Source organism: Prevotella sp. ne3005 (genome assembly GCF_900110085.1).
Taxonomy (GTDB): Bacteria; Bacteroidota; Bacteroidia; order Bacteroidales; family Bacteroidaceae; genus Prevotella.
Genome location: NZ_FOCK01000004.1, coordinates 57,672 through 115,342 on the forward strand (window position 1 = coordinate 57,672; position 57,671 = coordinate 115,342).

At 48.3% G+C, this 57,671-nt stretch carries 42 protein-coding genes and 9 tRNA genes (1 of these 51 only partly in view); 31 read left to right on the top strand and 20 right to left on the bottom strand.

Annotation, left to right across the window (positions count from 1 at the left end):
* The 3 genes in view from BMY16_RS06730 to ftsZ are tightly spaced (at most 18 nt apart) and all read left to right on the top strand, a layout consistent with a single transcriptional unit that may run on beyond the window.
* Positions 1-744: the 3' portion of a cell division protein FtsQ/DivIB gene (locus BMY16_RS06730; protein ID WP_091841133.1), read on the top strand. Its footprint begins 12 nt before the window's first position; 744 of the gene's 756 nt are visible here — the last part of the coding sequence; its start codon lies off the left edge, out of view; its stop codon occupies positions 742-744.
* 18 nt (positions 745-762) lie between these two features.
* Entirely contained in the window at positions 763-2,211 is a 1,449-nt protein-coding gene (gene ftsA, locus BMY16_RS06735) for a cell division protein FtsA (protein ID WP_091841485.1), read from the top strand.
* A gap of 15 nt (positions 2,212-2,226) precedes the next feature.
* Complete coding sequence (gene ftsZ / locus BMY16_RS06740; protein ID WP_091841135.1) at positions 2,227-3,567, top strand: cell division protein FtsZ; 1,341 nt, start codon at positions 2,227-2,229, stop codon at positions 3,565-3,567.
* On the opposite strand, the gene recO is transcribed toward ftsZ, so the two are convergent.
* Positions 3,568-4,293, bottom strand: coding sequence for a DNA repair protein RecO (gene recO / locus BMY16_RS06745; protein WP_091841136.1), 726 nt, complete (start codon positions 4,291-4,293; stop codon positions 3,568-3,570).
* A gap of 160 nt (positions 4,294-4,453) precedes the next feature.
* Between recO and BMY16_RS06750 the strand changes: the two genes are divergently transcribed.
* The 5 genes from BMY16_RS06750 to buk all read left to right on the top strand — a co-directional run bounded on the left by BMY16_RS06750 (position 4,454) and on the right by buk (position 10,521).
* Positions 4,454-4,528, top strand: a tRNA-Glu gene (locus BMY16_RS06750).
* A gap of 145 nt (positions 4,529-4,673) precedes the next feature.
* Positions 4,674-4,925 (top strand): 30S ribosomal protein S20, encoded by a 252-nt coding sequence (gene rpsT, locus BMY16_RS06755; RefSeq protein WP_091841138.1) that lies wholly within the window; start codon positions 4,674-4,676, stop codon positions 4,923-4,925.
* 140 nt (positions 4,926-5,065) lie between these two features.
* On the top strand, positions 5,066-7,042 hold the full coding sequence (gene gyrB, locus BMY16_RS06760) for a DNA topoisomerase (ATP-hydrolyzing) subunit B (protein WP_091841140.1): 1,977 nt from the start codon (positions 5,066-5,068) through the stop codon (positions 7,040-7,042).
* A gap of 506 nt (positions 7,043-7,548) precedes the next feature.
* A complete protein-coding gene (locus BMY16_RS06765; protein WP_091841141.1) occupies positions 7,549-8,787 on the top strand; it encodes a VapE domain-containing protein in 1,239 nt (412 codons plus the stop codon).
* A 672-nt stretch (positions 8,788-9,459) separates the two neighbouring features.
* Complete coding sequence (gene buk / locus BMY16_RS06770) at positions 9,460-10,521, top strand: butyrate kinase (protein ID WP_091841143.1); 1,062 nt, start codon at positions 9,460-9,462, stop codon at positions 10,519-10,521.
* Between the two features lie 22 nt (positions 10,522-10,543).
* Here the strand turns inward: buk and BMY16_RS06775 are convergent, their stop codons facing one another.
* Positions 10,544-11,380: a phosphate acyltransferase gene (locus BMY16_RS06775; protein ID WP_091841144.1), complete on the bottom strand. Its 837-nt coding sequence runs from the start codon at positions 11,378-11,380 to the stop codon at positions 10,544-10,546.
* 84 nt (positions 11,381-11,464) lie between these two features.
* Between BMY16_RS06775 and BMY16_RS06780 the strand changes: the two genes are divergently transcribed.
* Positions 11,465-13,840 carry a glycoside hydrolase family 95 protein gene (locus tag BMY16_RS06780; protein WP_091841146.1) on the top strand — a complete coding sequence of 792 codons (2,376 nt, stop codon included), beginning with the start codon at positions 11,465-11,467 and terminating at the stop codon, positions 13,838-13,840.
* Entirely contained in the window at positions 13,834-14,709 is an 876-nt protein-coding gene (locus tag BMY16_RS06785; RefSeq protein ID WP_244512964.1) for an AraC family transcriptional regulator, read from the top strand. The genes BMY16_RS06780 and BMY16_RS06785 overlap by 7 nt, the downstream gene beginning before the upstream one ends.
* Here BMY16_RS06785 and BMY16_RS06790 read toward each other — a convergent pair.
* Positions 14,704-15,330 carry a DUF3109 family protein gene (locus BMY16_RS06790; protein ID WP_091841147.1) on the bottom strand — a complete coding sequence of 209 codons (627 nt, stop codon included), beginning with the start codon at positions 15,328-15,330 and terminating at the stop codon, positions 14,704-14,706. The two genes, BMY16_RS06785 and BMY16_RS06790, sit on opposite strands and share 6 nt — an antisense overlap.
* Before the next feature lie 45 nt (positions 15,331-15,375).
* A complete protein-coding gene (locus tag BMY16_RS06795; protein WP_091841149.1) occupies positions 15,376-16,041 on the bottom strand; it encodes a uracil-DNA glycosylase in 666 nt (221 codons plus the stop codon).
* A 71-nt stretch (positions 16,042-16,112) separates the two neighbouring features.
* On the opposite strand from BMY16_RS06795, the gene BMY16_RS06800 reads away from it, so the two are divergent.
* Entirely contained in the window at positions 16,113-18,068 is a 1,956-nt protein-coding gene (locus BMY16_RS06800; RefSeq protein ID WP_091841150.1) for a SpoIIE family protein phosphatase, read from the top strand.
* A 50-nt stretch (positions 18,069-18,118) separates the two neighbouring features.
* On the opposite strand, the gene gpmI is transcribed toward BMY16_RS06800, so the two are convergent.
* Positions 18,119-19,639, bottom strand: a complete 1,521-nt coding sequence (gpmI, locus tag BMY16_RS06805) for a 2,3-bisphosphoglycerate-independent phosphoglycerate mutase (protein WP_091841151.1) — start codon at positions 19,637-19,639, stop codon at positions 18,119-18,121.
* 349 nt (positions 19,640-19,988) lie between these two features.
* On the opposite strand from gpmI, the gene BMY16_RS06810 reads away from it, so the two are divergent.
* The 3 genes from BMY16_RS06810 to BMY16_RS06820 all read left to right on the top strand — a co-directional run bounded on the left by BMY16_RS06810 (position 19,989) and on the right by BMY16_RS06820 (position 23,394).
* On the top strand, positions 19,989-21,992 hold the full coding sequence (locus tag BMY16_RS06810; protein ID WP_091841152.1) for a clostripain-related cysteine peptidase: 2,004 nt from the start codon (positions 19,989-19,991) through the stop codon (positions 21,990-21,992).
* Positions 21,993-22,198: 206 nt separating this feature from the next.
* Positions 22,199-22,711: a hypothetical protein gene (locus BMY16_RS06815; protein WP_139207153.1), complete on the top strand. Its 513-nt coding sequence runs from the start codon at positions 22,199-22,201 to the stop codon at positions 22,709-22,711.
* 68 nt (positions 22,712-22,779) lie between these two features.
* Entirely contained in the window at positions 22,780-23,394 is a 615-nt protein-coding gene (locus BMY16_RS06820; RefSeq protein ID WP_139207154.1) for a hypothetical protein, read from the top strand.
* Positions 23,395-24,228: 834 nt separating this feature from the next.
* Here the strand turns inward: BMY16_RS06820 and BMY16_RS06830 are convergent.
* The gene (locus BMY16_RS06830; RefSeq protein WP_170836032.1) at positions 24,229-25,272 is read right to left on the bottom strand and encodes a helix-turn-helix domain-containing protein; all 1,044 of its coding nucleotides are present in this window, start codon (positions 25,270-25,272) and stop codon (positions 24,229-24,231) included.
* A gap of 363 nt (positions 25,273-25,635) precedes the next feature.
* On the opposite strand from BMY16_RS06830, the gene BMY16_RS06835 reads away from it, so the two are divergent.
* The 5 genes from BMY16_RS06835 (at position 25,636) to BMY16_RS06855 (ending at position 35,371) form a co-directional block, all read left to right on the top strand.
* Positions 25,636-28,032 carry a hypothetical protein gene (locus BMY16_RS06835; RefSeq protein WP_091841160.1) on the top strand — a complete coding sequence of 799 codons (2,397 nt, stop codon included), beginning with the start codon at positions 25,636-25,638 and terminating at the stop codon, positions 28,030-28,032.
* A gap of 8 nt (positions 28,033-28,040) precedes the next feature.
* A complete protein-coding gene (locus BMY16_RS06840) occupies positions 28,041-30,062 on the top strand; it encodes an esterase/lipase family protein (RefSeq protein ID WP_170836033.1) in 2,022 nt (673 codons plus the stop codon).
* 110 nt (positions 30,063-30,172) lie between these two features.
* Positions 30,173-31,291, top strand: a complete 1,119-nt coding sequence (locus BMY16_RS06845) for a BACON domain-containing protein (protein ID WP_139207155.1) — start codon at positions 30,173-30,175, stop codon at positions 31,289-31,291.
* Between the two features lie 13 nt (positions 31,292-31,304).
* Positions 31,305-31,799 (top strand): T9SS type A sorting domain-containing protein, encoded by a 495-nt coding sequence (locus tag BMY16_RS06850; RefSeq protein WP_091841165.1) that lies wholly within the window; start codon positions 31,305-31,307, stop codon positions 31,797-31,799.
* The gene (locus BMY16_RS06855; RefSeq protein ID WP_091841166.1) at positions 31,796-35,371 is read left to right on the top strand and encodes a BACON domain-containing protein; all 3,576 of its coding nucleotides are present in this window, start codon (positions 31,796-31,798) and stop codon (positions 35,369-35,371) included. Before BMY16_RS06850 ends, BMY16_RS06855 begins: the two co-directional genes overlap by 4 nt.
* Positions 35,372-35,412: 41 nt before the next feature.
* Here BMY16_RS06855 and BMY16_RS06860 read toward each other — a convergent pair whose 3' ends face one another.
* From BMY16_RS06860 to sufC, 4 genes are read right to left on the bottom strand one after another with little or no spacing between them, the layout of a single operon-like run.
* Positions 35,413-36,039, bottom strand: a complete 627-nt coding sequence (locus BMY16_RS06860; RefSeq protein ID WP_091841168.1) for a ribonuclease HII — start codon at positions 36,037-36,039, stop codon at positions 35,413-35,415.
* A gap of 31 nt (positions 36,040-36,070) precedes the next feature.
* A complete protein-coding gene (locus BMY16_RS06865) occupies positions 36,071-37,288 on the bottom strand; it encodes an aminotransferase class V-fold PLP-dependent enzyme (protein WP_091841169.1) in 1,218 nt (405 codons plus the stop codon).
* Between the two features lies 1 nt (position 37,289).
* The gene (sufD, locus tag BMY16_RS06870; protein ID WP_091841171.1) at positions 37,290-38,690 is read right to left on the bottom strand and encodes a Fe-S cluster assembly protein SufD; all 1,401 of its coding nucleotides are present in this window, start codon (positions 38,688-38,690) and stop codon (positions 37,290-37,292) included.
* A complete protein-coding gene (gene sufC, locus BMY16_RS06875; RefSeq protein WP_091841488.1) occupies positions 38,687-39,442 on the bottom strand; it encodes a Fe-S cluster assembly ATPase SufC in 756 nt (251 codons plus the stop codon). The genes sufD and sufC overlap by 4 nt, the downstream gene beginning before the upstream one ends.
* Positions 39,443-39,607: 165 nt before the next feature.
* Here sufC and BMY16_RS06880 point away from each other — a divergent pair, with 165 nt between their 5' ends.
* Genes BMY16_RS06880 through BMY16_RS06890 form a run of 3 tightly spaced genes read left to right on the top strand, consistent with a single transcriptional unit; the run spans position 39,608 to position 42,892 of the window.
* A complete protein-coding gene (locus BMY16_RS06880; protein WP_091841172.1) occupies positions 39,608-40,558 on the top strand; it encodes an ABC transporter substrate-binding protein in 951 nt (316 codons plus the stop codon).
* Positions 40,555-42,567 (top strand): SpoIIE family protein phosphatase, encoded by a 2,013-nt coding sequence (locus tag BMY16_RS06885; protein WP_091841174.1) that lies wholly within the window; start codon positions 40,555-40,557, stop codon positions 42,565-42,567. The genes BMY16_RS06880 and BMY16_RS06885 overlap by 4 nt, the downstream gene beginning before the upstream one ends.
* A gap of 22 nt (positions 42,568-42,589) precedes the next feature.
* Positions 42,590-42,892, top strand: coding sequence for an STAS domain-containing protein (locus tag BMY16_RS06890; RefSeq protein ID WP_091841175.1), 303 nt, complete (start codon positions 42,590-42,592; stop codon positions 42,890-42,892).
* A 6-nt stretch (positions 42,893-42,898) separates the two neighbouring features.
* On the opposite strand, the gene sufB is transcribed toward BMY16_RS06890, so the two are convergent.
* From sufB to BMY16_RS06920, 6 genes are all read right to left on the bottom strand, one after another.
* Positions 42,899-44,347, bottom strand: a complete 1,449-nt coding sequence (sufB, locus tag BMY16_RS06895) for a Fe-S cluster assembly protein SufB (RefSeq protein WP_091841177.1) — start codon at positions 44,345-44,347, stop codon at positions 42,899-42,901.
* Entirely contained in the window at positions 44,347-47,163 is a 2,817-nt protein-coding gene (gene infB, locus BMY16_RS06900) for a translation initiation factor IF-2 (RefSeq protein ID WP_091841178.1), read from the bottom strand. The genes sufB and infB overlap by 1 nt, the downstream gene beginning before the upstream one ends.
* A 35-nt stretch (positions 47,164-47,198) precedes the next feature.
* Positions 47,199-48,458 carry a transcription termination factor NusA gene (nusA, locus tag BMY16_RS06905; RefSeq protein ID WP_091841180.1) on the bottom strand — a complete coding sequence of 420 codons (1,260 nt, stop codon included), beginning with the start codon at positions 48,456-48,458 and terminating at the stop codon, positions 47,199-47,201.
* Between the two features lie 36 nt (positions 48,459-48,494).
* The gene (gene rimP, locus BMY16_RS06910) at positions 48,495-48,962 is read right to left on the bottom strand and encodes a ribosome assembly cofactor RimP (RefSeq protein WP_091841182.1); all 468 of its coding nucleotides are present in this window, start codon (positions 48,960-48,962) and stop codon (positions 48,495-48,497) included.
* 165 nt (positions 48,963-49,127) lie between these two features.
* Positions 49,128-49,871, bottom strand: coding sequence for a hypothetical protein (locus BMY16_RS06915; protein ID WP_091841184.1), 744 nt, complete (start codon positions 49,869-49,871; stop codon positions 49,128-49,130).
* A 142-nt stretch (positions 49,872-50,013) separates the two neighbouring features.
* Positions 50,014-51,822 carry a DUF4842 domain-containing protein gene (locus tag BMY16_RS06920; protein ID WP_170836034.1) on the bottom strand — a complete coding sequence of 603 codons (1,809 nt, stop codon included), beginning with the start codon at positions 51,820-51,822 and terminating at the stop codon, positions 50,014-50,016.
* Positions 51,823-51,948: 126 nt separating this feature from the next.
* Between BMY16_RS06920 and BMY16_RS06925 the strand changes: the two genes are divergently transcribed.
* Entirely contained in the window at positions 51,949-53,172 is a 1,224-nt protein-coding gene (locus BMY16_RS06925) for a helix-turn-helix domain-containing protein (RefSeq protein WP_091841187.1), read from the top strand.
* Between the two features lie 6 nt (positions 53,173-53,178).
* Here the strand turns inward: BMY16_RS06925 and BMY16_RS06930 are convergent, their stop codons facing one another.
* A complete protein-coding gene (locus BMY16_RS06930) occupies positions 53,179-54,942 on the bottom strand; it encodes a S41 family peptidase (RefSeq protein ID WP_091841489.1) in 1,764 nt (587 codons plus the stop codon).
* A 180-nt stretch (positions 54,943-55,122) separates the two neighbouring features.
* Here BMY16_RS06930 and BMY16_RS06935 point away from each other — a divergent pair.
* The 8 genes from BMY16_RS06935 (at position 55,123) to BMY16_RS06970 (ending at position 56,100) form a co-directional block, all read left to right on the top strand.
* A tRNA-Asn gene (locus tag BMY16_RS06935) sits at positions 55,123-55,196 on the top strand.
* A 310-nt stretch (positions 55,197-55,506) separates the two neighbouring features.
* Positions 55,507-55,591 (top strand) — tRNA-Ser (locus tag BMY16_RS06940).
* Between the two features lie 8 nt (positions 55,592-55,599).
* A tRNA-Ser gene (locus tag BMY16_RS06945) sits at positions 55,600-55,687 on the top strand.
* Between the two features lie 5 nt (positions 55,688-55,692).
* A tRNA-Phe gene (locus BMY16_RS06950) sits at positions 55,693-55,765 on the top strand.
* A gap of 11 nt (positions 55,766-55,776) precedes the next feature.
* Positions 55,777-55,858, top strand: a tRNA-Tyr gene (locus tag BMY16_RS06955).
* Positions 55,859-55,862: 4 nt separating this feature from the next.
* Positions 55,863-55,935 (top strand) — tRNA-Trp (locus tag BMY16_RS06960).
* 11 nt (positions 55,936-55,946) lie between these two features.
* Positions 55,947-56,019 (top strand) — tRNA-His (locus tag BMY16_RS06965).
* 7 nt (positions 56,020-56,026) lie between these two features.
* Positions 56,027-56,100, top strand: a tRNA-Cys gene (locus tag BMY16_RS06970).
* Between the two features lie 50 nt (positions 56,101-56,150).
* On the opposite strand, the gene BMY16_RS06975 is transcribed toward BMY16_RS06970, so the two are convergent.
* Genes BMY16_RS06975 through BMY16_RS06985 form a run of 3 tightly spaced genes read right to left on the bottom strand, consistent with a single transcriptional unit; the run spans position 56,151 to position 57,655 of the window.
* Positions 56,151-56,567, bottom strand: coding sequence for a hypothetical protein (locus tag BMY16_RS06975; protein ID WP_028902991.1), 417 nt, complete (start codon positions 56,565-56,567; stop codon positions 56,151-56,153).
* Positions 56,568-56,597: 30 nt separating this feature from the next.
* Entirely contained in the window at positions 56,598-56,888 is a 291-nt protein-coding gene (locus BMY16_RS06980) for a MerR family transcriptional regulator (RefSeq protein WP_028912141.1), read from the bottom strand.
* Positions 56,885-57,655, bottom strand: coding sequence for a metallophosphoesterase (locus BMY16_RS06985; protein WP_028902989.1), 771 nt, complete (start codon positions 57,653-57,655; stop codon positions 56,885-56,887). The genes BMY16_RS06980 and BMY16_RS06985 overlap by 4 nt, the downstream gene beginning before the upstream one ends.
* Positions 57,656-57,671 lie beyond the last annotated feature (16 nt).

The following is a 57,671-nucleotide window of genomic DNA, read 5'->3' on the forward strand; positions in this document are numbered from 1 at the left end:
AACTGGAAGAAAACCGCCATCGTTGTCTGCGACATACTTGTCGCCGCCTACCTGTTGCTCGCCATCACCGCGTTTAACAAACCCGGTGCAAAGGAGACGCATTGCACAGAGGTGAAGATCAATATCGAGAAAAGCGAGGTGGAAGGCTTCCTGAATGTCGGCGAAATCAAGCGCATCCTGTCGCAAGAGCATGCCTACCCGCTTTCTCAGCCTATGGAGGCCATCAGTTCCAGAAAGATCGAGGAGTGCTTACAGAAAAGCCCCTTCGTGGAAAAGGCGGAATGCCATAAGACCCAGAGCGGACATGTCTGCATCAGCATCAAACAGCGCACACCTGTCGTACGGGTTATGCCCGACAATGGTGAGAGCTATTACATCGACTCACAGGGTAACTTCATGCCGGAGAACCGTTATGTGACAGATCTTCTCATCGCCACAGGAACCATCTCCCGCAAGTATGCCCAGAGCAGACTGACGACGGTTGCAAAGACCATCATGCAGGACGACTTCTGGAAGAACCAGATTGTTCAGATTAACGTCCTCTCCAACGGCACCATAGAACTGGTACCACGGGTTGGCGACCATATCATCTATCTGGGAAGTCCCACCATGATTGAACAGAAGCTGGAGCGCACACGTAAGTTCTACCTCTATGGTCTCAACAAGGCGGGATGGAACAAATACTCATATATCAACGTAGAATTCAGTAATCAGATTATCTGCAAAAAAAGGAAGAATCATTAATAATAAATATATCAGATGATGGCAGCAAAGGAATTTATCGTAGCAATCGAACTCGGCTCATCCAAAATGACCGGTATCGCGGGACAGAAGAACCTCGACGGGAGTATCAATGTACTCGCCGTCGTCAAGGAGCCCTCTTCCTCGTTCATCCGCAAGGGAGTGGTCTACAACATTGACAAGACCGCTCAATGCCTTACCAGTATTGTCAGGAAACTGGAAAATCAACTCAAGACAGGGATTACTCAGGTGTATGTGGGTGTTGGCGGACAGTCTATCCGCGGTGTGAAGAATGTCGTCTCCAAAGACCTTCCCACAGAGACCATCATCTCCCAGGATATGGTCATTGAACTGATGGATGCCAACCGTAACATGACCTATCAGGATCAGGAAATCCTCGATGCTGCCGTTCAAGAATACAAAGTAGGCTCACAGTTCCAGCTCGACCCTGTCGGCATTCAGGCCAACCGTCTGGAGGGACACTTCCTGAATATCCTGGAGCGTAAGTCCTTCTATCGCAACCTCAACAAATGCTTTGAGACGGCAAACATCAATGTGGCAGAGATGTATCTCGCTCCTCTGGCCCTCGCCGACAGTGTACTGACAGAAACGGAGAAGCGCTCAGGCTGTGCCCTCGTCGACATCGGTGCCGATACAACCACCGTATCCGTCTATAGCAAGAATATCCTGCGCCATCTGGCCGTCATCCCCTTAGGCAGCAACAATATCACAAAGGATATTGCCACCCTGCAGATGGAAGACAGTGATGCAGAGCGTATGAAACTCAAATACGGCTCTGCCTACACCGACAACAACGATATCGACAACGACCTGAAATACTCCATCGACTCGGAGCGTCAGATAGAGAGTCGCAAATTCATTGAGATCGTTGAAGGTCGCATGGAGGAGATTATCGAAAACGTCTGGTATCAGATTCCTTCAGAATACTACGATAAGCTGCTGGGCGGTATCATCCTCACTGGCGGTGGTTCAAACATGAAGAATATCGAGAAAGCGTTCATCAACCACACCCATGTGGATAAGATACGCATCGCCAAGTCCATTACCCACACCATCAATACTACCAATGAAGAGATTAAGGCTAAGAATGGTATGTTGAATACGGTACTCGGACTGCTGGTAAAGGGCGACATCAACTGTGCCGGTAGCGCCATCAATCCCAACGGCGACCTGTTCAGCAGCCAGAAGCAGCCTGTCCATCCCACAGCCGACCAGCGCCCAGCCCGTCAGGCTACCGATACCCCAGCAGGCGTTATCCGCACAGAGGCCGAGAAGCAGAAAGCTGAGGAGGAGAAGCGTCGCCAGCAGGAGGAAGAGGAGCGCATCAAGCGTGAGGAGGAACTCAAGAAGAAAGAGGAAGAAGAGCGCATCCGTAAGGAGAATAGCACTTGGAATAAACTGAAGAAAGGCATTCTCAAATTTGGCAAGTCGATAGTAGAAGAAGAATAAAAAAGGAAGAAGATTATGGAGAACAATATGAATATGGATATCCTGGACTTCGGAGCACCGGAGAAGGAGCACAGCATCATCAAGGTGATTGGTGTTGGCGGCGGTGGCGGTAATGCCGTTAACCACATGTACCGTGAGGGCATTCACGATGTCACATTCGTACTATGCAACACGGATAACCAGGCACTCAACGACTCACCTGTACCCGTTCACCTCCAGCTTGGCAAGGAGGGTCTTGGTGCAGGCAACAAACCCGAGAAGGCCCGTGCGGCAGCCGAAGAAAGCATTGAGGACATCCGTGAGATGCTCAACGACGGCACGCGCATGGCTTTCATCACTGCCGGTATGGGCGGCGGTACTGGTACTGGTGCAGCACCAGTCATTGCCCGCGTATCAAAGGAGCTGGGTATTCTGACCGTTGGTATCGTCACCATCCCCTTCCGTTTCGAAGGCGACCGTAAGATAGACCAGGCCCTCGACGGCGTAGAGGAGATGCAGAAGCATGTCGATGCCCTGTTGGTCATCAACAATGAGCGTCTGCGCGAGATTTATCCAGAGCTCTCCGTGCTCGATGCCTTCGGCAAGGCCGATGACACCCTGAGCGTTGCCGCCAAGTCGATTGCAGAGATTATCACCGTACACGGACTAATCAACCTCGACTTCAACGATGTGAAGACCGTACTGAAAGATGGTGGCGTTGCCATCATGTCGACAGGCTATGGCGAGGGCGAAGGCCGTGTGAAGAAAGCCATCGAGGATGCCCTGAACTCACCGTTGCTCAACGACAACGATATCTTCAACTCGAAGAAGATCCTGCTCTCCATCTCGTTTGCTGGTTCGAAGGACGGACAGCAGTCACTGATGATGGAGGAGATGAACGACGTGAACGACTTCATGGCAAAGTTCGGCAACGACTTCGAAATCAAGTGGGGTCTGGCCACCGACATCGAACTGGGCAAGAAGGTGAAGGTCACCATCCTCGCCACCGGTTTTGGTATCGAGAGTATCGACGGCATGGGCAACCACCTGAAGAAGCAGAGCCAGGAAGAACTGAACCGTATCGCTGCAGAACAGGAAAAGGCCGCTGAGCGTCAGGACCGTCGCAACCGCTACTATGGCAACGAAGGTACCACCAAGCGCTACAAGCGTCGTCCGAATATCTACCTCTTCCGTCCGGAAGACCTCGACAATGACGATGTTATCTCTGCCGTTGAGCAGACGCCCACCTACAAGCGTACCCGTGAGATTCTCGACAGCATCAACAGCCAGGCTTGTGGCGAAACGACGACAGACGATCCTGAAGAGAATTATTCCGCTCCGGAAAATGCCATCCAGGGAACGATCAAGTTTGAGTAATCACTGATATAATTCCTGAAGCACGCCAACCGACTTCATCTCCGGGAAATCCGGCAGGTGAAGTCGGTAATATGTTAACGACACCTCTAAGAGCCTGTTGCGCTCCTCATGCGACATCTTGAAAAGATGCATCGTCGAATAGTCCATACGCATCATCAGCTGCACCTTCTGTGCCTCCTCTGGATGCAGGAAGTCACGATGGACAGGCGGTGACGGGAGAAACACGCTCTCCCGCAGGTCGAAATAGTCGCCGGCCTCGTAATCATCCAGATTCGGATAGAAACCCAGAAAACGTGAAAGCCTCATCAGAAACACCAGATGAAAATTGGCATAATGCCCGTCCTGTCCGTCAAGCCAGAGGATACTGCTCTCCATATAGTCATACAGCAGCTCGTTTCGCTGTTCGGAACGGAGCGCATAATACAGGAACTCAGCCACAAACAGCGAGATAGACAACTTATGCGGATTGAAGGGGATGGAGAGAAAGGGGGCTGCCAGACGGACGTCCGACAACTTCTGCAACTGCACCTTCTGACGCACGTCGACCTCAATCTCCAAGAGCGTCAACGGCTGAAACAGCTGTTTCTTTACCTTGGCCTTCGACGACTTCGGTATATTAACGATAAACGACAGTCTACCGTAGCTTCTGGTGAACATATCCACAATGAGACGTGTCTCACCATACTTAAGTGAATGGAGCACAATGGCCTGGGTTTTCGTCAACATACGGATGCAAAGATACGATAAACATTGAACATTGAACATTGAATATTGAACTTTTTTAGTGCACGAAAGTTAATAATCCTTAAATGTGACCATATTATTCATTCTTCAATGTTCAATGTTCAATAAAATTTGTACCTTTGCACCCGCTTAAAAAGGCAATGGTCCGTTCGTCTATCGGTTAGGACGAGAGATTTTCATTCTCTAAAGAGGAGTTCGACTCTCCTACGGACTACCAAATTAAATCTGTCATCTGCACAGCCAGGTGCTACTGAAGATCTTCAGGAACGGTGACAGAGGCTCCTCCGGGAGCTGCCCAGGGCAGTCATAGCGGCGTAAGACCCATAAGCTTTAAATTAACAATTAAAAAATTAAAATTAAAAATGGCAAATCACAAATCATCAGTGAAGAGAATCCGCCAGGACAAGAAAAAGGCGCTTCACAATCACTACTACGCAAAAACCATGCGTAACGCTGTGCGCAAGCTGCGCGCTATGACCAACAAGGACGAGGCTGTTGCTCTCTACCCGAAAGTTCAGAAGATGCTTGACAAGCTCGCTAAGACTAACATCATCCACAAGAACAAGGCAGCCAACCTGAAGTCAAGCCTGGCACAGCACATCAATAAGCTTTAAGAATAAAGTTTAGGGAAATAAACAAAGAAACCGCAACCCTTAGGGGCTGCGGTTATTTTTTGTAGTTTTTTAGCAGATAAACTATGTTTATCTGAGTTTTTTTTCGTACCTTTGCACACAAAATGAGCAAATAGAAGAAAATGACAGAAGAACAACTGATTCAAGAACAGAATTATTCCGCGAGTAACATTCAGGTACTCGAGGGTTTGGAAGCCGTACGTAAGCGCCCCGCCATGTATATTGGCGACATCAGCGAGAAGGGTCTTCACCATCTGGTCAACGAGACCGTCGACAACTCTATCGACGAGGCGATGGCTGGCTTTTGTACGCATATCGAAGTAACCATTAATGAAGATAACTCCATCACCGTACAGGATAACGGACGTGGTATCCCTGTCGATGAGCACGAGAAGATGCACAAGAGCGCCCTTGAGGTGGTTATGACTGTACTCCATGCCGGTGGTAAGTTCGACAAGGGCTCCTACAAGGTGTCTGGTGGTCTCCATGGCGTGGGTGTCAGCTGTGTAAACGCGCTCTCCACCCACATGATGTCACAGGTATTCCGCAATGGCCATATCTACCAGCAGGAATACGAGAAGGGTAAGCCCCTCTACGACGTGAAGATTGTGGGCGACACCGACAAGACCGGTACCCGCCAGCAGTTCTGGCCCGATGGCTCCATCTTCACCACGACAGAATACAAATACGATATCATCGCCAAGCGTATGCGTGAGCTGGCCTATCTGAATGCAGGCATCACCATCACGCTGACCGACCTGCGTCCTGACGAGGAAGGAAATCTCCGTCAGCCCGAGGTGTTCCACGCCAAGGAAGGTCTGAAGGAGTTCGTGCGCTACGTCGACCGTCACCGCACCTCTATCATTGGCGAGCCCATCTGTCTGAAGACGGAGAAGGACGGTGTGCCCATCGAGATTGCCCTGCTCTACAACAGCGACTATTCTGAAAACATCCACTCCTACGTCAACAATATCAACACCATCGAGGGTGGTACCCACCTGACTGGTTTCCGTATCGCCCTGGCACGTTCTCTGAAGAAATATTCTGATGAAGACGACCAGCTGCGCAAGCAGATTGAGAAAGCCAAGATCGAGGTGGCTCAGGACGACTTCCGCGAAGGCCTGACGGCCATCATCTCCGTCAAGGTGGCCGAGCCCCAGTTCGAGGGTCAGACCAAGACCAAGCTGGGTAACAGCGAGGTGAACGGTGCCGTACAGAAGGCCGTTGGTGAGGCGATGACCAACTATCTGGAGGAACACCCGAAAGAGGCTCACACCATCTGTGAGAAAGTGATTCTGGCCGCTACGGCCCGTATTGCAGCCCGCAAGGCCCGTGAGAGCGTACAGCGTAAGAACCCGATGACGGGTGGTGGTCTGCCTGGTAAGCTGGCCGACTGCTCCAACAAGGATCCCAAGGAGTGTGAGATCTTCCTCGTCGAGGGTGACTCCGCAGGTGGTTCTGCCAAGCAGGGCCGCGACCGCCACTTCCAGGCCATCCTGCCTTTGCGTGGTAAGATCCTGAACGTGGAAAAGGTTCAGTGGCACCGTGTGTTCGAGGCAGAGTCTGTGATGAACATCATCCAGAGTATCGGCGTACGCTTCGGCGTTGACGGTGAAGACTCTAAGGATGCCAACATCGACAAGCTGCGCTACGATAAGATCATCATCATGACCGATGCCGACGTCGATGGTTCTCACATCGACACGCTGATCATGACACTCTTCTATCGCTTCATGCCTCAGGTGATCCAGGGTGGCCACCTCTATATCGCTACCCCACCGCTCTATAAGTGTACCTACAAGAAGACCTCCGAATACTGCTACACCGAGCAGCAGCGTCAGGCCTTTATCGATAAGTACGTAGCTGGTAATGGCGATGACAAGGCCCTGCACACACAGCGCTACAAAGGTCTTGGTGAGATGAACCCCGAGCAGCTCTGGGAGACCACCATGAATCCCGAGAACCGCTTGCTCAAGCAGGTGACCATCGAGAACGCCGCCGAGGCCGACGAGATCTTCTCCATGCTGATGGGCGACGACGTAGAGCCACGCCGTGAGTTCATCGAGAAGAACGCCACCTACGCCAACATCGACGCGTAAGATACCATTAATTATTTCTCATACGCCCCATCCGTATAGGCTAATGCCTCCACGGGTGGGGTTTTTCATGAATTAGCTGCTCTACCTCCTGTTAAAGGAGATGGGCAAGACCGACAAGGAAGTCTGCGACATCATGGGCCTCTCCGATGCCGGCCTCAGGAGCATCCGCAACCGCACAAAACCGCTGAAAGACTCTGCGGGTTAAACAAACACCCCACACCCCACCAAAATCTCTCGGAAGCCCTTTGTTTACTAGGGGTTGAGCATGGTGGGGTGTTCGCAAACACCCCACCAACACTACACCAACACCCCACCCTATCACCTCTGACATTGAAAATGTCGTTGAAGTACGATTCGCAAAGTTTTGTTAATTTTGGAATGTTTTGCCCAGATTTATTAGGAAATATTTGCAAATCGCGAAAAAATGTTGTATCTTTGCACATTGAAAAACAGAGCTATGAGAAGCATGGCCTGAAACAGTAACCAATTTAAAAATCTTTTAGTTAATGAGTCAGGATTTGACAATCAATGGCGTAGCTGTATCAGCTTCGCAGCAGGGACCTCTCGCAGTTGAGGAGTTCCTTCAGGAGAACTACCTTTTTCGTAACAATGTGCTGAGCGGAAAGGTGGAATTCTTGGCTAAGCCAAGCGGCGAAGCCGAGCGTGCAATCGTGCCCTCTGAGGACGAGCCCCACTATCGTGTGCTCACTCAGGAGGCACTGAACAGTATCATTATCCGTGCCCGCAAGGAGCCGGCCTTCGAGAAGGTCAACCCCAAGCCGCTGATCATGGAGTTGGTACATTCTGAAGAGGTACGCGCGTATGACCCCATACGCGACTATCTCGAGAAACTACCCAAGTGGGACGGCGAGAACCGCATTGCAAAGCTTTTCGGGCGCTTGCCTGGTATCAGCTCTGAGATGCAGAACTTCCTCACCATCTGGTTGCGCTCTGCTGTGGCCCACTGGCAGCAGATGGATACGCTTCATGGAAACGAGTGTGTGCCTACGTTCATCGGAAGTCAGGGTTGTGGAAAGACCACTTTTGTGACCCGTTTGCTCCCTCTAGAGTTGCGCATGTACTTTCTGGACCATCTGAACCTTTCGAACAAGTTCGACAAGGAGATGGCCTTGACGAGCAACCTCCTTGTGAACCTCGACGAACTCGAGGCTATCCGCCCCAGCCAGCATGCGGCCTTGAAGCAGACGCTCTCTAAGAGTAAGGTGAATGGACGCCCCATCTATGGTTGTGCCCAGGAGGATCGACCCCGTTATGCCTCGTTTGTGGCAACCACCAACAATCCCCATCCATTGACGGATGCTACAGGCTCTCGTCGCTACATCTGCATCCAGATTCCAGACGGTATGTTGATAGACAATACGGGCGAGATTGATTATGAGCAGCTTTATGCCCAGGTGGTCTACGAGATTCGTGAACTGAAAGCCCCCTACTGGTTTAACCCCAACGAGGTGGCCCGTATTCAGGAATTGAACCTCAACTACATGGAGCAGAAGGACATCGCTGAAGTCATTGAGGTCTGTATCCGCAAGCCCAAAGAGGGAGAGCAGGGAATCCGAATGAAGAGCGGGGATATCCTGAAGCTGATTCAGAAGGAATACCCCTCCATCAAGAGCGACCATAGCACGAAGGTGCATCTGGGATTGGCCTTGAAGGAACTGGGATTTGAGTGTAAGAACCATAGTAACCAGTCGTATTACAAGGTTGTCCCTGTGAAAGTAGCCTGATTCTTTGGAATGAGAGTGGTGGGGTGTTGGTGTAGTGTTGGTGGGGTGTTTGCAAACACCCCACCATGCTCAACCCCAGTAAACAAAGGCCTTCCGAGAGATTTGGGTGGGGTGTGGGGTGTTTGAGGCGTTTTGTTTTTATTTATAGCCTAGCAAACTGTCCGTTTACAGGGAGTAAACCCAGAGTTCCCACGTTGGGAACTCAGAGAAACTCCTAGGCAAACTCCCAGTAATCCCGTAGCGGACTCAAGAGATTCTCCATCGGTTGTTCAGATAGTCTCTACGAGCTGTCCGAATAGTCTCTTACTCGTGTTCAGATAATCCCTATAGGGGTATGGAGATAGTCTGAATGAACCGTTCGGAACGTCTGGACGAACCATAGATTACAGTGTGTGAAGAACTTCACAGCCATAACCCCTTCTATTCAAGACTTTTCATATTTACCATTATGCAATTTGAATTATTTAACTTGAATTATGCGATTTGCATAATGAATACTGAATAAAAGGTAGGCTGCATCTCGGAAATGAAAGAAAAACTTCTTTTTTCTTTGTATTTCGCTCGATTTGCACTATCTCTGGCTTTGCCGAAGGTAGGCTGCATCTCGAAAAAACTCAAATAAATTTGGTTTTTCGCTCGATTTGCACTATCTTTGCAGAAAAATTGACTATTATGAAGATATTAGCTATTAACCCTGGGATGATCTCAACCAAGGTGGGAATCTTCCAAGACGAGGAACTGCTGATGCACGCCACACTCAACCACCCGTTTGAAGAACTGTGCCGTTATCCGTTCATCATGGACGAGTTTGACTACCGCAAAGAGAAGATACTGGAGGAGATCAAACGCCAAGGCTATACGATGGACTTCGATGTAATAGTTGGTCGCGGCGGACTGGTGAAACCCATCGAAAGCGGTGTCTACGAACTGAATGAGAAGGTGATTGAAGACACCAAGAACCCACGTCTGCACCATGCCTGCAACCTGGGCTCGCTGATAGCTCTGAGCATCGCCCGCGAGATTAAGGGTTGCCGCGCCTTCACCGTTGACCCAGGCGTCGTGGATGAGCTCGACGATGTGGCACGCATCACTGGTCTGCCTGAGTTGCCACACCAGACTATCTGGCACGCCTTGAACCAGCGTGAGATTGCGAAGCGTTATTGTCGTGAGCACAACCTCAAGTACGAGGAGCAGGATCTCATCGTCTGCCACATGGGTAGCGGTATCTCCTTCGCCATGCACCACCACGGGCGGGCCATCGAATGCAGCGATGCGCTGAGTGGCGACGGCCCTTTCTCACCCTCGCGGGCAGGCATGTTGCCTACTGCGGCCTTAGTGAAACTCTGCTATAGTGGACAATACACCGAGGCAGAGATGCTGCGCAAGATCAATGGTCATAGCGGACTAACGGCCCACTTAGGCACAAACGATGTCCGGGAGGTAGAGAGGCGTATCGCCGAGGGCGATCAGAAGGCCAAACTGGTGCTCGACGCCATGATTTACAGCATTGCGCGGTGGTTGGCCTCATTGGCTCCGTCAACTAACGGACATGTGGATGCCGTCATTCTCACTGGTGCCATTGCCCACAGCCAGTATGTGACTGACGGGTTACGCCAAAGAGTGAGCTTCCTCGCCCCGGTATTCGTTTATCCTGGCGAAGACGAACTGACGGCATTGGCCATGAATGTGCTCAGAGCCATGCGCGGAGAGCAGGAAATCAATGTCTATTCCTAAAAAGACTCAGAACCCACCTTAATTATATAGCGGCGAGGGCGAGAGAGTAGTACTTCGACTCAGGACTGTCGGCACGTGAGGGCAGCACACAGCAGCACTGGGTGCCCTGAAGCACACCAGCCGTCTTGGCATAGCCGAAGAGGGTGATGGTCTTATAGAAGACGTTACCCGCCACGATATCCGGGAAGATCAGGGCATCTGCCTGTCCGTCGATGACAGAGCGGATGCCTTTCTCACGAAGGCTCACGGAGTCGAGCGAGGTCTTCAGGTCCAGCGGGCCGTCGATGATACAGCGCCCGAACTTTCCCGTCTGGGCCTCGGCAATGATCTCAAGATAGTCGACAGTATAAGGGAACGCCTTCGCGCTGACTTTCTCGGCACAGTGGATGAGCGAGATGCGTGGCTCCTCGATGCCCAGGGCGTGGCAGACGTAGTTGACATAGTGGATCTGCTGACGGCGCTGGGCCTCAGTGGGTACGGGGATGACAGCCGCATCGGTGAAGAAGAGCAGCTTCTCGTATTTGGGAATCTCGGCCATCGCCACATGGGTGAGCACATGCCCGGGGCGGATGATACCTTTCTCCTTATCTAATATCGCGCGCAGGAGAACGTCGGTATTGATGAGTCCTTTCATCAGGATGTCGGCCTCACCGTTCTTACAGAGGGCAACAGCCCTACGGGCACACTCTTCCTTGTCGTCGCCATCCACATAGATAGGCTCGATGAATCCCATCTCCACACCTTTCTCAATGGCATAACGGGTACTGGCATCATTGGCACAAACGACGGCCACACGCTTCTTGTCGCCCCGCTGCTGGAGGAAGACAATCATATCGTTTAGGGTTCTAATTGATTGCATTGGTAATTAATTTTTTGGTTTTATGCTGCAAATATACAAAAACTTTTGTATCTTTGCAAGCGGAAACAACTAAAAACAGCAATTATGGGGAAATATCTGCTAATTACAGCGGTCCTAATAGGGAACTTTACCTTTAGTAAAGCTCAGACAGAACAAGCGCCTATGGTTCTGGAGTACGACAAGCCAGCCACCTTCTTCGAGGAGTCGTTGCCCATCGGCAACGGTAAGTTGGGTGCCCTGGTCTATGGAGGTACCGACGATAACCTGATCTACCTGAACGACATCACCCTGTGGACGGGAAAGCCCGTAGACCGCAACCTCGATGCCGATGCCCACCAATGGATACCCGCCATCCGCAAGGCACTGTTTAATGAGGATTATGCACTGGCCGACTCTCTGCAGCTCCACGTTCAGGGACCGAACTCACAGTTCTACCAACCCCTGGGCACACTCCACATCAAGGATCTGGGCTTAGGTGTCATCACCGACTATCGCCGCACGCTGAACCTCGACTCTGCCATCGTTCGCGACAGTTACAAGCGAGACGGGCGCCTCATCACAAGAGAATACTTTGCCTCGAACCCCGACAAACTGATTGCCATCCGACTGCAGGGCGACATCAACTGTCAGATAGCCCTCACGGCTCAGGTGCCCCACCAGGTGAAGAGCTGCCTGGGACAACTCACCATGACGGGCCACGCCACCGGCGACCCTCAGGAGAGTACCCACTTCTGCACCATGCTCCGTGTGAAGACGGATGGTGAGATGGCAGCCAGCGACTCGTTGCTCACCATCACCAAGGCCAAGGAGGCCATCATCTATATCGTCAACGAGACCAGCTTCAACGGTTTCGACAAGCATCCTGTCAAGGAAGGTGCGCCCTATCTGGAGCAGGCAGCCAACGACCTGTGGCACACGCAGAACATGAGTTACGATGAGTTCTATGCCCGTCATCTGGCTGACTACAAAACCATCTACGACCGTGTGAAGATCTGCCTCAACAAAGAGGGCCGCAACCCCAGCGACCTGCCTGGTGCCAAGAATCGCAGAACGACGAACCAGCTGTTGCTCGATTATACCAACGGGGGCGAACAGACCGCCTATCTTGAAGAGCTCTTCTTCCAGTTCGGACGCTATCTGCTCATCTCGTCGTCGAGAACAAAGGGTGTGCCTGCCAACCTGCAGGGCCTCTGGGCACCGCAGCTATGGTCGCCCTGGCGGGGCAACTATACCGTCAACATCAACCTCGAAGAGAACTACTGGCCTGCCTTTGTGGCCAATATGGCCGAGATGGCCGAGCCCCTCGATGGATTCATCGCCGGACTTGCCGCCAATGGAAAGCATACGGCTAAGAACTATTATAATATAGGTGAAGGATGGTGCTCAAGTCATAACTCCGACATCTGGGCGATGACCAACCCTGTAGGCGAGAAAAACGAGAAACCCGAATGGGCTAACTGGAACCTCGGAGGGGCCTGGCTCGTCAATACCCTCTGGGAGCGCTATCAGTTTACACAGGACAAGGCTTACCTGAAGACGGTGGCCTATCCCCTGATGAAGGGGGCCGCCATGTTCTGCCTGCGTTGGCTTATCGACAATCCCAAACAGCCAGGAGAGCTGATTACCGCCCCTTCGACATCGCCGGAGAACGAGTACAAGACGGACCAAGGCTACCATGGCATGACCTGCTATGGTGGTACTGCCGACCTCGCCATCATCCGCGAACTCTTCATCAACACCATCGCTGCAGGAAAGATAGTTGGTGAGAGAAATAAGGAGATGGAGCAGGCGTTAGCCAAGCTACACCCCTATACCATCGGCCACATGGGCGACCTCAACGAGTGGTATTACGACTGGGACGACTGGGATTTCCAGCATCGTCATCAGAGCCACCTCATCGGCCTCTATCCAGGCAACCACCTCACGGATGCCACCCTGCAGAAGGCTGCTGAGCGCTCTTTGGAGATCAAGGGCGACCAGACCACTGGTTGGAGCACTGGCTGGCGCATCAACCTCTGGGCCCGACTGCATAACGCCAAACAGGCCTATCATATCTATCAGGTATTGCTCACCCCCATCGCCCCACGAGGCTCGAAGAGCTCTGACTGGAAAGAATGGCACAAGGGTGGCGGCACCTACCCCAACCTCTTCGATGCCCACCCGCCATTCCAGATCGACGGCAACTTCGGAGGTACGGCAGGTGTCTGCGAGATGCTGATGCAGAGTGGAAACGGACAGATAGAGCTCCTCCCCGCTGCACCTGAGGCCTGGAAGGAAGGAAGCGTCAGCGGACTCTGTGCCCGTGGCGGCTACGAGGTGTCGTTCGAATGGAAGGGCGGCTATGTACGCAACTGCACCCTCAAGGCCAAGCAGAAGGGTACCGTCACCTTATTATATAATGGTCAGCAGAAGACCATCCAGATGAAAGCAGGTCAAACTCAAAATATCAAGACGTGGTGAAACTAGAAATCAAAGAAACCGACATCAACAAGGCCAAGTCGTGGAGTGAATCTGTCTACCTCGACGACGACCTCTTACTGACAGAACACATCAACAAGGCGCCCATGCCTACCGAGCCGCGTAAGATGAACTTTATCCTCATCGGACTCTGTATGAAAGGGCAGATTGAGTATCGACTCGACACCCAGGAAATAAATATCAACCCTGGGGATATGCTCATCGTCAGCGATAAACACATTGTAGACAAATACAAGCCTTCGCCCGACATGGAGGGACTGTGTATGATTCTGAGTGTCAACTTCTTCCACGAGATCATCAAGAACGTGAGAGACGTCAACAGCTTGTTCATTTTTTCTCGCAGTCACCCCGTCATCGGTCTGACAACGAAGGAACAGGAGACGTTCAAGGAGTATTTCCATGTGATCAAGCACAAGATTGGCGACCAAGACAACTTCTTCCGCAAGGATCTGATACGGACGCTGCTGCTGGCCATGTTCTACGATGTGGGCAACATCATCTACCGCTTCAAGGAAACCGACAAGCCCCAGACGCGTGCCGAGGCCATCCTGACCAAGTATATCAAGATGGTGGAGGCCAACTTCCGTCAAGAGCGTCGTGTGGGATGGTATGCCCAACAGCTCTGCATCACCCCCAAGTACCTCTCGGAGATGGTGAAGGCCGCCAGTAACAAAACGCCCAATGAGTGGATCGACAACTACGTCACGATGGAGCTGCGCGTCCTCCTGAAAAACTCGTCGAAGAGCATCAAGGCGATTACTGAGGAGATGAACTTCCCCAACCAGAGTTTCTTAGGCAAATACTTTAAGGAGCATGTGGGCATGTCGCCCTCGAAATACCGCAAGCTATAGGTAGCCTTGCTTCTTGAGTTCCTCCACCATGTTGAGCAACTCCTGATACCACGCCTCGCCAAAACGGCGAACCAGTGGATCGCGCAGGAACTCATACAGTCGGAGGTTCTCCTCAATACCTTTGGCTACAGCCATCTTGCACACAGCCCAGCGGTTGTAGTTCAGGCCAATGAGTCCCTCGCCAAGCCGCTTCTCACGGATGGGATACAGCGCACAACTGACAGGCTTGCAGAATCGGGTCTTCCCGGCTCTGTAAGCCTTTTCCAATGCACAAAGGCAACAGTTCCTGATAGGCAGATGGCTATGCCAGTCTTCAATATCACCATAATAGGTAAACACACAATCCTTACCCCTGACGATGCTCGTCACCAGGTCGCCCTCCTGATCGGTATAGGCCACGCCCTGCTTGTCGATGACGGCCTGTGCCGAGGCAGAGAGGTCGCCCCAGACAGCATCCAGACAATCCTCGATCTCGCCGATCTCCTCCACCGTCACAGGTGCCCCGGCATCACCCTCCACACAACATTCGCCCTTGCAGACACTGAGGTCACAACAGAATTTCTCCGTCAGTATCTCTGACGAAAGCAGCACATCGCCGACTTGGAGGATAGGGGGAAGCATATTCAGTGAAAATTGAGAATTGAAAATTGAAGATTGAAAATATGATTACCACTGGATGGGTGACATTCCGTTCTGCTCTAAGTAAGCATTACAACGAGAGAACTGATGCTGACCAAACCAGCCACCACGATTCGCACTCAAGGGCGAGGGGTGGACACTCTCCAGCACGAGGTTCTTCTGCTTGTCAATCATATAAGCCTTAGAGCGGGCATAGCCTCCCCAGAGCATATACACCAGATGCTCACGATGGGTGGCCAAAGCCAGAATAGCCGCATCGGTAAACTTCTGCCATCCCAGCGAAGAGTGACTGTTAGCCTGATGCGCCCTGACTGTCAGCGAGGCATTCAGAAGCAGCACCCCCTGTTCAGCCCAGCGCGTCAGGTTGCCGGTAGTGGGGATGGGTTTCCCAAGGTCGGCCTGTATCTCCTTGAAGATGTTTTGCAAGGAAGGGGGAAACTGGATGCCATCTTGTACGGAGAAGCTCAACCCGTGAGCCTGACCCGGCTCATGATACGGATCCTGTCCGATGATCACCACCTTCACCTTGTCAAACGGGCACAGGTTGAAGGCATTGAATATCAGCTTACCTGGCGGATAGCAGGTGGTCTGCATATACTCCTGTCTCACCGCTTCAGTCAGCTGTGAGAAGTAAGGTTTTTCAAATTCACCGTTAAGATGCGCCTTCCAACTCTCTTCAATTTGAACGCTCATATACGCTTTTTTTTATTTTTGCTTGCAAAGGTAAGATAAAAAATGTATCTTTGCAAACAAATTAAGAAAATATGAGGCCTTTTTTCAAGAAAAAACAAACAAACGCCTATCCGAGATCTTTTGCCAAACGACTCACATGGCGTATCATGCTCAGGATGATCATCATCATGGGCGTTCCCGTATTCCTGCTCTTCTGGCTGACTTACGCCATCGTGGCTTTAGGTGCATTAGGCATCAGCGAACGTATCTTGAAAGGAAAGAGCGAACAGGTGAAGGGGATCACGTCCGACCTCTACATGGCGGCCATCAACACGGCACCTTTCATTGAAGAAGACCTGGACAAGCCCGACAGGATGTATGAAATCATCAACCGGATAGTCAAGTTGAATCCATACATCCGCAGCAGTGGCATCTATTTCATTGAAAACTATTATCCCCAGAAAGGACGCTTGTTCGCACCCTACGCCTTGCGTCGTGACAGTATCATCAAGGAGTCGCAAGACGCAACCGATCTGGGCTATGACTATTTGAAGGATGAGTGGTTCAAGGAAGCCATCAGCAGGGGGGAAGGCTACTGGGCCAAGTCATTCCTCGACAATGACAGCGCAAAGACACCATTGGTATCCTACCTGTTGCCCATCCGAGATCGCCAGCATCGCACAGTGGCCATCCTGGGAGTCGATCTGTCTCTTTCATGGTTGAACGAGGAGATTCAGCCATTCGTCTCGCACTCTAAGGAATGGGATCCGGATAAAAAGGCCTATTACTTTATGACCGACAGTACGGGCACCCTGTTGGCTCATCCTTATGCGAAGCGTATCGTCAACGAGAACATACTATCCTATGTAGACAAGGAGGTACATGAGAATCTGGGTAGTCTGACCATCGAGGATAGCCGAGAAGACGAGAGAGTGGTAGAAGGTGTGGAGGCCCTCGTCTGCTCGCAGGGCGTCACAAACAGTGGCTGGACCATTTCTATGGTGTTACCCAAATTCTATATCAACGTCGCAGGTTACGTGATAGCGGGCATCGCCATCATGTTTATCCTCATAGGCCTGCTGGTGGTTTACTTCTTTGGCCGCCGATCCATCAAGAAGGCCGTCAACCCACTGAAGCAGTTGGCCACCACAGCCGACGAGGTGGCAAAGGGTAACTTCAAGACAGAACTGCCTGCATTGAAGAGTCGTGATGAGATTCACCATCTGCGCGACTCGTTTGCCCAGATGCAGCAGTCGCTGACCCGCTATGTTGAAGACCTGCGTACTGCCACAGCCCAGAAGGCAACCATCGAGAATGAGATGAAGGTGGCCCACAACATCCAGATGTCTATGCTGCCCAAGACGTTCCCTCCCTACCCTGAGCGTCATGACCTGGACATCTATGGCACACTGACACCTGCCAAGGGTGTTGGTGGCGACTTGTTCGACTTCTACATTCGCGACGAGCAGCTGTTCTTCTGTATCGGTGATGTCTCTGGCAAGGGAATCCCCGCCTCCCTTTTCATGGCCGTTACGCGATCGCTGTTCCGCAATATCTCCCAGCATATAACAGAGCCCAATCCCGTCCATATCGTCAGCGCCTTGAATCAGGCACAGTCGGAGGGCAACGACACCAATATGTTCGTCACACTCTTTGTGGGTGTGCTCGACCTGAAGACTGGCAAGCTGAACTACTGTAATGCGGGGCATTGTTCACCGCTGCTCTTAGGCAGCGAGGTCTCGCTGCTGCCTTGTGAATGCAACCTGCCTATCGGTGCCTACGCCCATTTCAACTTCAAGCTACAGGAGACCACCCTTGAGCGCCCCACTACCATCTTCCTCTATACCGATGGACTGAACGAAGCTGAGAATATCAATCAGGACCGGTTTGGCGATCATCGCGTCATGGACATTGCCAAGTCGCTGGTAGCCAATGGCCAACAAGAGCCCTTACAGGTTATCAGGCACATGTCGGATGCCGTCCACACCTTTGTGGGCACAGCTGAACAGAGCGACGACCTCACCTTGCTGGCAATACAGATAAAATAAACAGAAACGGGGAGCCGATTGGCTCCCCGTTCTTCTTGCATTCTATCGGATTAGTCTGTAATCAGATTCTCACCCGTCATGTCAGCAGGCTGCTCCAATCCCATGATATGCAGGATAGAGGGAGCCACGTCAGCCAGACGACCGTCCTTCACCGTAGCGCTATTGTTATTCGTTACATAGATGAAGGGCACTGGGTTCAGCGAGTGGGCTGTGTTAGGCGTACCGTCGGGGTTGATGGCATTGTCGGCATTACCGTGGTCGGCAATGATGATAGCCTCGTAGTCGTTGGCCTTGGCAGCCTCGATTACCTCCTTCACGCAATTGTCCACGGCCCATACAGCCTTGGCGATAGCGTTGTAGATACCCGTGTGACCCACCATGTCACCATTGGCGAAGTTCACCACGATGAAATCATACTCCTGTGTGTTGATGGCACCCACCAACTTATCCTTCACCTCGTAGGCACTCATCTCGGGCTTCAGGTCGTAGGTGGCCACCTTCGGAGAGGGTACCAGGATACGGTCTTCGTTCTCGAATGGGGCCTCACGGCCACCGTTGAAGAAGAACGTCACGTGAGCATACTTCTCAGTCTCAGCGGTATGGAGCTGCTTCTTGCCCTGCTTGGAGAGATACTCACCTAAGGTGTCCTCCACGTTCTCCTTGGGGAAGAGGATGTGAACCCCCTTGAAGTTAGCGTCGTATGGGGTCATGCAGTAGTACTGCAGGCCGGGGATGGTCTTCATACCCTGCTCAGGCATATCCTGCTGGGTCAGAGCGATGGTCATCTCCTTGGCACGGTCGTTACGGAAGTTGATGAAGATCACCACGTCGCCCTCCTCGATGCAGCCATTGACGCTGGCATTATGGATAGGCTTGATGAACTCGTCGGTGACACCCTCATCGTAGCTCTCCTGCATGGCCTTCACCATATCAGTAGCCTGCTTACCAGTACCGTTCACAATCAGGTCGTAACCCTCCTTCACGCGCTCCCAGCGCTTATCACGGTCCATAGCGTAGAAACGGCCTACGATAGAGGCGATGGCGGCATCGTTGTCAGCACAAACCTTGCTCACCTGCTCGATGAAGCCCTTACCACTCTTCGGGTCGGTATCACGACCGTCCATATAACAATGTACAAACACCTGATTCTTCAAGCCGTAAGCCTTACCAATCTCGATGAGCTTGTAGAGGTGGTCGAGGCTGGAGTGCACACCACCGTCAGAGGTCAGACCCATCAGGTGCAGCTTCTTACCCTTCTCCTTGGCGTAGGTATAGGCAGCCTTCACCTGGGGATTCTCCATGATAGAGCCGTCTTTGCAGGCGCGGTTAATCTTCACAAGATCCTGATACACAATGCGTCCGGCACCGATATTGAGGTGGCCCACCTCCGAGTTACCCATCTGTCCGTCGGGCAGACCAACGTCCTCACCTGAGGCCTGGAGCTGAGAGTGAGCTGAAGTAGCTGTCAACAAATCGAGATACGGGGTGGGCGTGTTGAAGATCACGTCACCCTTACCATGCTTACCGATTCCCCATCCATCGAGAATCATCAAAAGTGCTTTCTTTGCCATAAATCTATCTATTTTTACGATATAAATCCAATCTTTGCGGCTGCAAAGATACAAAAAATGTCGGATATGGAGACACTGAGGCTGAGAGAATTAATCTAAAAAAATTAAAAACGGAGGCGAGATTTGCAATAAGTTCAATTAATTATATTACCTTTGCAATATCAATATATCAAAAACCATTATAACCTATCAACTTATTTTTTTATTAAAATCCAACCTGATTCAGAGGATTATTACGCAAAAAAATGCCTTTTTGTTTCATTTATGCTGATTTTTTCCTATATTTGCACCATGAATAATTAAAACGAATAATTATCTACAACGAAATTCTATTAACAAAACTAATTCAATGATGAGAAAAAACTATCTATGGATGCTGGCAGCGCTCCTACTCTGCTGCCTTTCGTTCACAGCTTGTACCGACGAAATGACGGACAATGCTATAGAACCTGGTACCGACACACCCACTGAGGATCTGGCCGACTATACGGTGATGCTCTATACATGTGGTGGCAGTAATCTCGACAACGCTATCGAAGCCGACATCATAAAGGCTGCCAAAGCCATCAAGGCCGACAACAAGAAGGTGCGCTACATGGTGCAGTACAAATACTCGCGCGAAGACAACATCAGTAAAAATCTGACGAATTTCACGCCCAGCGGCAAAGAAAGCCATCTCTATCGCTTTGAGGCTACGCCAGCAAAGCTTAAGAAGCTCGAAAATCATGAGAAGATCAATCTGACCAATGCCGATATCTATGGCACCCAGAACGAGAAGGCAGAGCTCTTCCAGCCCGACTCCATTGCCAACTTCCTGAAGTACTGCCAGAAGGTGGCTCCTGCCAAGAACTACATCCTCGTGCTGAGCGATCACGGAGGCGGCTATACCGTTTACGAAGACTACGACAAGAGCCTTCAAGCCAAGACACGTGGTGTCGTCATGGACGACAACCTGGAGATGCAGTCTATCTCCTGCAAAGAACTCAGTGCCGGTATCGAGCAGAGCGGCATGCATCTGACGCTTCTCAACTTTGACTGCTGCCTGATGAACAATATGGAGGTGCTCTCCGAATTTGTGGATCTCACCGACTATGTGCTGGCATCAGGCCACACCATCGCAGGCGAAGACCATAAGGCGTTCATAGAACTGCTCTATGAAGCAGCGGAGAAAGACAACTTCGTAGAGGCAATGACGAAATTTGCCAAGGTCAATGCTGAGTATAATCATAAGATTTACGAGAACAACAAATTGAGCACTTGGGCGCGCAATGTCGATTTTGTGCTGACCGACATGAAGAAATTCCCCGCAGTGCTCACTGCACTCAAGGAGTTTACCAACTTCACCATCAAGGATTATAAAGCTGATTACGCTGATGAGTATCAGTTTGCCGCTGCCAGCTGCTATCAATATACACCTAATCTTCCCCTCTACGACCTGAGAAACTATTGTGAGCAAGTGGATCAATACATTCATCATGTCAAGCTCGACGGTGAATGGGTGTATATCGACAACCTGATTGATGCCATCGAAGCAGCCCAGCTAGCCCACACCTACGCCATCAGCTCAGAAGGCTATGAGGAAGGCTCGTTCCACCTCAGCTATTCTGTCAGCGTTGGCGGTAAGGGATTCATCGGCGCATCAAGGACCAAGGATGCTCCCAACATCATAAAAGGCTATACCAAGGATGGCAAATATGCAGAACTGAACATGGAGACGCTGAAGCTGGAGGCGAAGGGCGTAGCTGCCAATCACCTGACCTGGGCAAACACCTACAACAGACTCAAGTTTGACATTGCAACGGGCTGGAGCACCTGGCTGGAGAAGAACCCAGGCTTCCCCGTAAACAATCCGCCTTACGACAATAAAAACGACATGCTGCCAACCGGTATGCCCCTAAGCGCTGCCGACTGGGATATTGCTATCAAAGCATACTATGAAACCGATTTCCCGACGTTCAAGAACTTCAAGTTTAAAAATACGTTTTATATCCTTGGCCGCGAGATGGTAAATCCGCCTGTTTACCCAAAGATATTCACTTGGCAGCAGTTTGCTCTTCCAGCCCCAGTCAAGGGTCAGTTTATCGTAGAGGTAACACCGAAAGAGGGTAAGACAGGACCTTGGGAGTTAAATGTATCTGAAATAATATACAGTGCCCTCATCTGTTATAAGGGTAAGTACCAACCTGTAAAGGCTTTCAAGCTCGATGGTGTCAAGCTGAGCGGAACATCCATAGAGACCGAAGGTGCCGAGGCCGCTAAGAAAGCCTACATCAATTTAGACATCGACATCGATAAAGACGGTAATGTGAAATTCACCCAGCATAAGCAGGATGAGAATTTCATCCTGAAGTAAGCAGAATAACGATTAAAAAAGAGGTGGAGCCATTGTGAAGTTCCACCTCTTTTATTTCTTAATGAGTAGCCTAATATTTCTTACCAGAAACAGAGCCCTTATTCCATTCGATGTTGGGATTTAGCGAAAAGTCTGGATTTTCTTGGAAAATCCAGAATAATTGCTTATATTTGCAGCAGAAACAACTAAAAACCAAGCTTATGGAAATGAAAAAAGTATTTATGACATGGGTGCTTCTGGCTGTTGTAGGCAGCGGAATGGCACAAAAGAAGTATCACGACATGGAGGTAAATGAGGTGAAGGGACCCGTGAAGTCGGTTACGATGAAGAACTGGGGCAAGCCCATCGTCACGTATATCTCACCAGAGGGAAAGATGGAGTGTGAGAAGATGTCGGATGCCGTCTACGACGAGAACGGCTATCTGCAGTCGATCGTTACGCAAATAGGAGGTAAGAGGACCATCACCCATACTACTTTCATCTGGGAGAATGGACGCGTGAAGACACAGATTGCCACTAGAAAGAATAAGAAGGTGATCACGAATAACGTGTATGACGACAGGGGCATCCTGGTGCGCCAGATTATCGAAACGGACGGCAACGAGGTGACGTATGACTTTTATGACATCCAGCTCGACGACCACGGCAATTGGACATCGCGCAAAACGAAGGTGGCTGGCATTGAGATCATTTACCCCCGCACCATCCAATATTATTAAATCTTATCATCTGACGGGCTATATGTCAGGTTGTAGTATGACACTATTGATTTTAATTTGCAGCAGCTATGGATGAAACTATAGGTAATAGGGTGACGTTGTTTCCTGACGGGAATTATAGGTGGGTGTATGAAGTAAAAATGCTCACCAACCCAACGATATTGTTTGATGTCTACAAGGTACTGGGCATCAGCTTTGGTGTAGTGTGGCTATTCATGCTGCTGATCAATGGCTGTGAAGGTAACCTGACGCTGGGTTCCATCTGGGAGTTTAGTTATGGATTCCTGGTACTGATGGCGGTATTCGTGGTCATCGGCATTGTGGCCTATTTCATTGTGGCATGGGTTTACGACTGGAAATACGTGGTGCTCTATACACTCAACGAGAAGGAGGTGATACACCAGCAGATGCCACGACAGGCGAAGAAGGCCCAAGTGCTTGGAGCCCTCACGGCGATGGTTGGTGGTTTGGCAGGTAAGTCTGGTGTCGTTGGAGCGGGATTGCTGACGGCTTCAAAGACTTCATCGATCTCCAAACTGGCCGACGTGGCGCACCTGATTCCTAATCGCCGTCGGAACCTCATCAAGGTGAACCAGCTGTTTAACAGAAATCGCATATACGTCCCTGACGAAGATTTCGACTTCGTTTACGATTTCCTCCGTAAGCATTGCACCAAAGCCTAGTTGTTTTACTTTAGCAGTCAACAACTCGACAATCCAAAGTTTGCATTCTTTATTGCGGTCTACTCTGTTGTAACTGTCCAGGAAGGCGTTCCCGACTGTGGCACAATTTCTGTACTATTTGTCCAAAGGGAGGCTAATATACTGATAACAAGCTGGTTGTACAAAGAACGAACCCTACTTAAGCTCTACTTATGTTCTACATAAGTTCTACTTAAGTTCTACACAAGTTCTACTTAGGCTCTACTTAAGCCCTACCTGAACCCTACTAGACATTCAGTACTTCTTCGTAACTTTAGACCGACTAAAGCCTAACTTAACTCGGAGTAAAGTCGGACTTTACTCCGAGTAAACCTCTGAATTCTCTAGAGAATTGACGAGTTATATACCGACTAACTGGTAATCAACCGGTATATAACTATGACTTTAAACGTATATAACAGGCAGTAAGCTGTAGTTTTGTTGGACTCAAACAGCGTTTTTGTAGGGTTTAAGTAGAACTTAAGTAGAGCCTAAGTAGAACTTAAGTAGAACTTTTAGTAGAATTTAAAAACCACACAAAAACCTGATTATAAACAAGATAACTTAATTTTTGTAGGGTTCAATCCGAGATTCCCAAAATTCACTACGGCTGATCTTTAGTGAGTGTCCATGCAGGGGTTGAAGGTACATACTTGATAGGTTGGGAAAGGGTTACTTATTCACTCCCAGCACTCGAGGTCGGACTCCAGCTCGGGGAGCTGGCTACGGTGGAAGGTGGGCTCCTTGATGCCTTGGCGCTTCTGGCGGCGATAGTCGTCAAGCAGTCGGCAACGCCTGAATCAGGCTCAGCCGCCGTTACCTGGTGCGTCTAGCGGTTGGCGTGATACCTTTGAATTTCTTAAAATTACGGTAGAAGGCACTGGTAGAAGTAAAGCCTGACTTAAACATCACATCGTTGATTGACAACTCGGGATGCGCTTTGAGCAACTGCGAAGCATAATCGACGCGCTGACTGTTGATGTAATCAGAAAATGAGATGCCCATCTCTACATTGATGGCATTGTAGATGTAGTTGCGGTTGCTGTTCAGCAGTCTGGCCAAGTCGCTGACCTTCAGGTTCGGATAAAGATACAGTTTCTCTTCGCTCATCAGCTTGCGGATCTTCTCCAAGAGTTCGCTATAGGCGCAGTCCTCTGGAATCGGCTCTGATTCCAAGAACACCTCGGCTTCAATATCCTGCACAGAAAAGCGCTGGTTCAGGCCCACGTGTCCTATCAGAAGGAGCAGCATGGAGAACAACACGGCAGGTATGGCAAGGGGCACAGCCTCGTCTATAAAGCGCTGACGTCCTATCAGGTTGAAGACAAAGGAAACGAGCGACGTGACAGCAAAGAGCACCAATAGGGTCTTCACCCAGACAATCCGTTTACCCTCAATATCCGAATAATTCGTTTCGACAACGGCATTATAAGCCGTAATCCGGCGGAACCCGAAATAGAGCACTAAAGGAACCTGAAGTGCAAACACGATCCTGACTGCGACATGAATCATGGCCTGCCAGAAAGTAAGCCCGGAAAGGGAGGCGAACTCATTGCCATATAGATAATGCTCAATGAAGAGGGTCATCTCCTGACGATCCATCAGGATATAGAGCAGACCTACGGCCACGCCGCCAAGCAGCGACGGCAGCAGGCAGAGGGCCTGTCGCCAGCGATTGGGACGATAATCCGTCAACTCCTCTATATACAGGTAATAAAGTGGGAACACCGCCAGATTACAGAAGCAGTAGATGGCATCCGTCAAGGGAATCACGGCCATCAGACGATTGAAGTAGATGAAATGGGCCAGATAGAGCAGCGTTGCCGTTGCCATGAAAAACAGCAATCTCGTCTTTGCCATATTCCGACAATCGTAGAGGCTCAGGACTATCAATACCGAGAGAACGCCACATACAATCATGGGCAAGGAGGACACCAGAATTGCTAACATGGTTGCAAAAGTAATGCAAATTCTTCAATTATGCAAATAAAAAAGACGTAAAGGTTATAAAAAAGCAAATAAGTGTAGAATGACACCTGCCAAATACGGAAAACCCTGTAGAATAAGGGGAATTGGACTATAGAGATGCAGATTGGGGAAGAAATCGAATCATCTGATAACGGAAATTTGCGAATTCGGGAAAACTTTCTAAGAATAAGAAATCGTAAATTCACCTCTTTTTTATATCTTTGCAATAATTAGACAACTATAAATGATTAATCTATGGGAAAGTATCTATTATTTTTGGCATTTATAACGATGGGCCTGATGGCTTGTTCAACAAAGGAAGATGTGGCAGATGAGCGCGAGCCTCTAAAGCCCGAGACCCCAGTAGAGAAAGACGAATGGGAGACTATCCAGCCTGATGGCGGTGTGATAGAAAGAGATGATATCACCATCCAATTCCCCAAAGGAACGTTCAGCAGCGAGACGAAAGTGGCTGTGACTGAAGTGAGCAAAGGTCAGATCTTGGGAGAGGATGAGGTGTCGAAGTTCTATCAGATTACATTGCCTTATTCTTGTGCGAAAGAATTTAAGGTAAAAATCAAATGTGACAAGAATGGCGATGATATCAATGCCGTTGTACATGCACCTTCAATGGCCATTGGTCCTTACAAAAAGAAATATTCTGACATTACCTTAGAAAGCACTTATTCTAATGGGGAGTATACTTTTACCATTCCTGCTTCCAGCAATGAAGGGGTGTCAGACAATGCCAACCTTTCTGTAGGAATAGCAAAAAGAAACAGGATCGCTGGCGAGTCAGCTGGGACAAGAGCCGTGGGTGGCATCTCATGGCATTACGACATTGGTACTTTTCATCAGCAAAAGTATCTTGCAAATTGGACTAAGGCTGATTATCCAGGTACAATAAAAAGTGCTCTTCAACAATTACAGGAACTTGGGTTCAAAATAGATGGGACGCGCAACCTGCCTGTCTCTTTTGAGGTAATGGATGAAGGGACGAGCGGTTATCTGGATCAAGATGGATGGAGTGATATATGGAATGGTATCGTTTTGAATGATCGGTATATAACTGACTTTGATAATTACAATGCCAAATACCCCGTCAAACGCACGTGTATACATGAACTATTACATTATTATCAGTCATATTATGACCCACGATGGCCCAGTGTAAAAATGGCTACTGATGGGGATGAGAGAATGATTTATGAATGCGCTGCTGTTTGGTCGGAAAAGTTTAATGACGGAGGGAGCCCTTCTCTTGATTTTGTATCTCAATATCTTCCTAGATTCCTGACGAGTTTAACGGAAGTAAAAAAAGCTCACGAGGATGACAAGGAGTCCAAGAACTATTATGCAGACCATGGCTATGGTATGGCAGCATTGATAGAATATTTAACGACCCAGCGAAAATCAGAAGGTATTGATGACAACTCGGTTGTAGAACTCTATGAGATCATAAAGAGTAGTTCTGCCAAAATAGGTTTTTCACTATCAGGGACTACGTTTGATTTCCTAAAGTCGTGGGTAAAAAAACACAATTCCACTTTCTTTGAGAATGATGGCTACGATGACTTCATCTTAAAGCTGATGACTGGAAAAGTGTATACTGAGATAAAACCTTCTCAAGCAGTTAACGGTAGCACCAACCAACTAAAAACAGATGGAGAGGTTTCTTTTAATGGTACGTGCTATCCATATGGTGGTTACATCTGCAGGACTCAGTTATTAGCAAATGGTGAAGAGGATCAATTCAAAGAAAAAGGTTCGCTAACAAACAAGCAACTCGTTATTGAGCAAAATCAAGATGGGGTTAAGACTTACGTAGTGGCCCAATACCAGGGCGGATTAATGCAAATTGACGGAAAGGCTACCAAGGGCTCTCCTATAATTATTGATGGTAAAACTCTGGAGTCGTTCCGCAAAAACGAGAATTACAACGTTAACTTCTATACAATTAGTACCAATAGTAATAATCAATCTACATTACCAACGGAGGTAAAAGTAGAATTGAAGGATATGGAAGAAACAGACATTAAGATTACGAATGTTAACAGTGTCTATTTTTACTGTCATCTTAATTCCAAGATAAAGCGTAACAACATGGATCTCAGCACCAATCTGGGGTTCTATTCTGATTATTATAAAGATGTTAAGTTTACTGTATCACAATCAAAAGAGACCGTTCATGTAGAGGGTAGTCATAAAAGCCAATATTCTGCTGACAAGGGAGAGAAGGGCGAATCTGAGACGTATATTTCATTCGATATCACAGGTTTTACCGACAACTTAGCAAAATGCAAGATAGAAAACTTTACATACACCTATTCTTCTGAATTAGTATATCCAAACGATTGGGATTACGATATTTCAAGGGATATTGACAACATAAAGTGTACTCTTACCGATATTCCTGCATCAGAAGTTAATCTGTTACCCAACGTCTGGACGGAGGATGGTATTAAAAGTATGGGGATATTGTCATTTGACGGTAAGGGGGAAAAAGCGTTTAAAGTTGTGGAATTCGAGCATACGGATACTATGTATGATAAAAAAGGTAATCCTGTTACTGACGAATATGAATTAACTCCATCAGCTAACGATGAGATCGAGTTTTCTATCACATTCTATTATACTAGCAAAAAGAAATAATTATGGATATGAAAAAAGCATTTATAACATGGGTATTTCTGGCTGTGGTAGGCAGCGGAATGGCACAGATCGCGTCGCAAGCCTCTGACAATTTCCCTACGGAGGGAAATATGTTTTACATGGAGAATGGGAAAACGACCAGGGGAGACAGTGAGGTCAAGTGGTCATTCAATTCGGTTGTCGAGCATTGTTTTGATAAAAACAAGGAAGGCCAAGAAGCATGGTTGATGACAGCTGACGGAGAAACACAGCTGAAGGTAACATTTGAATACAATACCGACGATGAACGCTATAAAATCGAGTCGTCAGATGTTCAGTTCTGCTTCTATGAAGGCAATGACCTTTTTCATGACAACAAAGAGTTGATCAATGATCCGGAAATCATCGGTACTTATAAAAAGACAGTATCAGGGAAATCGGTCACTTTGTATATGACGGCACCTCAAGCGTTCCAGGATCCCACCATTTCGTGGTACAAATTCTATGTGATTCTAAAAATGAAACTCAAGGGTATAGGAGACGCTTCTGTCGCCAGGCAAATCGGCGTCAGCCGTAATGGTCTTTTCCTGTTGCATGGACTGAACAGTAGCAGAGAATGTTTCTTCCCGTTTAGAGAATACTTGCTGAATACAGCCCAAAATTATTTTGTGAACCAGATATATCTGGGAGACTATAGTTCAACGAACACCAGTTCATTCTCTGACAACACACATGTGAATCGTGTCGTGGAGAAAGGCTTGCACCAGCTCTGTGAGAATTTGCTCAAAGCCGGTATTGCAAGTACCAAGTATGATATGATAGGTCATAGCATGGGGGGTATCCTGGAGCGTCTTTACATCCAGGAAATCGACGAGGGGCACACGAACAGGCTGATTACCCTGAACACGCCTCACTTCGGATCGATATTGGGTAATATATTCGTAGAGTATGATGAATTCCGAAAGACTCCAGGAGTGGAATACTACAGGGCTATAGAATTGTTCAACGGGCTATTGAATGATGCCTTTTCAAAAGATCACAGCATGCAAGCTGTGAAAGACCTTGCCAAAAACAGTCCAGCCATTAAGAAGTTGGCGTCGAAAAGGAATAACATCATAGGAATACCCGTGTGTGCTGTAGGCTCCGAAATTAATGACCTGACTTTCAAAATGGTTGCCAAGGAGAGCTTCTACGCCATTTTCCCCAAAATAGCCTCTTTCCTTTTTGACGCGAAAGCCGGAACGGGGAAAGCCTATCTTGACAAGGAAGCGGAAAAGGGGTCGGACTATGTGGTCTCAGTGGAAAGCCAAAAAGGCGGATGTGAGAAAACCTATATTTACAAGGGAGATTATTCCCAGGCTATGCATTGTAAAGTTACCGAATGGAATATTATACACGAGGAACTGAACAAGCTGCTGACAGCTACCAGTTACTACGGCATCTTTTCCTCTGATTCGTTTGGGGATGTACCGGCACCCGCAAGTACCAGAGCAGAGGAGGGCGACATAGAATTCGTTACAAGGTTTGAGGAACCGAAGCCAACCTCTTTTATTAAGATTGAGGCCAAGAAAGTTAACGATCAAGACTATACCCATGAGATCAAGCTTACCAACAGCGACGATATGATGGCGAAGGTGGCCTTCTGTCTGTTGAGCCCAGACGACATGATTGCCGACTACGAGAAAGATGTGATGTATTTCGATATGAGTGGCTTTGAAGGCGAGAAGTGGATCTATGCTTTCGGCCGCACCAACTACAATGCGTTGGTGGTAGATTCTGTGAAAGTGACACTGGGAGAAGCCGGAAGTGGAATCAAGTCGGTGGAAAACAGTTCTGATCTTCGCTATGCTTTAGCGGGCAACATCCTGACGATTAAGAATGTGACCGGGCCTTACAGCGTTGCCGTATACAACTATGCCGGCCAGATGCTGACTGAAATGAACAGTAATCCGTCACACACGTATGCACTTCCCTATAGGAAGGGTCTCTTGATTATTGGTATCCGTTCGAATAAAGACGAGCGGTTCATCAAAGTTGTGACAAAACATTAGTATTCACCATCAATAATGATACAACAATGAAAAAGTATGTTTATCTTCTGATAATGGCTTTCCTCGCCATCCAGTTCCAGTCATGCTCAAATGGTGATGAATCTGAAGAGATGTCTGATGACATTAACGCAAGTACGAGGCTTTCCCAAGGGAATAAGATCAATGGTGGTCATAATACTCCGCCTGTTGAGGGTCCCATGTTCTACTTGGAATCCCCTTCCGATATGAAGGTCGTGCCAGAGGAACTCACCATTAAGGCTGAGGGCGGAACCGATAGCATCACCATTTACGTGAGTTTCGATATTAATGATAATGCTTATGAGCGGACTGTATCTTTCGACTTCGCCGACAAGAAGGCAAAACCTTGGCTTACTGGCGAATGGGTTGACAACAAATATTTGGTAACTGCCGAGAAGAATGACAGCGGTGATCCAAGGACAGTCATCCTCACCTTTAACATTTTCAATGGAGACAAGAGTGTCAATCTTGAAGCGAAGGCCCTTGTCATCCAAGAGGCAGTAGACGTAGCAAGCGTAGAGCCGACGTTGCTCGAATTCCCTGCCGAAGGCGGCGCCAAGTATGTTAAATATACTTGGGGAGGATTTAAGTGGATGAACAGACAGTTGACAGATGCTGGAAAGGAATGGATCAAGCCGGCTTGGTCGTATGATTATTATGATGAAAACAGATTCCCTCGGGAGATGTATGTGCATATAGGTCCTAACACGACAGACAAGGCACGTCAGGATACAATTAAAATGGGATTCACCCTCGAAGAGGGTTCTGATTTTGATACTCGTTTCATTATTCCTGTTGTCATCAAACAGGCGGCTGGTCCATATAGCCCAAAGGATGCCAAGAGCATCATCGTCGGCAAATGGCACCACTATATCATAGGAACCAATGCACTAACAGGCAAACCGTATACAGAATGTAACTATGATGTGGTATTCAATGTCGATGGCTCCTACAGGGAGGACAAGCATGAAGTTGGCATCAATAGAGACTATAAGTTTGAAGGATGGGAGCAAGGCACTTACGAAATAACCAAGGTTTTAATAGATGACAAGAACTGCCTCAGAGTATATCTAAACCAAACCTATACATATGGTCCAACTACGGCAGAAGCTGGTTATTCATCAGGTTCCAGGGAGACATACTTCGTAGTCTATCCACATTTCATGATGTGGGCTACTGGACGATCAAGGTATTACGACCGAGTAGAATAAAAACAAATAGCTTATGGACATGTTATCAACAAAACTAAACAATGTACTTGCCCTTTTGGTGTTTCTGACAGTCTTTTGCGTCGGAACAAGGGCAGCACAGGTAGAGACGCTCGTCGTTAAGTTGAAAAATGGTTCAGAGACAGCGTTTTTCCTAAAAGACAAGCCCCAAGTTAAATTTGAGGGCACCAATCTCAAAGTGACCTCCTCTGCAGGTGATACTACATTTGCCCTTGCAGATGTGCTGCAATTCACCTACGACAAGAGGGACACCTCAGGTATCAACGAAACAGTGACAGAACCTACTGGCGTCATTTTCAAAGACGATGTTCTGGTCGTAAGTCAGTTGAAGGTCAATGCCGTCGTGAGTGTCTATGGGCTTGACGGCATACTGGTGCGCCAGTGGAAAGCCCCTCATGCAGGCACTTTCCGCCTTAGTCTATCCGAACTGCCTTCTGGGCTGTATCTTGTAAAAGTCGACAATATCACCTATAAGATCATGAAGCGATGAAACAATACCAATACATGTTCTTTAGCCTGTTGTTGGCGCTCGTCGCACAAACAACCTTGGCACAGATAACTCAGGATGCGCTTTACGTATTCCGTAACGACGGGAGATTCAATGCCTTCTTTTACAAGGATATCGACCACATAGAGTATAGCAAGATTGACACCCTCGGCGTGGAGCAAGCCGACTACGTGGTACAGGAGGTCTATGCGCTCGACTCTGTCTTCCGTATTCCCCTATCGGCAATTGATTCCGTATCTTTTGTCACCCCAGAGATCAAATATAAGGCTGATGTGATTCTGCTCGACAAGAGCATTGCCGACTATATCACGGCTTCCGATACAATCAATTGGATCCGTTTGGCTAGCAATACGCCTGAGAACCTGATACCCCATAAGGGCGACAAGATTCTGATTGAACAAAGCAGCAAGTTCATACCCGAAGGCTTCGGAGGACGAGTGACGGAGGTGACAAAGGGTAGCGACGGCATTACCATCAGTACCGAATCACTAGCGCCTGAGGAGGCCTTCGAACGGGCCATCTTCAAGGGTTCGTTCGGCACCCAGCCCGAAGGTGGGGCCTCAACCCGTGGTTCAGCTATCGGAGGGGAAGAGACCATCGAAATGGGACCCTATACTGGCCGTGCAGCCCTCGGAGGCTCGAAGGACCTGATCAATATCGTCGACCTCTTTGCTGTAACGGCATCGCCTGAGGGAGAAATCAGTTATAGCATCAAGCCAACCATACAAGTACGTTCTTTCATGTCCATCGATGGGCTGGCTGGCGTTCACCTCGACAGCTATGCGGGTTTAGAGGCCGATGTGGAACTCTATGCTAAGGTGGCTGGAACACTGGCAGCCAGACTCGACGCTCCATTCCCCAAGATAGGTTTCTTCAAGGGGCAGTTAGGTGAGAAAGATCAGCCCTTCTACCTCAAGGGGCTTCTCAAACTCGGTCTCTTCATTGAAGGTACGGGTGAAGCTCATCTGGAAGGAGGCGTAAAAGGCCGACTCAACATGTCGCTATCAATGAAGGCCGACAAGCCTCTCCTCGGCATCGGATCTGTAAGTATCGAAAGGGATGCTACGTTCACACCACCCTCGTTTGATGCCGACTATGGTATCGGAGAATTCTCCATTGCAGATGGCCTTTTCTTCGAGGCAGCACTGGAGTTTAACAACCCCTTGACAAAGGAAGGCCAGCTAGGTTTTGGTCACCGTGCAGAGTTCGCCCCCAGAATTCTGATGAAGTCAGTGGCACTGACCCAAATCCCCGACGATCTGGTGATGACCCTCTATGGATTTGATGAAGGTGACGGCATCTACGCAAGACTTGACAGGGATGATATCTTCACATATAAAATCTATGCCAGTTGGGATCCCTATGTGAATATTCATGGATGGCAGTTCTCAGTCGACAAGACCGTTGTCGACCTGATGACTCGCTATATCGGTGTGGTGCCCGACATCAACGTCTTCAACTGTTACCCCGATCCAGCCAGACCTTTCGAGGGTATAGCCAAATACGAGATGCAGCGTCCACTGGCCTTCCCCTGTAGGGCAGGCTTAATCATGTACGACTGGAAGTATGACGAGGTGGAGACCTACTGGCGTCCAGAAAGCTATTGGAATCAATTTAGCAATACTTCCGTTGAGCATATCTTCACGTTTGATCCTTTAGTAGGCGATTCCACCTACTATTTCATCCATCCTGTGATAGAATATGCAAAGAGGCCCATCCTTTACTACGAGGACTACTATACATTAGTGAAGCCAGCATATGCAAATACACCAGAGAAAATTGTGCTCAACGATAAGAAGGAAGATAAAGAATTGTTTATCGACACAAACATCCCCAACGTGGAGTTTACGGCCGATGCCGACTGGGTAGAGGTCGTTTGGTCGCAGTATATTTGTCTGCTTACCTTGAAACATGACGTGGTGCCACCTGGCGAAGCGGGGCGTACCTGCACCCTCCACATGAAGGCCATGAACTCAAAGGGCGAAGTGCTCATCGAGCGCGACATCCCTGTGGTTCAGGAGGCTGATGAGAAGGAAGAGTTTACCGTGACACCCACCTCCTTGAGTGTACCTGGCTACAGCAAAGAGTTCCAAGGCGGCAATCTCACCCAACAGATTACCGTTACCTATCCGAAGAGTGCCAAGAGCATCCAGCTGACCAGTAGCGACGAAACGTGGTTGACGGTGGACAAAGAGAGTGCCGGCACTACTCCCACAGCTGTGAATCAGAAAGCCACCTACAATGTATACATTGCACCAAACACCAGTCTCAAGAAAGCCCGAGATGCCAAGATCACCATCGAACTAACAAAGGCTGACGGCTCTACTGCCACAAAGACTGTAACAGTCAATCAGGCTGCGATGGAAATCAAAGTGGAGATAAAACCCGAAGGTGTCATCCTCGAGGCTGAGGAAAAGGAAGGTGCCCAATACAGTGACACCAAGTCGGTCACTGTAGAAATTACGCCTTACGATGATTACGTTGCCTCACTCATCCAAAAGCAAGAAGTGAAACCCGATGCAGAATGGATAGAGGCTGTTCTCAACGGCTCGATTATCAATATTCGCGGAGAGGCCAATCCCGTCAATGAGGATCGTGAGAATACAGTAACTTATACCCTGACGCTGACCTCCGGCGATGTCATCACCAAGACCATCAAGGTGACCCAGCTGAAAAAGGCCAGCAACGAGGCATTCACCATCAGCACTAGTCCACTGCGTTTCAAGGCTGAGGGAGGTGAGATTACAGTGGTGATTCAAGGCGATAACGTAGATCATGTTAAGAGCGTTGACTTCCGAGGTCGTACGTGGCTGGGTGGTGCAGGCATGAATAAGAGCATCACCGTCTTGTGCCAGCCGAATGATAATCCAGAAGAGCGCGTAGGCGACTTCTACGTCACCGTGGTCATGAAGGACGGTAGCGAGGCAACGCAATATTTCATGGTCTACCAGGATGGATCAGGAGAAACGCCCGTCAATGAGGCTAAGGTCTCAGCTGTCACGATGATAGGCAAATGGTATCTCTCCGTCAATGGCGAGCCAGTGGAGAGCTCTGGTGAGGGCATCGGATTCGGTTTCACCAAGGAAAATTCAACCTTCTCCACCAGAATGAATGGCGACAATCTGCACGTCACATGTAAAGGTCACGCCGAATATGATATCCAAGATACAAAGATAGATGCGACATTGTCGTTTGATATCATCGATTTCAAGCATCTCGACAGTGATAAAGCGAAGATAGCCAATGTGGTCATCAGGACAAATTCTTCCAATAAGATAGAGATGAACTTCATGGGTGTCAAGATTGTTGACAGTGCAACCAGCATCGTCAATGTCGATTGTACCGATATCCCACTTACATCGGCCTCCTACAGCTATATCCGAGCTTATGGCACTGTCGGCGATGGCGTGAAGATTACCAACTACCAAGCAACGTCAGATCAGCATGCAACCTATAGCGACCCAGAGATGGAGCCTGTCGATGTCCATACCACCTATGACATTATCCCCAGTTCTGCCAACAGCATGGAGATCGACATATGGTTTGACGAATAAAATGGGATAAGTAAAGGGGACTCTTACGATGAGTCCTCTTTTTATTCCCCGAAGTCGAGGGAAAGTTCTTCTGTGCCGAGGAGGTTGTAGCTCTTGCGGTGGTAGGGGGTGATGCCATATTGGCGGATGGCATCACGATGTTTCTTGGTGGGGTAACCCTTGTTGGATAGCCAGTCGTATTGAGGGTATTCCTCGGCCAATTGATTCATGTAATCGTCACGATAGGTCTTGGCGAGGATTGAGGCCGCTGCAATGGAGAGGTATTTGCCGTCGCCCTTGACGATGGTGGTCGAGGGCAGGGCTTTGCCATCAGCAGGATCCTTGTAGGGTTTGAAACGATTGCCGTCGACGATGATGGCCTCTGGGCGCACCTTCAACTGATCAAGTGCCCGATGCATGGCGAGAATCGAGGCGTTGAGGATGTTGATTTTGTCAATCTCTTCGGGGGTGACAATGCCCACAGCCCAGGCTACGGCATCGCGCTGGATGATCTCACGGAGTTGGTAGCGACGTTTCTCCGTCAATTGCTTCGAGTCGTTAAGGAGCTCGTTTTGGTAATTATCTGGCAGGATCACAGCAGCAGCATAGACGCTACCAGCCAAACAGCCACGACCAGCTTCGTCGCAACCTGCCTCAACCTTTCCTTCGTAGAAATGACTTGCCAGCATATTACCTTTTTACTTTTTTACCTTTTTACCTTTAGAACATCTGAGCCACGCGACGGATACCAGCCACAAGGGTATCAATCTCGGCCTTTGTATTGTAGAGGGCAAACGAGGCACGAACAGTGCCTGAGATGCCCAGGCGGTCCATCAGGGGTTGGGCGCAGTGATGACCCGTACGAACGGCTATGCCCAGACGATCCAAGAGCGTACCCATATCCAAGTGGTGGATGTCGCCCACGTTGAAGCTGACAACCGCATCGCGGCTTTCGGCTCCAGAGCCATAGATGTGCATACCTTCGATGGTCATCAATTGCTCCATGCAGTAGCGCGTGAGCTCCTGCTCATGCTGTTGGATGGCGTCGAAGCCCAGCGACTCGATGTATTCGATGGCCTTGGCAAGTCCGTGGGTGGCTACATAGTCGGGGGTACCAGCCTCAAACTTAAAGGGCAGGCGCTCGAAGGTGGTCTTCTCCCACGTCACCTTGTCGATCATCTCTCCCCCACCCTGATACGGAGGCAGTTTCTCGAGCCACTCTTCTTTGCCATAGAGTACGCCAATGCCCGTAGGTCCATACATCTTATGACCACTGAAGGCGAAGAAGTCGCAATCCATGGTCTGAACATCGACCTTGAAGTGGGGTGCACTCTGGGCTCCGTCCACCAAGACGGGGATGCCATGCGCGTGGGCTATCTTGACGATCTCTTCAACAGGGTTGATCGTGCCCAGCACATTGCTGACATGGGCGACGCTTACTAACTTCGTCTTTGTTGAGAGCTGAGAGTTGAGGGTTGAGAGATCGAGGAAGCCATCGTCGGTGATGGAGATATGCTTAACGACGATGCCACGCTTCATGGCCTGCAGTTGCCACGAGACAATGTTGGAGTGGTGTTCCATCTCAGTGACAAGCACTTCGTCACCAGCCTGCATCTGCGATTCGCAGAACGACGAGGCTACGAGGTTAATAGCCTCTGTGGTGCCTCGTGTAAAGACAATCTCCTCCGTCTTACGAGCATTGATAAACGCACGCACTTTTTCACGCGCTGCCTCATGGAGGTCGGTGGCCTGTTGAGAGAGGTAGTGTACCCCACGATGCACATTGGCATTCACGTTGAGGTATTCATCCCTCATGGCATCGAGCACCATAAGCGGCTTCTGCGTGGTAGCAGCATTGTCGAGGTAAACCAAGGGCTTACCATACACCTCGCGAGACAAAATCGGGAAGTCGACCCGTACCTTATTTATATCGTACATATCACTTACAGAGTTTACAGCCGTCGCACTTGTTGAGCTCGCCACGGAAACGCTTCTCTACAAGATAGTGGAGACGATCGCGAAGGGGTTCGAGCTGCATGTGGTCAATGACCTCGTTGATAAAGGCATTCTGCAACAACAGTTTGGCCTCCTGCAATGAGATACCACGCTGACGCATATAGAAAAGGGCTGCATCGTTGAGCTGTCCAACGGTAGAGCCATGGGCACACTTCACGTCGTCGGCATAGATCTCAAGCATGGGCTGGGTATACATACGTGCCTCCTTGGTGGCCGTCAGGTTCTGATTGGTCATCTGAGAGACGGTCTTCTGGGCACCATGTTCCACCAGCACACGACCAGCAAAAGCCCCAACAGCCTTATCATCGAGCACATACTTATAAAGTTCGTTCGAGGTGCAATGGGGCACCTTGTGGGTGATCAGCGTATTATTGTCCACATGCTGCTGCTTGTCGGCAATCACACAACCAAAGCACTGGCACTCGGCTCCCTCACCAGAGAAGGTAAGATCGAGTTTGTTACGGGTGGTGCCATTGTGGAGGGTGATGACGTTGTGGTTCACACGACTATCGCGCCCCTGATCAATATAGACATTGCTCACTCGGACATTCTTATGATGGGTCTCTTCAAGACAATAGAGGTCGAGCGAGGCATTATTGCCTACGTAGGCCTCGATGACCTGAGTGGTCAGGAAGTGACGATCGTCAGCCGCATGGTCACAGAAGAGCATCTTGATTTCGGCACCCTCCTCGAGGATGATAAGCACACGACGGTTCACCATCAGATCGGCCACCTGGCGCTGAGCATTGCTGGGAGTAGCCTTTAAGATATTGATGACCTGAATAGCACGATCGACCTTCACATTCTTGGGCACATAGACCAGCATACCGTCCTGAGCCAGCATGGTGTTAAGGGCGGTCACAGCATCCTCGCTGGTCTTGGCAAGACGAGCGTAGTATTTCGAGATGAGTTCAGGATAATCGCGTAACGACCCCACGATAACACCCTCAGGTAAGGAGGGGTGGAAATTGCTCCTCAGCTCCTTATTCCTCAACTCCTTATTGCTCAACTCCTCTCCTCCTTTATAAAACATATCGTTCACCACGAAATAGAGGCTCGTGGAAAGGTTGGGCACATCACAGCGGAAGGCCTCATAAGGATCGACGGGAATCTGCAGACGACTCAGGTTCACACCATAGTCGGGGGCGAAGAGCTTCTGTATGTCCGTATACTTATAGCGCTCCACCTTTTTCGAGGGGAAGCCCTGACGACAGAAGTCCTCGAATGCCTCATCGCGAACGGCATTCATAGACTCAGGGGCATGGTCGAAGATGACTTGCCGGGCTTGCTCGTAGAGTTCTATATACTGTTGCTCACTACTCATTCTTCTCCGATTTCTTCTTTAATCCAATCGTAGCCATGCTCCTGAATCTGAACGGCCAGCTCTGGACCACCAGTCTTCACGATGCGACCCTTATAAAGCACATGCACATACTGGGGACGGATCATCTCCAACAGACGGTCGTAATGGGTGATGACAATACAGGAGGTCTCAGGAGTCTGGAGTTTGTTGACACCCTCGGCCACGATACGCATGGCATCGACATCGAGACCAGAGTCCGTCTCGTCGAGGATAGAGAGCTTTGGCTCAAGCATCGCCATCTGGAATATCTCGTTGCGTTTTTTCTCACCTCCACTAAAACCCTCATTCACAGAGCGATTGGCGAGTTTGGAGTCTAGTTCCACAATCTTCCGTTTCTCGCGCTGGAGTTTCAAGAACTCAGCAGCATTCATGGGCTCCAAGCCCTGATACTTACGCTTCTCATTGATGGCAGCCTTCATGAAGTTGGTCATCGAGACGCCAGGAATCTCTACAGGATACTGGAATGAGAGAAACAATCCCTCATGAGCCCTGTCCTCAGGCTTCATCTCCAACAGATTCTTCCCATTGAACCAAGCCTCGCCCTCTGTGACCTCATAGAGCGGATTGCCCACAAGCACAGCACTCAGCGTACTCTTACCTGAGCCGTTAGGCCCCATAATGGCATGCGTCTCACCATCGTTGATCACGAGGTCGATGCCCTTCAGTATTTCTTTCTCGCCAATCTTGGCATGCAAATTTTTAACTTCTAACATCATCTATCTGTTTTCAGGGTGCAAAGTTATCAAAAAAAGCGTAGATAACGAAATTTTTCCGATTAAAAGGAGGCTTTTTTCTATAGGAAACAAAAAAGTTGCCTAAAAATGAAAGGTAAATAGATTTTTTTTCGTATTTTTGCCAACGAAATAAAACAAGGACCTATGAGAAGGATATATTTGATGGCAACCGTTCTGATGTTTTCTCTATTCAGAATGTCTGTCTGCGCCCAGGAGAAATTGGTGTACACCCCCACCTGGACGGCTCAGGCACAGTTTGCCGGTTTCTATGTGGCTGACGCAATGGGCTTCTTTAAGGATGCAGGACTGAATGTGGAGATTAAGCATCCGACAGCCTCAAGCACAAACGCCAATCGTCTGGAGAGTGGAGAGAGCCAGCTTGTGTCGCTTCAGCTGGCATCGGCTTTGGAGATGATAAATGAGGGAAGCCAACTGGTGAATGTGCTGCAGTATTTCCAACAGAGTGGGTTGATGATTATCTCCCATCAGCCAATGAAGGGTCTTAATAGCCTGAACGGCAAGCGCGTTGGTCATTTCAGGACAGGCGCTTCCATGGTGCCCATCGCGATAGGGCGAAAAGCTAAGCTCAATATTGACTGGGTGCCCTTTATATCCCATGCCAATCTTTATCTTTCTGGTGCCATTGATGCCACACTGGCCATGAGCTATAATGAATATTTCCAATTGAAAACCGCTGGACAGCGACTGAAAAAAGAACAGATGTTGTACCTGCGGGATATTGGTTATAATGTGCCAGAGGACGGGCTTTATGTGACGAAGGATTTTTTTAAGAAGCATCGGGAGGAAGTCTTGAAGTTTGCTGAAGCCACTCGTAAAGGCTGGGAATGGGCTGCCCAGCACCCTAAGGAAACGCTTGACCTCGTGATGCTATATATGCGTCAGAGTAATGTTCCCTCTAACGTCTATGCTCAGCGATGGATGTTGGAGGAGTGTCTCAGATTGCTTACAGATCCAAAGACAGGCAAGCGTACTTACCGACTGGATCCCCAGGCGTTTGACCTTACGAGCCGCATTCTCTGTGAGGGAGGTATCATAAAGAATCGTATTACTTATCAGCAAATTACACAGCCATGAGTTCATTCCGTTTTTCACTCCCCACTTTCCACTCCCTTTACGCCAGACTTACCGTTTGGGTGATGCTTACGGTGATGACTGTTACAATTATTACCGCATTGATTGTGTCGTATATCAGTTCGTCGGCTGTTCTGTTGGGAACGAAAGAAAACGTGCAAAGCCGCATGGAGATAGCTAATCAGCATATCAACAGTGTCCTTGTAAGTGTGGAAGTCGCCGTGGCGAATACTATACCGGAGGTGGAGAACTCACTCTCAAATCCAGATAAGATGTATAGTGTTGTCCGTCGTTTGCTGGAGTTGAACCCCAATATCATTGGCTCCACGGTGGCTTTCGAGCCCAACTACTATCCTTCGAAGGGTAAGCAGTTTTCTCCATATGCCTATCGTGATATCGACTCAACAGTTCTCACCAAGCAGCTCGGCAGCAATAACTATGAGTATCATTATATGGATTGGTATCTCATTCCCAAGCTCTTAAAGCGTAATTATTGGAGTGAGCCTTATTATGACAAAGGGGGTGGTGAGCAGATGATGACCACGTATTCGCGTCCGCTCTTTGATGCTTCGGGCAACATCTATGCCATCATCACCGCTGACGTGTCATTAGAGTGGCTTACAGAGCTCGTGACGGAAAGTGACGCTGACTTCAATCAGCGGGTGCTGAATATTAAAGATAAAGAGGAAGAGGCAATGCGGGCTGTCATGGAGGGCGACAGCTCCTTCTTCTATCATCATGCATATACCTATATTATGGGTAAGGGCGGCACTTATATTACCCATCCTATGCGTGACCGTATCCTGAACGAGACCTATTTTGTCCATTCAGAGGCAACTTCCGACACGATTGATGACCATATAGGCTATGAGATGATTGACGGCAAAACGGGTATGGAAGCCGTCAATCGAGACGGTACCAAGTTCTACATCAACTATGCTCCAATAGAGCGTACGGGCTGGTCGATGGCGACTGTAATCCCTGCAAAGCTCATCTTCTCTCGCTCGATGATCTTTGGAGGTATTGTCGTGGCCATTATGCTGATAGGACTGGTGATACTGTTCTTTGTATGTCGTCATATCTTAAAACGAGTCACCAAGCCATTGGCCCTTTTTGCCAAGTCTGCCGATGAGATTGCCCAAGGCAACCTGAATGCCTCACTGCCCCAGATCGTATCACAGGACGAGATGAAGCGCCTGCACGACTCGTTTGCGCTGATGCAGACTTCGCTGATGGAGCAGATGGAGGAACTGAAAAATGTGAATGCAGCCAAGGGACGCATTGAGGGAGAATTGAATGCTGCCAAGGATATACAGATGTCGATGTTGCCGAAGTTCTTCCCGGCCTATCCTGACCGTGACGATATCGACATTTATGGACAATTGACATCAGCCAAAGAGGTAGGCGGTGACCTTTTCGATTTCTTCATACGTGACGAAAAGCTGTTCTTCTGTATCGGTGACGTCTCGGGCAAGGGTATACCCGCCTCATTGGTGATGGCCATGACACGTAGCTTATTCCGTAACGTGGCTAGTCATGAGAGTAGTCCGGAAAAGATTGTTTCACTCATCAATGAGGCAATGGCCGATGGTAACGACTCGAATATGTTCGTGACATTCTTCCTTGGAGTACTCGACCTGCATACAGGACAATTATACTATTGTAATGCCGGACACGATAAGCCTTATCTCGTAGGTAATGGTATCACAGAACTGACCAGCAATCCTGACCTGCCCGTAGGTACGTTTAGCGATACTGTTTATCATCTTCAGGAGTATCAGGTGCCAGAAGACACGCTACTCTTCATGTATACCGATGGTCTGACGGAAGCACAAGACGGCCAGGGAAAGCAATTTGAAGAACAGCGAATCGTGGATGTGCTGAAAACTGGTGGCAGTTGTAAGGAGAGCATCGCCAAGATGACAGAGGCTGTCCATAAGTTCGTGGGGGATGCCGAGCAGAGTGATGACCTGACCATGCTGGCCATCCACTATAAGTTTAAAACAAAATAATCACAAAATCAAAATATCAACAATGAAAACAACGATTGAGCAATTGGAAGACTGTACTCTTGTAACTCTTGAAGGAGAACTGAATACGGCAGCTTCTGCAGAAGTGAACACTATTTTAGCACCCCTCATTGAGAATGGGAGTGGACGTATTGTCATCGAATGTAAAGATCTGACGTATATTGCATCCAGTGGTCTACGTATCCTGCTCAGTATTCTGAAGAGTACGAAGTCGAATGGCGGTACATTGAAACTGCGGAATGTCAACGACAATGTCAAGAAGATATTCGCCTTGACAGGATTCGTAAAAATCTTCGATTTTGAATAAATACCATCATCCCACTGTGCCTTCAAGAGAGACAGAGAGCAGTTTCTGAGCCTCGACGGCGAACTCCATGGGCAGTTTCTGAAGCACCTCCTTCGCATAGCCGTTGACGATGAGTCCGACAGCCTGTTCAGTAGGAATGCCACGCTGATTGCAATAGAACAGCTGGTCTTCCGAGATCTTGGAGGTGGTTGCCTCATGCTCAAAAATGGCTGTATCGTTGTGGACATCCATATAGGGGAAGGTATGCGCACCACAGTCGGAACCCAGCAACAGCGAGTCACATGACGAATAATTACGGGCATTATCAGCTGTAGAGGCTGCCCGTACCAATCCACGATAAGAGTTCTGAGAATGACCCGCCGAGATGCCCTTCGAGATGATGGTTGACTTGGTATTCTTACCCAGATGAATCATCTTCGTACCTGTATCAGCCTCCTGATAGTTATTGGTAACAGCAACGGAATAGAACTCTGCTTGCGAATTGTCGCCACGCAGAATACAAGAGGGATATTTCCAAGTGATGGCACTTCCCGTCTCTACCTGCGTCCACGAAAGTTTGGAGTCGACACCTCGCAAATCGCCACGTTTCGTAACCAGATTTAGCACACCACCCTTACCATTCTCATCACCTGGATACCAATTCTGAACGGTGGAGTACTTCACCTCTGCCCTATTCATCACAATGATCTCGACAATGGCGGCATGCAACTGGTTCTCATCACGCATCGGAGCCGTACAGCCTTCAAGATACGACACATAGGCATCGTCGTCGGCAATGATCAATGTTCGTTCAAACTGGCCTGTATTGCGAGCATTGATACGGAAATACGAACTTAACTCCATAGGACAACGAACACCCTTAGGGATATAGACAAACGAGCCATCGGAGAATACAGCCGAGTTCAGGGCAGCAAAGAAGTTATCCTTATAGGGCACAACAGTTCCCAAATACTGGCGCACGAGGTCGCCATGTTCCTTGATGGCTTCACCGATAGAGCAGAAGATGACGCCTTTCTCACGCAATTTCTCCTTGAAGGTGGTCTTCACACTCACTGAGTCCATGATGGCATCAACGGCCGTATTGCCACTCAAAGCCAAACGTTCTTCAAGTGGAATGCCCAGTTTATCGAACGTCTTTTCGAGCTCAGGGTCTATCTTCCCGTCGCCCTCAGGTTTCTTGGCCAAAGGGTCGGCATAGTAGCTAATAGACTGATAGTCAATCTCCGGAACATGTACATGTCCCCATTTAGGCTCCTGCTGCTCTTTCCAATAGCGAAAAGCCTTCAGGCGGAACTCGAGCATCCACTCAGGTTCACCCTTCTTGGCAGAAATGAGCCGAACGATATCTTCGTTCAGCCCCTTCTCTATGATTTCCGTATGTACGTCCGTGGTGAAACCGAACTCATACTTCTGTTCGGCCACCTGACGGACAAACTCATTTTTCTTTTCTTCCATTAAAGCTTCTGTTCAACCTCAATCTCTGTGAAGGTCTCAATGATATCGCCCACCTGGATGTCGTTGAAGTTAACGAGCGAGATACCACACTCCAGACCTGTCGCCACTTCCTTAGCATCATCCTTATAACGCTTCAAGGCATCGATAGGAGCAGTATGGATCACGATACCATCTCGGATTATGCGGGCCTTGTCCTTGTTGTGTACCTTACCCTCGGTAACCAGACCACCAGCCACAGTACCCACCTTGGAAATCTTGAATACCTGCTTCACCTCAATCTCACCAGAGATAACCTCCTTCTTCACCTTATCAAGCATACCCTGCATGGTCTGCTTCACATCGTCAATGGCATCGTAGATGATGGAGTAGGTGTTAATCTCAACGCCCTCACGATCAGCAGCACGACGAGCATCGGCAGAAGGACGCACCTGGAAGCCGATGATGATAGCCTCAGAGGCAGAAGCCAGCATAACATCGTTCTCTGAGATCTGACCCACAGCCTTCGAGATTACATTCACCTGCACCTTCTCTGTAGAGAGTTTGATGAACGAGTCGGAGAGAGCCTCGATAGATCCGTCGGTATCACCCTTCACGATGATGTTCAGCTCATGGAACTCACCCAGAGCGATACGGTGTGACAACTCGTCGAGACCCAGTTTCGTGGTGGTACGCAGACTCTGCTCACGCTGGAGCTGGATACGCTTGTTGGTGATTTCGCGCGCTTCCTGCTCCGTTTCCATGATATGGAAGGAGTCACCAGCGGTAGGTGCACCATTCAGACCTAAGATGATGGCGGGCTCTGCAGGACCAGCTTTCTCAATACGCTGGTTACGCTCGTTAAACATTGCCTTTACCTTACCCCAGGCAGTTCCAGCAATAACCACATCGCCCACCTTCAGCGTACCATTCGATACGAGAACAGTAGAGACATAGCCACGACCCTTGTCGAGTGAAGACTCGATAATGGAACCAGTAGCCTTACGGTTAGGATTAGCTTTCAGGTCGAGCATCTCGGCCTCGAGGAGCACTTTCTCCAGTAGCTCGTCGACACCAATGCCCTTTTTGGCACTGATCTCCTGGCACTGGTACTTTCCACCCCAGTCCTCAACCAACAGGTTCATGTTGGCAAGATCCTCTCGGATCTTATCGGGATTGGCACCCGGCTTATCAATCTTGTTGATGGCGAATACCATTGGTACATTAGCAGCCTGGGCATGGGCGATAGCCTCCTTAGTAGTAGGCATCACAGAGTCATCGGCAGCAACGATGATGATGGCAATATCCGTCACCTGAGCACCACGAGCACGCATAGCGGTGAAGGCCTCATGACCAGGAGTGTCGAGGAAGGTAATCTGACGGCCATCCTTCAGCTTCACATTATAGGCACCGATGTGCTGGGTGATACCTCCTGCCTCACCAGCAATCACGTTCGTATTACGGATATGGTCGAGCAGAGAGGTCTTACCATGGTCAACATGACCCATCACCGTCACAATCGGAGCACGAGTAACGAGATCGTTCTCATCGTCCTCCTCCTCAGTAATGGCGTTCTGTACCTCAGCACTTACATATTCTGTTGTGAATCCAAACTCTTCGGCAACGATATTGATCGTCTCAGCATCCAGACGTTGGTTAATGGAAACCATGATACCAATGCTCATACAAGTACCGATGACCTGATTCACGCCTACGTTCATCATGGTGGCGAGCTCGGAAACAGTCACAAACTCTGTCAACTTCAGCACCTTGCTTTCTGCTGCCTGCGACTCCATCTCCTCCTGCATGCGCTCTGCAACGGCATCACGCTTCTCACGACGGTATTTGGCACCCTTCTTATTCTGGTTCTTGGAAGTCAGACGGGCCAGTGTCTCCTTCACCTGACGGGCTACAGCCTCATCGTCAACCTCAAGAGGCTTCTGGATGGGGCGGTTCTTCTTATTCTTCTTACCACCCTGCTGGTTGCCACCATCCTGGAAGTTCTGGTTGCCGCCTTTATTCTTATTCTTCTTATTGTTCTGAGCCTTGTCCTGATTGGCAGCAGCCTCGATATCCACGCGTTCCTTACCACCACGGATACGCTCGCGCTTCTTCTTTTCACCATTGCCATTGCCTCCGTGCATCTGGGCCTGCTTTTCCTCACGCTCCTTACGACGCTCCTCCTTAGACTTCTTCTTCGGACGGGTGCTCTGGTTCAGTGAGTCGAGATCAATTTTACCCACAACGTTCAGGTTGGGCATCGCTTTCTGCTCTATCTTCAGTTTGTAGACACTCGGTTCCTCGGCGACCTCTTCTTCGGGGGTATCGTCATCAACAGGCTCAACCTTGGGTTCTGGCTTGCTCTCGGGCTCTGCCTTTACCTCTGGCTTAACCTCATTCACGGGCTCTGCTTTGGGCTCTTCAACCTTTTTCTCCACAGGAGCATCTGGCTGCTGGACCTTGACATCCTCCACGGTTTCCACCTTCGGAGACTTGATTTCCTGAGGCTTAGCAGGCTTCCCGATGCTTTCCAAATCAATCTTTCCTAAAGGAGTGAAAGTCTGGCGCGGCTCTTCACGAACCTCAACAACAGGCTCAGGCCTCACCTCTTTCTTGGGTTTCTTCTCCTTTTTGGGGAACATCATGCTGGCCTGGGTCTTCACGACCTTGTCACCCTTGAACTTATCGACCAATGCCTTATACTGCTCGTCGGTAATCTTGGTGTTGACATTCGCGTCATCTCTGATCTCACCCAGATCCTTATTGTTCTTCAGAAAGTCTACTGCCGTCTGAAGACCGATATTCAACTCTGTTAGTACTTTATTTAATCTGACACCCATTCTTTACTTCTTTACTTTTTTACCTCTTTTCATTATTACTCAAACTCCGAGCGGAGTACTTCCAACAGATGGTCTACAGTCTCCTCCTCGAGGTCGGCCTTCTCAATCAGCATCTCACGCGGCGCATTGAGCACAGCCTTGGCCGTATCCAGACCGATAGCCTTAATAGAGTCGATGACCCACTGGTCGATCTCATCAGAGAACTCATCCAAATAGATATCCTCATCAGCCTCGTTCTCATTGACAACACGGAAGACGTCGATGGTGTACTCTGTCAGCATAGAAGCCAGTTTGATGTTCATACCGCCACGACCAATGGCCAGCGATACCTCCTCAGGCTGCAGATATACCTCAGCCTTGTGGTTTTCCTGATCAAGCACGATGCTAGAAACCTTTGCAGGACTCAAAGCGCGCTGGATATAGAGCTGAACATTGCTGGAATAGTTGATCACATCGATGTTCTCATTGCAAAGCTCACGAACAATACCATGTACACGGCTACCCTTCACACCTACGCAAGCTCCTACCGGATCGATACGCTCATCGTAACTCTCAACGGCCACCTTCGCACGATCACCAGGCATACGGGCAACTTTCTTAATGGTAATCAGGCCATCATTGATTTCAGGCACCTCAGCCTCAAGCAGACGCTCTAAGAACACAGGACTAGTACGAGAGAGGATGATGCGGGGATTGTTGTTCTCGTTCTGAACCTCCTTAACAATGGCACGAACAGTCTCACCTTTATGGTAGTTGTCCGAAGGAATCTGTTCCTGCTTGGGCAAATGAAGCTCATTACCCTCATCGTCCATCAGCAGCACCTCACGCTTCCAAATCTGATAAACCTCACCACTGACAACAGTGTTCACCTTGTCCTTGTATTTCTGATAGAGAGAGTCATGCTCCAGTTCCAGAATCTTAGAGGCAAGGGTCTGACGCAGGTTCAGGATAGCACGACGGCCGAACTTCTGGAAGTTCACCTCCTCACTCACCTCCTCACCAATCTCATAGTCTGGCTCAATTTTCTGTGCCTCGCTCAGGGCGATTTCCTTATTCTCATCCTGCACCTCACCATCGGCAACCACCACACGGTTACGGTGAATCTCAAAGTCCCCCTTGTCGGGGTTCACAATCACATCAAAGTTCTCATCCGAACCAAACATTTTGGCAATCACGTTACGGAAGCTTTCTTCCAGCACGCTTACCAATGTGGTACGATCGATGTTCTTCGTCTCCTTGAATTCCTGAAAGGTCTCAATCATTGAGGGGCCTTTCGCATCTTTCTTAATAGCCATTACTCTTTATTATTTAACTTTTTTACTTTTTCTCTTTTATTTGAAGGCCAACAGATATTTGGCATACTTGATATGATCCATCGAGTATGTCTTGTCAACATCGACCAACACAGGACGCTTCTTACCTTCCTGCTTCTGCTTCTCACGGATGGTCAGGGTAAAATCACGGCCTTCTACTGACTTCAGCACGCCCTGCACCTTCTTTCCATCAGCGCCCAACACTTCGAGGGTATCGCCAATATGGTTCTGATATTGCTGAGCCACCTTGAACGGCTGTCCAAGGCCGGCACTGCCCACCTCCAGTTCGTATTCGCCAAGTTCATCACCAAGTTTCTCCTGAAGGAAACGGCTCAACTCAGCACAGTCTTCAATCCACACACCATCGGCATGGTCAATCTCGATGACAATTCTGTCATCAGCACCAAAAATAACGTCTACCAGAAAATAGTCGTTGCCCTGCAACCACTCTTCCGTCAATGTTTGAATAATTTCCTTATTTATCATCTAACATTTATTAATATCGAAAATGAGAGACTCTTTCGAGCCTCTCATTCCGCTGAACGGGTGCAAAATTACAACTTTTTCTATTAACTTCCAAACTTTTAGGCAAAAAACTATCGAAGAAATGCCATTTTCACCTATTTACACTTGCAAAGTCATATAAAACCTTCATTTTTGCTTCACGGCATCCTCAGTAGCATTGGTAGCTGCATCAATGACGTTACCATACTCTACTAACGAGTAGAAGATAAAGCAGAACACGGCGGTACCCGCTAGCATTAAGGGGATATAAGGCCAGATATCGTGAGGGAAAGCTGCCGTAATGGCAACACTACCCAATCCAAAAAGCACAATCAGATGACACCCGATGACAAACGAATGGTGGAATCCCAATACCGTACGCTTCGCCTCTGCTGTCCACCAGCTAGGTGCATTCCCATCGGCCGGCATCTTGACAATATTACGTCTTACCTTATAATAAGTCAGATAGAAATTATAGACAATATATGAGGCATGAACGAAGAAAATCGAGAAAACCCAATCGGACATGACAGTCCAATAGACAACAAGGCCTATGGCAAGTATTGTGAGGTCGCGAATAACAACTCGTCTAGACATATAGTCAGGCCGCATCAGCGAGATATGGCTCCAACCAAAGAGCACGCCGCCAGAATGGAAGTAACTAACCGTAAGTGCCGAGGCAGCCTCTGGCCACGTTGTACGCCAACCAAGCCATGCATGAAGCAGGAAGCCGATGCCGAAGATGGCATAATTGAGTGCCACCAGCGAACGGGAGCGATGGTAGACATCATAGATACGGAAGTCGACATTGTTATGCAACAAGGCGAGGGCAATCAACAAATTGACCACTCCTCCCAGTATCAACACAGTTCGGTATAGTTCGAATTCCATTTACTTGGTCTTAATTTGGTTACAAAGGTAACACTTTTTATTTGAAACAATCTCATTATATGTATCACGGTGTTGAAAAAATACTAAAAAGGTGTGCAAATTAACAAGAATTCACACACCTACCCATAAACTGTATCAGGATTTAGTTTTTGTAGACTTTACTTTGGTCAGGACTCATATACCACCATGTGGAATTGATGGGATTTTGGCCCCAATTATTGAATTGTGGATAAGCATCCCTAATGCAAATACGCTCCAGAGGATACAGGAAGTCGCAGGCGACCATAATACCATGAGGATCTTGTCCTGCTTTCGACAAATAGATATTCTTGTTCTTTGTTTTATTGAAAATATATGGTTTCTCATTATCGGGCTCTTCTGAGAGCTTGAAGTCTTTGTCGACAGTTCTGGTACCAACGACAAACGTATAAGAGTCGCCGTTTTGGGTATTGACAAAGTTCTGAGGCGTTGTGCCAAAGAGTTCGTGCACCTCCTTACTGTCGCTGATAGCACCATAATTGAGGTTCTTCACATAGAGTTCGTCGTGGGCTCCACAGGCAACAATACGATATTCAATGGTGGTCTCGTTCAGGCGCAGAGCCTTGATGACAACGTCGTTCATATCATAGTCGCCCAATTCTGTATCCTCAAAGCAATAGGTAAACACCTGAGGGAAAACGAAAGGAGGTGGCACAATAATGTCCTCAATACCGCCTTCTATCTCAAGAATAATGTCATTAAAGTCGGCATCGGTACCTGACTCCCAGGTAAGCATCATCTTCTTATTAATGTTCAACCAAGCAGCACGGGGGTCATTGGCAGCCAATTTGGAGCTACTGAAATTATAGTTCTTGTCTGTATTGATATGGCCATTGAGACGGCCGTCACCATAAACCTCACCCTGTTTCTTATTGTTGTCAGCAGTGGTCTTGGCACGTATCATAAAACCAATTTTGTAACCCTTGGGGAACATAAAAGATCCAACAGAGCCATTTTCACCAACCTCAGGGGTTCCATCTCCAAAATAGAGGAGCGCAAAAGATCCATGCTTGGCGATGATGTCATCTTCTGTTTTGTCGAAAGACTTTTCAAAAGGAATGGCTTTATATTTCGGAAGAGACATAAAGTAGGCAGCAGCCTCATCATCAGTCATTCTATTAACAGCATCAGCCTTATAATAATAATAGTATAAATCGGAATTCCAGACTTCGTAACCGTACTTCGAGGGGTTATCGCACTTATAGGTGGGAGTTACGATGATTGGCTCATCGCCAGTGGTAATCGGATAAATCTTATCATTAAAGAAATTACTCTCTTTCACAAGATCGATATTACGGTGGCTTCTTCCGTTAGGGAAAATGTCAAACACGATATCTCTGAAAGTAGTCTTAAATTCATCGGAGTAATCAGGCGATATCATCTTCAACCTATCATAGTCATCATCACTCAAATCATAGAGCATCTCACCTTCCACCCAACCACGTTGATTAGCATAGGATTCGATGGCTTTTGCAAGTCTGAATTCTCCTGAAGGCAGGACATAGTCTGCAGATAGAGTACGCGTCCGTGCCGGTTCCTCAACAGAAACGGTATTACCCTTAACTTTCTTATAAACATTACCCTTATCAGTAATAAAGGCAACATAGAAACCAAGATTCTCCTTCGGAGCATCATAACTCATCTTGATAGTGGTCTGACCTTTAACCTCGGCCTCATTCAGCAGTTTTACAGCATCGCGCGTCACATACGAGGGTACATCATCATATACCTCACGAACCTTTACCAATAACTGTACCTTGCTGACAGAGGCATCTGCCAGAATCGTCAATTCACCAGAAGTGGTAGTGCACCAATCTTGATTGGAAGCAAAATCGACACCGAAGACACCTTTTACATTATTATTAATGTCTTCCTCACTTGTCTTGTTCTCGGGATCCTGATACAAATCCACACCCCGAGAACAACTTGCCAATAACATAAGACTTGCTAATGCAAATAATACATTTATTTTCATCGGTTGATTTATTTAGTTTTTTAAATACGGGTGCAAAGGTATACACAAGAAATCACATAAAGTGTGAAAAATACAGCAATCATGTGTAAATTCTCACTAAAAGGTGTGGATTTTGTTCAAATATCCACACTTTTTCGCAAATTTTTAGTACTTTTGCCACCGAATAATATTAACGAGATGAAACTTTTTCAGTTCACAGCCATCGTTATAATGGTTTTACTGGCGATGAAATTACTGATTCTGCCCAGGCGGGCAGTAAGCAGTTATGCAGCAAGCAGATCCCGTTGGCTGATGGTCGGCGGCACGGGGCTACTGGGGACACAGTTCCTGTTGCAATACATGCTGGGGCTACGTGAACTGGGAGTGACACAGGCTGCCATGCTTAATCTGTCATTGTTCGTCCCAAGCTCTTGGATGATGTCATTAGCTGTACTCTTCATACAAAAGGGGCGCATCACCAAAATCGATAAGTACATCGGGCTGATGGCATGGGCGGTGGTTCTGGTACTGCTCTTTGTGGCTGCCATCACTGATAATCGACCATTATTAAGCGACACACCAGAACTGCGATGGGCAGAAATCGCCGGATCAAGCTGCTATCTAGCAATGCAAGGATATTACACATGGCGCCAAATGATAAACCTTCGTGGTATGCGCCAGACTCTGGCCAATTACTACGATAGCGATATGGGCTCTATGCTCAACTGGATGCAGATTAGCATCATCACACTGGGCATCATGGCCATGATGGTTCCACTTCTTATTTTCATTTCCGGTCCTGTACTTGCACTTTTCGGCCTACTGTTCTTTGTCGGCATCTTCTATCTTGTAGACAGTTTCTGCCTCTATACTGTCAGCACTACTGCCGCCCAAATGACGGAAGCAGAACAAAACGAGCAAGAAGTGGAGATGGAGGAAGTCAGCGAAGAGGGAAACAATTCAAATGCTATTTCTGACGATAATCTACAACGAGTGGAACAAGCCGTAAAGAAATGGACTGCAGAAGGAGGACATCTGAGGAACGGCCTCAAATTGCCAAATGCTGCCGAAGAGATGCAAATACCACGTTACCTGCTATCTGTATGGCTGAAACAGTCAGGACGGCATTATAGCGAATGGATCAATGATCTACGTATTGAAGAAGCCAAACACACCATGAATGAACACCCAGACTGGAGCAATGAAGCCATTGCCCAACACTGCGGCTTCAGCGACCGCTGCTATTTCCAAAAGAGATTCAAAGAGAGTACAGGCATGACACCCGCACAATTCATTGCAAACAAGTAGATAGCATCAGGCAATAGCACCAAAAAGCGCTTCCTTTTTCTGTTTTTTCGCAATAGGAGCCAACGTCTTAGCCTTCAATTGGATGATTGAAGAAGTCTCTTTCGGCTTTTGGGGAGCAAGAATCTTCTTATACTCCTCAGGATTCTTCAGCAGACGGACGGCCTCATCCAATTGTCTGTCATGGCCAAGACCCGACTCAATGGCTCCAGCTTGAAAATAGTAGGCTGCGATGATATCTGTCTCAAGAATATGCATGAGCACCGCCTTATGTTTCTCCAAGTCAAATGCCACATTATGGCTCAACTTTGCCTCAAGGCTATCGAAGGCAGCCTTCGATTCCTCATAATAACCCTCAAACTTAGCCGTCTTCACCAAATCGGCAAACTGCTTTTTGCTTACTGGATCATAAGTAAAACCACTCCTGATAACACGCTCCTTGAACTCCTGCCAATCAGCATCCGTCAGATGGAACTCTGCTACAGGGGCGATTGTCGGATGCTTCGCAATGTAGTCGACCACCCAGTCAAACATTACCTCCGTTGAATCCTGCCCGCTGGCAGAGAGGTAGAAAGCAATATTGGGAATCGTATCGGCCTTAACCTCCACATCGGGCTTGATACCACCACCATCTCTCACCTCACGGCCATGACGGGTGTAGAACACCTTCGTCAACGAGTCAGGGATATACTCCCTGTATCCACTGCCGTCATGCTTATAGTTGATGGCCTGGATACAACGTCCGCTAGGAATATAGTATTTCGAGGTCGTTACCTTCATATTCGTATTGTATGGCAGATCGATGGGAATCTGCACCAAACCCTTTCCATACGTGCGCGTACCTAATATTATACCTCTATCCAAGTCCTGGATGGCACCACTGGTAATCTCACTGGCACTAGCCGTCTCACCATTGACAAGCACCACAATCGGCATCACCGTATCCACAGGTTCCACACTGGTCTTATACTCTTTATTCGACTGCTTGAACTTACCACGATTCTCCACCACAGTGATACCCTTTTGTAACCAGATGTTCAGGATATCCACAGCCTCCTGCTCAGAGCCGCCGCCATTGCCTCGCAAGTCCAGGATCAACGAGGTGGCTCCCTGCTTCTTCAGGTCAACGAAAACACGACGCATCTCCTTGGCGCACCCTTCGGTGAACTGATTCAGGTTGATATAGCCAATATTACCTTCACGAATGCCATAGTAGGGCATCTCAGGCAACTTGATATTCCTACGTGTAATCTTAAAGCTCATCAGCTTTCCTGTGGAAGGTCGCATCACCTTCAGCAAGAAGCTCGTGCCAGGCTCTCCACGCAGATGGTCGCTCACATAGCCCACGGGCTTTGTCGTCATCATGGAGTCGTCAATACTCAGAATGACATCACCTTTCTTCAAGCCAGCCTCAGCAGCAGGCATATTGGCATAGGGCTCATCGATTACTACACGATCCAACTTCTGGTGCTTCCTTATAAGGGCTCCAATACCTGCATACTTACCAGTAAGCATCATCCTCAGGTCCTTTGTCTCATCCTGAGCATAATACTCTGTATAGGGGTCCAGACTCCTGAGCATGGCTGTGATACCCACACCAATAGTCTCCTTCGGCTTCAAGGTATCCACATACAGCAATTCCAGATTCTTATACACATTATTGAAGATATCGAGATGTTTGGCCACCTCAAAGTTGTGGTCACTAGTTTTCTGAGCCCGTGCCGTCAGCGACAAGCTCAAGAACATGAACAGCGGTACGATATATCTTTTCATATTTCCCATTTAACTCTTTTACCTTAATTTGCTGCTGCAAAATTACATGATTCTCTCAACAAAACACTCTTTTTACCCGCTTTTTTGCAAAAAATTTAAGATTCCTTGAAATTTTTCGCTTAAAAGTTTGGTAGTTTCAAAAATTCGCCGTACTTTTGCACCCGCTTAACAGCAATACTTGCTTCAGTAGCTCAGTTGGTTAGAGCACCTGACTGTTAATCAGGGGGTCGTTGGTTCAAGCCCATCCTGAAGCGCCTTAGAAAGAGTCCTGTAGGTCAATGACTTACAGGATTTTTCTTTTTTATACATTTCAAAATTGTAGCCAATTTGTAGCCAATTCTGTTTCGTTGTAGCCAATCCGTGTTTCTCCTTTGCAGAATTAACAATCCAAGATCCTGCAAAGAATAATTATTGCGACCGTTGTCAAGTTCTAACGTTGACAAGTTGAAAATCATTAGGGTATTTCAACTGTCAACAACCTTTTTTGATGATTTCTTGCAAAATAATTCTTGCTACGCAGAAAGGCTGCATAGGGCTATTGTACCTTTGCACCCGAAATCCAACGGAAGTATGGGTGAGCGGTCGATACCAGCACATTGCTAACGTGCCGAGCCGCAAGGCTCCGAAGGTTCGAATCCTTCTGCTTCCGCACAAATTGGAGGTTTGGCAGAGTTGGTCTATTGCACTAGTCTTGAAAACTAGAGGGCGGTCAAACGTCCCAAGGGTTCGAATCCCTTAGCCTCCTCTGATGGAACTTTGGCAGACTTGGTGTATGCGCAGGACTGAAAATCCTGAGAACGTGGTTCGACTCCACGAGGTTCCACAAGAATATAATGAGGTGTTCTCCAGCGGCAACGAGAGCTGACTGTAAATCTGTCGCCATTCGGCTTCGTGGGTTCGAGTCCCGCCACCTCAACGATGGGAGCATAGTTCAGTTGGTAGAATGTCGGTCTCCAAAACCGAAGGTCGGAGGTTCGAGCCCTTCTGCTTCTGCTAAATAAATGGAGTTTGTAGCTCAGTAGGTAGAGCACCAGATTGTGGCTCTGGTGGTCACAGGTTCGAAACCTGTCAAACTCCCTACAATGTGAGGATGTCCGAGTGGTTTAAGGGGGCGGTCTGCAAAACCGTCATTCATCGGTTCGAATCCGATTCCTCACTCAATCATTAAAGACTCCGATTTCCCCAAACAGGAAACCGGAGTCCTTCCTTTATCCATAGTTCAGAATGGCTGTTAGCCTTTTCTTAACTCTCGCAAGTACTCTGCCCATCTGCTGAAGTTCAGGTTTCCCCTCTGTCTTTTCTAACATCTTTACTGCCTTCGTGATAAGTTTGAAATCATCAGCTGTCAGAGGCAGTTCAGTGATAGAGTAGTCAGGATCAGCGTACCTGTAGTACTTCTGATCGTAAACCTCTATGGGCGCATTGTATCCGAGTTTGTCAGAACGCATAATCTGAATATCGTTCTGAACTGTTCTAAGAGAGATCCCTTTGCGAATCCCTTCCATATCGTACAGCGCATCAGATACTTCATCAACCAGGTCCTCTATCGTCCATCTTCTGTACCTGTTGCGCAGGCTTCTGTCTATTATCTTGTAACGCAATAATGCGTTTTTGTTTACTGGCATGTTTGTATTTATAATCTAAAGAGTCCATAATCAATTTTTATCGCTATTAAATGGTTCATAATGAAAACTGTGCAGAAAACAATCTACATCTTTCTGCGTATACCAATACTTGTCGCCCTCCCTTGAAAAGCCAAGGTAGCCGTTATCTCTCAACTTCTTGAGATATTTATCCTTAACTCCCAATAATTCCATGATTTCCTTATTGTTGTATATCCTCAAAGGATTTGGAACTATCATTTCTAGAGTCTTTTTCTGTTCAGTTAGGGTCTGCAGAATTTCTTCCAAGATTTCCCTTTCGCTTTGCTTCTTGTTATTGTTCATTCTATTACAATTGTTTTGTTTGGTTCAAATCCGTTTGTCAGATGTTCATTGTAGTATATATATCCCATCTGGTTACATATTATTTTTGTATTGCCTATCATGGTGTCAATGTTGGTATGCGAGTGCCCATAAATCCAGGCATCAATGCGACTGTCGGCAATATAGTTTCCCAGTTCTGTAGCAAAGGCTCCGTTTAGAACGGAACCCATGTGCTGGGCTGCCACCACTGATAATGTCGGAAGATGATGTGTAACCACAACGATATGCTTGGCGGTACTCTCCTTTACTGCTTGTTTCAAGAAAGTCAGGCATTTCTCATGCTCCAGATTGAAATCATCAGGTGTGAAGCGTCTGCCATCATACATTATTTGGCGGAAGTCGTTCATGCCACGCTGAACATGGAACATATCCTGCTCTGGTATTCTCGACCACAGCGTAGTCAGAATGAAGTCCGTATCGTCTATGCGCACCACCTTATTATAATAATAGCCCACATTCTCACGTATCATCCATTGCCAACTGTCGCCACGTGCTGTTACGTCGCCATTGCTGTAGAACTCGTGATTACCAGGTACTAATAGCACTTGCTGGAAGTTCTTTGATGCCCAGTTCCAAAATCGCTTCTGAGGGGCAATGATGTCCCGCAGGTAGAACGTGTCACCTGCGAGCACCAGAACATCGCCCACAACTTCAAACTCATTCGCTTTTATATACCGCGAATTGTCATATAACTCCATATGGAGATCACTCATGTATTGTATTCTCATTGCTCTTAAATATACG

Coding starts and splice junctions, on each gene's coding strand:
- ftsA (WP_091841485.1), top strand. CDS start 763: ATGGCAGCAAAGGAATTTATCGTAGCAATCGAACTCGGCTCATCCAAA.
- ftsZ (WP_091841135.1), top strand. CDS start 2,227: ATGGAGAACAATATGAATATGGATATCCTGGACTTCGGAGCACCGGAG.
- recO (WP_091841136.1), bottom strand. CDS start 4,293: ATGTTGACGAAAACCCAGGCCATTGTGCTCCATTCACTTAAGTATGGT.
- rpsT (WP_091841138.1), top strand. CDS start 4,674: ATGGCAAATCACAAATCATCAGTGAAGAGAATCCGCCAGGACAAGAAA.
- gyrB (WP_091841140.1), top strand. CDS start 5,066: ATGACAGAAGAACAACTGATTCAAGAACAGAATTATTCCGCGAGTAAC.
- BMY16_RS06765 (WP_091841141.1), top strand. CDS start 7,549: ATGAGTCAGGATTTGACAATCAATGGCGTAGCTGTATCAGCTTCGCAG.
- buk (WP_091841143.1), top strand. CDS start 9,460: ATGAAGATATTAGCTATTAACCCTGGGATGATCTCAACCAAGGTGGGA.
- BMY16_RS06775 (WP_091841144.1), bottom strand. CDS start 11,380: ATGCAATCAATTAGAACCCTAAACGATATGATTGTCTTCCTCCAGCAG.
- BMY16_RS06780 (WP_091841146.1), top strand. CDS start 11,465: ATGGGGAAATATCTGCTAATTACAGCGGTCCTAATAGGGAACTTTACC.
- BMY16_RS06790 (WP_091841147.1), bottom strand. CDS start 15,330: ATGCTTCCCCCTATCCTCCAAGTCGGCGATGTGCTGCTTTCGTCAGAG.
- BMY16_RS06795 (WP_091841149.1), bottom strand. CDS start 16,041: ATGAGCGTTCAAATTGAAGAGAGTTGGAAGGCGCATCTTAACGGTGAA.
- BMY16_RS06800 (WP_091841150.1), top strand. CDS start 16,113: ATGAGGCCTTTTTTCAAGAAAAAACAAACAAACGCCTATCCGAGATCT.
- gpmI (WP_091841151.1), bottom strand. CDS start 19,639: ATGGCAAAGAAAGCACTTTTGATGATTCTCGATGGATGGGGAATCGGT.
- BMY16_RS06810 (WP_091841152.1), top strand. CDS start 19,989: ATGATGAGAAAAAACTATCTATGGATGCTGGCAGCGCTCCTACTCTGC.
- BMY16_RS06815 (WP_139207153.1), top strand. CDS start 22,199: ATGAAAAAAGTATTTATGACATGGGTGCTTCTGGCTGTTGTAGGCAGC.
- BMY16_RS06820 (WP_139207154.1), top strand. CDS start 22,780: ATGGATGAAACTATAGGTAATAGGGTGACGTTGTTTCCTGACGGGAAT.
- BMY16_RS06830 (WP_170836032.1), bottom strand. CDS start 25,272: ATGGCAAAGACGAGATTGCTGTTTTTCATGGCAACGGCAACGCTGCTC.
- BMY16_RS06835 (WP_091841160.1), top strand. CDS start 25,636: ATGGGAAAGTATCTATTATTTTTGGCATTTATAACGATGGGCCTGATG.
- BMY16_RS06840 (WP_170836033.1), top strand. CDS start 28,041: ATGAAAAAAGCATTTATAACATGGGTATTTCTGGCTGTGGTAGGCAGC.
- BMY16_RS06845 (WP_139207155.1), top strand. CDS start 30,173: ATGTCTGATGACATTAACGCAAGTACGAGGCTTTCCCAAGGGAATAAG.
- BMY16_RS06850 (WP_091841165.1), top strand. CDS start 31,305: ATGGACATGTTATCAACAAAACTAAACAATGTACTTGCCCTTTTGGTG.
- BMY16_RS06855 (WP_091841166.1), top strand. CDS start 31,796: ATGAAACAATACCAATACATGTTCTTTAGCCTGTTGTTGGCGCTCGTC.
- BMY16_RS06860 (WP_091841168.1), bottom strand. CDS start 36,039: ATGCTGGCAAGTCATTTCTACGAAGGAAAGGTTGAGGCAGGTTGCGAC.
- BMY16_RS06865 (WP_091841169.1), bottom strand. CDS start 37,288: ATGTACGATATAAATAAGGTACGGGTCGACTTCCCGATTTTGTCTCGC.
- sufD (WP_091841171.1), bottom strand. CDS start 38,690: ATGAGTAGTGAGCAACAGTATATAGAACTCTACGAGCAAGCCCGGCAA.
- sufC (WP_091841488.1), bottom strand. CDS start 39,442: ATGTTAGAAGTTAAAAATTTGCATGCCAAGATTGGCGAGAAAGAAATA.
- BMY16_RS06880 (WP_091841172.1), top strand. CDS start 39,608: ATGAGAAGGATATATTTGATGGCAACCGTTCTGATGTTTTCTCTATTC.
- BMY16_RS06885 (WP_091841174.1), top strand. CDS start 40,555: ATGAGTTCATTCCGTTTTTCACTCCCCACTTTCCACTCCCTTTACGCC.
- BMY16_RS06890 (WP_091841175.1), top strand. CDS start 42,590: ATGAAAACAACGATTGAGCAATTGGAAGACTGTACTCTTGTAACTCTT.
- sufB (WP_091841177.1), bottom strand. CDS start 44,347: ATGGAAGAAAAGAAAAATGAGTTTGTCCGTCAGGTGGCCGAACAGAAG.
- infB (WP_091841178.1), bottom strand. CDS start 47,163: ATGGGTGTCAGATTAAATAAAGTACTAACAGAGTTGAATATCGGTCTT.
- nusA (WP_091841180.1), bottom strand. CDS start 48,458: ATGGCTATTAAGAAAGATGCGAAAGGCCCCTCAATGATTGAGACCTTT.
- rimP (WP_091841182.1), bottom strand. CDS start 48,962: ATGATAAATAAGGAAATTATTCAAACATTGACGGAAGAGTGGTTGCAG.
- BMY16_RS06915 (WP_091841184.1), bottom strand. CDS start 49,871: ATGGAATTCGAACTATACCGAACTGTGTTGATACTGGGAGGAGTGGTC.
- BMY16_RS06930 (WP_091841489.1), bottom strand. CDS start 54,942: ATGAAAAGATATATCGTACCGCTGTTCATGTTCTTGAGCTTGTCGCTG.
- BMY16_RS06975 (WP_028902991.1), bottom strand. CDS start 56,567: ATGCCAGTAAACAAAAACGCATTATTGCGTTACAAGATAATAGACAGA.
- BMY16_RS06980 (WP_028912141.1), bottom strand. CDS start 56,888: ATGAACAATAACAAGAAGCAAAGCGAAAGGGAAATCTTGGAAGAAATT.
- BMY16_RS06985 (WP_028902989.1), bottom strand. CDS start 57,655: ATGAGAATACAATACATGAGTGATCTCCATATGGAGTTATATGACAAT.